This window comes from Streptomyces sp. NPDC001868, assembly GCF_040297125.1.
GTDB lineage: Bacteria > Actinomycetota > Actinomycetes > Streptomycetales > Streptomycetaceae > Streptomyces.
Genome location: NZ_JBEOYO010000010.1, coordinates 171381 through 228476 on the forward strand (window position 1 = coordinate 171381; position 57096 = coordinate 228476).

Genomic DNA, 57096 nt, shown 5'->3' on the forward strand with positions numbered 1-57096 from the left:
AGGGCGAGGGCGAGGGCGAGGGCGAGGGCGAGGGCGAGGGCGAGGGCGAGGGCGAGGGCGAGGGCGAGGGCGAGGGCGAGGGCGAGGGCGAGGGCGCGGGCGCGGGCTCCGGATACAGCTCCGGTTTCCGTTCCGGTTCTGGTTCCGGTGCGGGCGTGCCGCCGCCGTTGGCCGCGTACGCGCCGGAGCGGGTGTTCGTGGTGGACGGGTTGTCCAAGCGGGTGGCGCCGGGGCTGACGGTCGGGTTTCTGGTGGTGCCGGAGGGGCGCGTCGAGGGGGCTGCGGACGCCTTGCGTTCGGGGGGCTGGGCGGCGGGGCGGTTCGCTCTGGAGGCGGGGGTGCGGTGGATCGGGGACGGGACGGTCGGACGGCTGGTCGCGGCGAAGCGGGAGGACGCGGCGGCGCGGCAACGGCTGGTCGCCGAGCATCTCGCGGGGTTCGCGGTACGGGGGGATCCGCGGGCCTACTACGTGTGGTGGGAGTTGCCGGAGCCGTGGCGTGCGGACACGTTCTGCGCGGCTGCGGCGGAGAGGGGGGTGGCGGTGACCCCGGGGTCGGCGTTCAGTGTTCCGGGGGAGAGTGCTCGGGGCGGGCGCTCCTGGACACCGGCTTCCCTCTCCGCTTCCGCCTCCGCCTCTGCTTCCGCTTCCGCCTTCACATCTGCCTCCGCTTATGCCTCTCCCTATGCCTCCGCTTCCGCCTCCGACTGCGTCAGGCTCGGGCTCGCGTCGGTTCCTCTGTCGGAGTTGGTGGGGGCGTTGCGGACGCTCGGCGAAGTCGCGCGAGGTGGCCGGTGAGCCAGGCGGTCGCGGCCACGGTGGCGCCGAGGGCCAGGAGCCACCAGGTCACGGTGCGCAGGGTGGCGGTGAGGGCGTCGTAGACGGCGCCGGCGGCGGCGGGGGAGACGTCCGGGGGCAGGTCCGCGAGGGTGAGGTGGCGGCCGAGGGCCACCGCGACACCCAGCAGCGCGCCGCCGAGCGCGGTGCCGAGGCCCGTCGCACAGACGGCCCGGCGGCGCTGTGTCGCGAGGAGAATGCCACCGGCGGCCAGCGCGAGCGCGCCGACCGGGAGCCAGAACGCGGCGATTTCGAGCACGCGGTATCCCTTCCGAAGCTGAGTCAGTTCCGTGGCCGACAGCACCTCGACCTCGGTGTGCGCGACCGGGATGCGATGGGCGAACGGCACGTGGTCGCGGACGAGTTGACGCTTGACGCGTTCGCCGACCGGCGCGAGGTCGAGCGTCACCGCCCGCGCCTCGCCGCCACCGCCCGTGTCACCGCCCGCGCCCCTGCTCCCGCCGTACGCCCCCTCCTCGCGTACCGCCGTCAGCACCGCGTCGTGCGCCGCCCGGTTCGCCAGGTGCCACGCCGTGCGGAACGCCTCCGTGCGCGTGAAGGAGCGCGCCGCGTCGTGGGTGAAGTCCCGCAGCGGCCGCCGTAGCGGCGGTCCCACCCGGACCTCGCGCAGGATCCCGGTGGCGACCGCGTCCGCGAGCGCCTCCCGTACGGCGGGGTCGGCGGCCAGGGGTGCCATGACCGCCTCGTACCGGGTCCGGTCCGCGATCTCGTACGTCGCCCACGCGGCCAGCGCGCCCACCGGCGCGAGCAGGCAGGCGAGCACGGTCAGTGCGGCCGACAGGGTGCCGCGAGCGCGGTGGGACACCCCTCCAGGCAAGACCCCCGCCCATCGGCGCGCGAGCGCTCCCGCCCCGGGTGACTGCGAATGGCCCCACAGGACAAGCCGTACGGGCGGGGTGGCCGGCGCCGGCCGCCGCGTACGGCATCGGGGAGACCGGCCGCGTACGGCATCGCGGCCGGTCTCCCCGTCCCTACGGGTGGCCGGTCACCGCGTCCGGTGGCCCGTCGCGTCCTCGTGCGTGTAGTAGCGGTAGAAGTTCACCGCGAGGACCGCCGCCGCTACGGCCAGTGACATGACCGTGGAGCGCAGCACGGTGTGCTGGGTCGCCTGGCTGTAGAGGAAGCCGAAGGCGCAGCCCGCGAAGACGGCCCAGAGGAGGGCGTGGAGCTCGCGGCGCAGCCGGGGCGCCACGGTCAGTACGGCGATGTGGACCGCCGCGTACACGAACGCGGTCACGAAGCCGAAGAGGACGTTCCAGCCGGTGATGGGGCCCGCGTCGCGGTTCATGGCCGCGGCCCAGTAGCCGTAGACGAGGCCGAGGACCACGGGCACGATCCGGTTGGCGAGCGCGTGCGTGCGTGCGCTGAAGACATCGGGTGTGGCCGGCCCCGCCGACCTCCCCGGAACCGAGGGGCCGCCCGGAGCCGAGGGCCTGCCCGGAACCGAGGGCCTGCCCGGAGCCGAGGGTCCGCCCGGGATCACCGGCCGCCGGCCCGGAGTGGGTGCCGCTTGCGCCATCGGAGCACTCCTCTCTTCCCTCCCCCGTTCTCCCGCCCCGCCGTCCCTCCCCCGTCTGCCGTCCCTCCCCGTCTGCGCCTCCCCCGTGACTCTCCGCCCCGATTACCAGAGCACACCTGGGAGGGGCCGCTGGCAAGTCGGGATGCGGGGGCGGGGAGGGCGTGTTTCGCTGTGGGGCATGCGGATGCGGATGCCGGTGCCGCGTGTGCGTCGGGAGCCGGACCCCGTCGAGCGGCAGCAACTGCTGCGGGTCCGCGGGCACGACCTCGCCTGGCTTCCGCCGCTGGTGGTGCTGCTCGCCGTACCGGTGCTCGACTGGGCGACCGGCGGCGACTTCCGGGTCATCTCCTGGCTGGTGCTCGTGCCGGGCACGGCCGCCGCGGTCTGCGGGGTGCGGACGACGGCGGTGTTCGCGGGGCTCGCGATGCTCACGTACGTCGCGGGCGACAACTCCTGGCTGCATCAGGAACGCACCGGCCTGCCCGACTTCATCCTCGTCGCCCTCGGCGGCATCCTGTCCGTGCTGGCCTGCGCGGTCCGGCTGCGCGGGCAGGAGCGGATGCTGCACATGCGGGCCGTCGTCGACACCACCCGCCGTATCCTGCTGCGCCAGCTGCCCCCGGACGTCGGCGGCCTCGACCACGCGGAGATCTACCTCGCCGCCGACAGCGAGGCCCGCGTGGGCGGCGACTTCTACGACATCCAGCCCAGCCCGTACGGCACCCGCGTCGTCATCGGCGACGTCCAGGGCAAGGGCCTCGCGGCGGTGGAGGCGGCCTCCGTGCTGCTGGGCACGTTCCGCGAGGCCGCCTTCCACGAGTCCGCGCCCGTCACCGTGGCCGAGCGGCTGGAGACGCGGATGGTGCGGCACGTGCGGTACTGCGCGCACGTCGGCCGCGACGACTCCGAACGCTTCGCGACGGCCGTCCTGCTCGACTTCCCCGAACTGCGCAGCGAGCGCACCGACTGGGGCCCGGACATCACGGGGCTCGACGCGGTCACCGTGGACGTCATCAACTTCGGCCACGAACCCCCGCTCCTGGTCCGCCCCGACGGCGTACGGTATCTGCCGCTGTGGGACGGACTCCCGCTGGGACTCGGCGAGTTGGCGCCGCGGACGCCCAGGGCGGCCACGGTGCGGCTCGCCGCCGACGAGACATTGCTCCTGGTCACGGACGGGGTGACTGAGGCGCGCGACGGGAACGGCGTCTTCTTCCCCCTCCGCGAGTACCTCGTCCGCGCTCTCGCCGCCGGGCCGCCCGCCCTCGACCCCGGCTCCCTGGTCCGCCTCGTCCGTGACGGTGTCCTCGCCCACACCGGCGGCGGCCTCGACGACGACACGACGATCTTCGCCGTACGCCGGGCGTCCGAGCCGGTGCGGAGAGGGCCGGGGGCGCCGCTGGGGAAGGGGGCCGGGGGGCCGGAGTGAGCGCTCCTCGCCCGCTCCTCGCCCGCTCCTTTCCCCGTTTGCACGCGCAGCGGTTACCGTGCTGACTGGCGTATGTGATCGACGGGGAGGGAACGATGCCCGGAACAGTGCTGCTGCTCGCGGCCTCGCCCATGGGCAAGGGGTGCCTCGTGGACGCGGCCTCCGTGCTTCCCGTACTGGCGGCCGTCACGCCCGAGGTGCTGTCCGGGACGGGTACGGCGAACGTGGTCGAGCTGGCCGATCCGCTGGAACCACAGGCCGTCCTCACCCGGCTGCGGGCGGCGGCGACCGCGCCCGGGCCGCTCACCGTGTACCTCGCCGGGCAGCTCCAACTCGACCGCAAGCAGCGGCTCGTGCATCTCGCGCTGGCGCGGACGACGCCGGCGACCGTGCGCTACACCGCGTTCCCCTGGCACTGGATCGTGGAGGAACTGCGGCTGCGTACGCCGGGGTCCACGACTCTGTTCGTCGATCTGCACGCCGATGCGGAGGTGTGGCGGCAGTTGGCCGGGCAGTCGTTGTCGGTGGGGCCCGGGGTGAGTGTGTACGGGCGGATCGCGCCGCCGGGGGTGGGGATGCGGCGGGGGGTGGGTGTGCCCGGGTATATGAAGGCGTTGGCGACGATATTGCGGAGCGGGACTCGGCCGGTGCCCGCCGTGCTTCATGAGCAGGTGCTCGCGCGGACTGGGGGGTACGGCGATCTGGTGCTGGCGTGGGATGCGACGGGGGGCGGGGGTGGGGGTGCCCTCGGTGGTTTCGCCCCCGCCGCCCCTACCCATTCCCGTCCACTGGGGGCTGCGCCCCCAGACCCCCGCCATCGCCCTTCGGGCTCGTCCTCAAACGCCGGACGGGCTGAGAATGTGGTCGTCGCCGTCGAAGCCGGACGGGCTGAGAATGTGGCCGTCGAGCCCCATGGCGTGGCCGTCGACCCCCATGGCGCCATCGCCGTCGCCGTCGAGGCGGGGCGGCATGTCGAGGCCGATGGGCTTGCGGCTCGGTGGGAGCAGGGGGCGTTGCGGGAGTTCGGGGACGGGTCGGAGGAGGTGCTGCACTGGCGGGAGGTGCGGGCCGATCTGGCGATGTTCGCGGGGGACGCGGCGGGGAGCTGCGTGGCCTGGATGGGGGTCGCCAGGGCGCGGCTCGCGGCGGGGCGGACCGCCCAGGATCCGGCGGTCGAGGCGGCGGTGGACCGGGCGCACCATCAGTGGGGGCTGATCACGGACGCGGGGCGCGCCTACGAACTCGGCGCCGACTTCGTGGAGTTGCGGGGCCGGGTGCCGGGGCGGCGGGCCGGGGCCCTGGAGCACGCCCGGCAGCGTCTGGCCGAACTGCGGGAGCGGGGCGGGGAGTTGAGGTCGGCCCAACACGTACCCGGTTAGCCGAGCCGGTCGATGAGCCGTCGTTCCGTTCGTCGTAGATCGATGAGCCGTCGATCAGGGCGAATGCCGGGCCGACCTCGGAGGGGGAGTTGTACGAGGCCACACCATTCATACACATGGTGGACATCGCACGTTGATCACTTAAGCGGTCGCGGCTCCGGAACGGATCGGAGCCGGGTCAGAGAATGATCAGAGAATCCCCAGCCGTTGGCAAAAACCACCTCCCGTCACCACCCGTCGGTTATGACGGGTCATGACGACGCCGGGATCCGCACCCTGAACCACGCCCCCTGGTGCGACGGGTCGGACGGTTCGAGCGTGACCATGCCGCCGTGGGCCGTCGCGATCGCCGTGACGATGCTGAGGCCGAGCCCGCTGCCGGCGGCCCGGTGCTCCTCGCCGCGTACGAAGGGCTCGAAGAGCCGGGCGCGGAGGTCGTCCGGGATGCCGGGACCGTCGTCCCGGACCTCGATCACCCGGTAACCGTCCTCCGTACCGAGCCCCAGCGTGGTCGTCGTACCCGGCGGTGTGTGGACGCGCGCGTTGGCCAGCAGGTTGGCGACCAGCTGGTGCAGCCGCAACGGGTCCCCGGTGACCGTGTGGTCGCCGGGCGCGAGCAGCAGCCGTACGGGATGGCAGGGGTGGCAGTCGCGGGCCGCGGAGACCGCGTCGCGGCAGAGCTGGGCCAGATCGACGCAGGTCAGCTGTAGGGGCTGGCCGAGGTCGAGGCGGGTCAGCAGCACGAGCTCGTCGATGAGCGTGCTCATCCGGCCCACCTCGGTGGCGATACGGCCGAGCGCCTCCTGCCGCATGGGTTCGTACGCGGGGTCGCCGACCCGGGCGAGTTCGGCGTACCCGGAGATCGTGGTCAGCGGGTTGCGCAGCTCGTGCCCGGCGGACGCCATGAACTCCCGCAGCCGCCGCTCGGTGTCCTGCCGTTCCCTGACCTCACGGCGGCCGAGGCGGCGGGCGCCGAACAGGACGGCGCCGAGAAGGGGGAGCGCGGCGGCCGTCTCGACCTGGAGGAGGCGTTCGACCGCCCGCCGGTCGTCCGCCGTCGACCTGGCCGTGACGATGTAGCCGCCCTCCTGGCTCCGGCCCGCCTTCGGCGCGCGCACCACCTTCGCCCGGTAACTCTCCCCGAACGCCGATGGGTTCGCCCGCGCCGCGTACGCCTCCAGCCGGGCCGACGTGAGCGCGGGGAACGGGGGGAGCCCCTCGGACCCCGGGTACCGCTTTACGACCCTGCCCCGGGCGTCGAGGACGAGAACGAGGCCGTCCTTGTCGAGGAGCGGACCGAGGAGCGGACCGATGAGCGGACCGATGAGTGGATCGGTGCGTGGAGCCGACGACGATGACGATGACGTCTCCGCCGAACCCGAACCCGAACCCGAACCGGATCCGGACTTCGACCCCGAACCCAAGCCCGAGTCCGACCCCGAGTCCGCCCCCGGAAGCGCACCCCAGCCCGGAACCCCCAAGCCGCCGTACCCCCCGTAGCCGCTGGCTCTCGCTATCTCCTGGTCCGTGCGGGCCGTGAGGTGCTGGGCGAGGGTGTGGGCGGAGAGGGCGGCGACCGCGCCCAGGGTGGTGAGGGTGGCGATCAGCCAGAGGCCGACGGTGCGCCGGCCGGTGCGATGGGGGCGGATCGGCCGCTCGACGGGTGGGAGGGGGCGGCCCGGGCGGGGTCCCGGGCTGTCACTGGACGCGAGAAGCCCGGCCGCCCTGATGTTCTCGCCCAGCCCGGTGAATCCACTCATCCGACCAGCCCGTCCACGTCCACGCCGTCCAGCTCTCGGCGGCGGCCCCCGCCGCCTTTGCCCGCCCTTCCCCCCGGAGGCCGCTCGCTCAGTTGGTGCACAGCTGGTAGCCCACCCCCCTGACCGTCCGTATGAGGGACTGGCCCGGCTCACCCAACTTGCGGCGCAGGTAGTAGATGTACGTGTCGACGACGCCGGACCCCTCGTCGCGGTGGTTCCAGACGCGTTCCTGGATCTGGCCCCGGGACAGGACGCGGCCGGGGTTCTCCATGAGGTAGCGGAGGAGGGCGAACTCGGTGGTGGTGAGCTCGACGGGGCGGCCGGCGGCCCAGACCTGGTGGGCGTCGGCGTCGAGTTGGACCGCGCCGGCGCGCAGGCGGTTGCGGCCGGGCGGCACGGGATGGCCGCCGCCGGCCCGGCGCAGCAGGGCGCGGACGCGGGCGGCGACCTCCTTCAGCTCGAACGGCTTGGTGACGAAATCGTCGCCGCCCATGTCCAGGCCGCGCACCCGGTCGTCGACACCGCCGAGCCCGGTGAGGAACAGGACCGGGACCGCGTTGCCCCGGTCGCGCAGGGTCCGGCACACCTCGAAGCCGCTGAGGTCGGGGAGGTTGACGTCGAGGAGGATCAGATCGGGGTCGTACCGGGTGACGGTCTGCAGCGCCTGGCGTCCGGTCGCGGCGGCGGTCACCTGGTAGCCGAGGAACTCCAGGGCCATGGTCAGCATGGACCGGATCCCCTCCTCGTCGTCCACGACGAGCAGCCGCCCGGCCGAAGCCTCTGGCGGGACAGGGGTATGGGCGGAGGGCACAGGGGTGGTCATGTCCTGTTTCCTTTGCGGCCGTGACCTCAGATTGAGGTCTCAAGTTTCGGCGGAGCCGTATCGTCACACGTACCGGCAGGTAAGGGAGACCGCTTTCGCATTCATTCGGAATGACTCCTTCCTTACCAGGTCCGCCGTACGGCCGCGCCAAGCCCACCGCACGGCCGCACCCGCGAAAGCGGCGAGCGCCGCCGGTGGATCCGTGGATCCGTCCGGCGGCGCTCGCCGTCGTGCCGCTGGGTGTCGGTCGCCGGTGCGCCCGCTCGCCTAGCTGGTGTAGATGAAGTACTTCCAGGCGCCGTACGTCGTGGTGTTGACGTTGTCGCCGGAGGTCGTGTCGTGGTACTCCGAGCGGAAGCGGAGGCGGACGTCCGTGGTCGGGGTGCCCGTCAGGGTGATGTCGGACCCGCCGGAGGTGCCCAGCGGGAAGTACTCGGAGCCCCAGTCCTGCCAGGCGCCCTGGTAGTGGAACTGCAGCTGGAGGCGCTGCTGGCGGCCCGGGTAGTACGTCATCGTGGTCTTCAGGACGGGGTCCTTGGACTTGCGGATGTAGTGGTACTTCTGGCCCCAGGCCGTCCGGGTCTTGTAGTGGCCCGAGATCGACGACGAGATCTTGACCTTGGTGTAGACGGTGTTGGTGACGGTCCTCGCCTTGTAGCGCGCGTCGCCCGCGAACTTCACCGACAGCTTGGTGTCCCGCTTGAGGTCGACGGTGACCGACAGGTTCCCCTTCGAGTTCACCGTCCCCGACTTCACCAGCTTGTTCGGCTTGTCGGAGCCGTACGGGTCGGCCCAGATCTCGACCTTGCGGTTCTTGTGGGTCGTGCCGAGGTGCGCGGTGAACTTCACGTCCGCGCCGTACGCGTACGTCTTGCGGTTCTTGTCCAGCGACAGCGTGGGCGTCGCCCGGGAGACCTCGACGGCGTCGGAGGCGGACACGGCGGTGTGGTCCGCGTCGCCCGCGTACGTCACCTTGTACGTGACCTTGCCGCCGGCCGGCGGGGTGTCCGTGAAGGAGAACTTGCCGCCCGTGCCCAGGGTCTTGGTGCCGAGCGACTTGCCCTTCGGGGACTCCATGTCGGTACGGGTGACCGTGAGCGGGGTGCCGGCGGGCAGCGCCAGGTTCGAGGTGAGCTTGCCGCTGACCGTGAGCTTCTTGGCGCGGGTGGCCGTCGACGGGGCGTTCACGGTGAGCGTGCCGGTGTACTTGCGGGGCGCGTCGACGACGTGGAACGTGGTCGCGCCCGACGACGAGGTCAGCGCGAACAGCTTCTGGCCGTCGGGGGCCCACACCACGCCGTTGTCGTTCCACAGCGACGAGGGATGGAGGTCGCGGACGCTCGCGGGCTGCTCCGCGCCCTTGGCGAAGACGTAGGTGTCGCCCTTGCCGTCGAAGTCGGAGATCGTCGCCGCGACCGTGCCGTCCGGGGCGATGTCGACGCCCATCGGCTCGTCCGGCACCGCGAAGGTACGCGTCTGCTCCAGGTCCGAGAGGCGGTACTCGGTGAGCGCGCGGTTGTTGTTGCCCGCCACCACCAGGTGGGTGCCGTCCGGGGTGAGGGCCGCGTCGTTGGGGAAGCCGCCCTTGTTGGCGGAGACCCGGATCACCGGCGTACCGGAGGAGATGTCGTAGACGATGACCGGGCCGGAGCTGATGCCCGCGTCGAGCGCCACGAGCGTGCCCGGGTTGTCCGGGTCGGCGTACAGCTGGGGCGGGCTGGCGTAGTCGTGGCCGGCGGCCAGGTCCAGCGTGACCGTCGGGGTCTCGGCGGTCAGGTCGACCACGCCGAGGCCGGAGTCCCACTGGTCGCCGTAGGCGAACCACAGCTTGCCCTCGGCGAAGGCCAGCCGTGACGGGTCGGTGTTCGTGCCGGTCGCGTACTCGGCGGTCTGCGTCCGCGTCGCCGTGTCGATGGCGACGATCTTGTCGGCGCCGAACAGGGCCGCGTACAGCGTGGCGCCGTCCGGGCTGAGTTCGAGGTCCCTGACCTGTGCGAGGCCGGTGATCTGGCCGACGACCACACCGGCGTAGGTGGTGACGACGATCTTGTTGCTGTCCCGGTCGCTGATGAACAGCCGCTGGTGCTTGGCGTCCACCACCGTGTCGGACGGCGACGAGACGGCGATGGGCCTGCTGCTGTCGGCGGCGGCCGGTGCGGCCGTGCCGGCGGTGAGCGCGGCGGAGCTGAAGAGGACTGCCAGTGCGGTGGCAGCCGGAAGAGTGCGGATACGCACGTGTTTCGAACCCCCCGGAACGAAAGAAATGGGCGCGTCGTCGCGCGGGGCCGGTGTGTTCGACCTGTGCGGCGCGTGTGACGCGTGTGCGAAGACTAAGTCATGTCACTGACAAGAGGGTCACAGGGGGTGGTGGAGAACTCAATGGGTTTACGTGATGAAGGGGCCGACCCCGGCGGCGGGGGGAGTGCCGTCGGGGCCGGATCCTTTCCGCGTCCGTTCCTGTGTCCGTCAGCCGGCGGCCCACACGTCGAAGGGGATGCCGGCGGCGGGGCCGTTCTTGGCCGCGTTGAGCTCGTTGTTGTAGCGGCCGTCCTTCAGCGGGAAGTTGGCGTTGCCCCAGGTGGCGTTCTGCATCCGGCTCTGGAGGTTCACGCCGTTGAAGCCGGCCGGGAACCTGGTCCAGGTGACCAGGCGCGGGAAGTCCCAGCCGCCGTCGCCCCAGGCCTCCGCGGTCTCGCCCCACTTGGCGAAGCGGAAGGAGTGGGTCCCCACGTCAATCACATTGCTCCCCTTGTGGTAGACGACCTTGAGACGGACCCCGTCCCTCGGGACCTCGCTCCAGTTCTTGGTCGTGTAGTTGCCGTGGGCGGAGACGGACGCGTACGAGGGCGTGCTCGCGCCCTGCCGGATCCAGATCACGGCGGCTTCCCAGTCGTGGCGGTGCGACGTGTTGGTGCATCCAGTGCAGGACATGTCCTTCTCGAAGTACTCGGTGTAGACGATCGCGCACCAGCCGTTGTTGCACTTGGCCCGCGAGTAGACGTTGGCCTTGCCCAGGTGGTTGTCGCGGCACTGGCCGGTGATGGCTCCGCTGTCGTCGAGGCCGCCGTTGAGGTTGCCCCACTGGTCGATGGCGGCGACCGGGAAACAGCTGTCCGTGTCGTAGTCGAAGACCGGCTGGAAGGTCTTCTGGAACGTGGTGGTGCTCTCGGGCAGGGGGGTCAGTACGCCTGCGTGGGCGTTGGTGGTCAGCCCGATGGTCAGCGCGGCGGCGCTGGCCGCGACGAGCGCGAAACGCCCGAGGCGGCCGAGGCGGGACTTCCTGCTCTTCAGTGCTTGGGACATCAGCGGTTCTCTCCACTTGCTCTGCGCGGGGGACGCCGGTGATCCGGCTCTGCGGGGCAGAGACTGCTCAGCGGCGGGGGACGCCGGCTGATCCGGCTTGACGGGACAGAGACTGACAAGCGGAGAGTTGATCGACACCTACTCTCACCAGGGCAATCAAAGCCGGCCAACGGTTCCGGGTTGTTCGGCGGCGCGTACCGCCGCTGTCATCAACGCCACACTTTGCGGCCGCAGGGTTTCGGCTGGTCAGCGGGATACGTATGTTGATGCCCCGGCCCGGCTCTACTTGACGTATCGAGAAATGCCGTAAGTGTCGGAAATGCCGTAATAGTTCGTGAGTGGGTAGGTCTGTGGGACGTCCGGAAAGACCCGTCGACCCGGCTGCCGGTCCTGTGCAACAGCTCGCCCATGAGTTGCGGGAGCTGCGCAGGGCGGCCGGCAGTCCGTCGTACCGCGCGATGGCCGAGGAGGCGGGGTTCTCCGCGACGACGCTGTCGCAGGCGGCGGCCGGGGAGCGGCTGCCTTCCCGGGCGGTCGTCCAGGGGTATGCGCGTGCCTGCGGGGGCGACCCCGGCGAGTGGGAGACGCGCTGGAAAGAGGCCGAGGCGGCGGTCGCGGCCGCTCCCGTCCACGACGAAGGGGACGGGCCGGCGCCGTACCGGGGCCTCGCCCGGTTCGAATCGGACGACCACGAGCTGTTCTTCGGCCGTGACCGGACCCTGGAGGAGCTCTGCCGGCTGGTGTCCGCGCACCGGTTCGCCGCCGTGTTCGGCGCCTCCGGCAGCGGCAAGTCCTCGCTGCTGCGGGCCGGGTTCCTCCCCCGCGTCAGGCGGGAGATGACCGGGGGCGAGGGCGTACTGCGGATCCTCACGCCCGGAGCCAGGCCGGCCGAGACGTACGGGCATCTGCTGGCACCGGCGAAGGGCGAGCCGGAGAGCTGGGTGGTGGTGGACCAGTTCGAGGACGTCTTCACCCTGTGCCGGGACGAGACGGAGCGGGCCCGCTTCATCGAGCTGCTGCTGACCGCCCGGGACCCCGCGTCCCGGCTACGGGTGGTCATCGCCGTACGCTCCGACTTCTACCCGCGCTGCGCCGACCACCCGGAACTGGCCGACGCGCTGCGCCACGCCGGGCTGCCGGTCGGCCCGATGACCGCGGACGAACTACGGGACGCGGTGGTGAAACCCGCGCTGGCGGCCGGTGTCCTGGTGGAGCGGTCGCTGGCCACGACGGTCGTCGACGAGGTGCTCGACCGTCCCGGCGCGCTGCCGATGCTCTCGCACGCTCTCCTGGAGACCTGGCGGCGACGCAAGGGCCGCATGCTGACGACGGCCGCGTACGAGGCGGCCGGCGGACTGAACGGCGCGATAGCGGCGACCGCCGAGGAGGTGTACGGGCAGCTGTCCGCGCCCCAGGCCGCCGTCGCCCGGCTGCTGCTGCTGCGGCTGGTCGAGCCGGGGCGGGGCACCGTCGACACCGGGCGCCCGTTCACCCGGGCCGACCTCAAGCGGTGCGCGCACCCCGACACACCGGTGGTGGTGGAGCGGCTGGCCCGCGCCCGCCTGCTGACCGTCGACGAGGACAGCGTCCGCCTCGCCCACGAGGCGCTGATCACCTGCTGGCCCCGGCTGCACGGCTGGATCGAGCAGGACCGCGAACGGCTGCGCCACCATCGGCAGCTCACCGAGGCCACCCGCGCCTGGCTGACGCACGGCCGTGACCCCGGCACCCTCTACCGGGGCACCCGCCTGGCCCGTGCCGAGGAGATGTTTCCCGACCACGACGGCGACCCCGCTCTGGCGCCGGTCGAACGGTCCTTCCTCACCGCCGCGTTCGAAGCCCGCGAGGCGGAGAAACGGGCCGCCGCCCGCTCCACCCGACGCTCCCGCCAGCTCGTCGGCGCCCTCTCGGCCGTCCTCGCGGTGACGCTGGTCACCGGCCTGGCCGCCTGGCGGCAGCACGACGACAACCAGCGCCGGCGGACGGAGAACACCGCCCGCCGGATCGCCGCCGTCGCCGAAGGGCTGCGCACCATCGAACCCCGGGCCGCCCTGCTGCTGGGCGTCGCCGCCTGGCGGATCGCCCCGTTGGCCGAAACCCGCCGGACTCTGCTCGGCTCCCTCACCCAGCCCGAACAGGACGCCTTCAGCGACCCCGCCTCGGGCCACCGCTCCCAGCGGTTCCTCGCCGACTCCGGCCACACCCTCCTCAGCGTCGACGACCGCACCTGGCGGACCTGGAACCTCGGCACCCGCCGCAGCACGGGCTCCGGCCGTCTCCCCGAGGGCGAGGTCCTGGCCGCCGGCCCCTACGCACAGGTCCTGGCGATCGCGGCGGCGGACGGGCGGATACGGCTGTGGGACCTGCGGGCCGGGCACTGGACCTCCGGCCCGCCACTGGCGCCGGGCCGGGACGGGATCGCCTTCGGGGCGAGCGGGCGCAGCTATGTGGTGGACGAACCTGACACCGACTCTCACGCGGCCTCCGATTCCGACTCGGCCTACGGCTCCGGCTCCGGCTCCGGCGCGGATGTCGTACGGGTGCGGGCCGTGGCGGACGGCGCGGTGTTGTCGGAGGAGCGGGGGGTCACCAGAGCGAACGTGGCGGTGAGTGCGGACGACCGGCTGGTGGCCGTGTGCCCGACGGGACGGGCGCCGCAGGTCCGGGAGGTCGGCGGGCGGCAGGTCGTGCACGGAGCGTGGGAGCGGGCCCAAGGGGTCTGCGGCGCCGACTCCACGCTGGAGTTCGGCGCCGACGGCCGGTTCGCCGTCATCGCCGGGGACCGGGCGCGGGTGTGGGACACCCGTACCGGCGGCCGGGTCGCCGAGGTCCGCGACCCGGGTGTGCTGTCCGCGTCGCTCAGCCGGGACGGGCGGTTCCTCGCGACGTTCGGCTCCGCCGACGAGATCAGGGTGTGGCGGCTGTCCGCCCCGGCCGCCCCCGTCCTGCGCCACTCCCTCAACAACCAGAACCTGTACGGCCGCCTCGCCTGGGACCCCGGTGCACCCGCCCTGCGCTACCTGGAGGGCAGCACCGCCCACACCCTCGACCTGACGGCGACCGTCACCGCCGCCTGGCGCGACCGCCCGATGGACGGCGTACTGCTCAGCCCCGACGGCCGCGTCTTGGCCACCGCCGAACGCACGGGCACCGGCTTCGGCTTCGAACTCCGCGACACCGACAGCGGCCGCCTCGTCCGCACGCTGCCGCCCCCGCCACCGCCCCAGCCGGTCACGACCACCGCCTCCGACGGCCCGCCGTTCACACCGGGCGACGCCGTCCCGCAGATGGCGTTCAGCCCCGACGGCAGCCGGTTCGTCTACGGGGTCACCGCGCCCGGCAGGCGGGCCGCGCCGCAGCGGTTCACCGTCTGGGACCTGGCCCGGGACCGCGAACAGAGCGCGCTGGACCTGGCGCGCACGGAGTCCGCCACGGCGGTGACGGCCCTGGCCCTGGCCCCCGACGGACGCACCCTCTTCACCACCCGGACCCCGGCCGACGGCGAACCGAGCAACGAGCGGTGGGACACCGCCACCCGCCGCCGTACGGACTCCCTCACCGGGACGGACCTGGCCGGCCCCCGCCTCGCGCTCAGCCCCCACGACCACTTGGTCGTCGGCGACAACCGCGTCGCCCGCGAGAGCACCGGCCGGAGCGTCGCGCTGGACCTCGTCCAGGGCGACCACATCAGCGCCCTCGCCGTCAGCCCCGACGGGAGCCGCGTGGCGGCGGGCGACCGCACCGGCCGGGTCGCCCTGTGGGACGGCGACCTCCGCCGCCGCGCCGGTGTCCTGCACAATGTCTTCCCGCCCCCGCTCGGCGACACCTCGGAGGCAGTGAGCGCCCTCGCCCTCAGCCCCGACGGCCACACCCTCGCCGTCGGCGGCGACGCCGGCACGATCCAGCTCTGGGACACGACCACCCAACAGCCCCTCGGCGGCCCGCTCCCCTCCCCCGGCGAGCCCATCGCCTCCCTCGCCTTCAGCCCCGACAACGCCACGCTCTACGCAGGCGGCAACCACGTTCCCCTCCACCGCCACACCGTCGACCCCACCCGCGCGATCACCCACGTCTGCGCCCGCGCCGGGAACGAGGACCTGACGAGGAGCGAGTGGGAGACGTACGTACCGGACGCGCCGTACCGAAGGGTGTGCGACTGAGGGGGGCGCGACCTCGACGGCGAGCGGGCCGGAGAGAGAATGCGGGGCGACCGGTTCGAGCGAGGGGGAACACATGCGTGACGCGGTGGTCACGGACGCCGGGGACCGGATCCGTTGGGTCGAGTGGCCGGGGGAGGAGCCCAGCCGTGTGTACGTGCACGGGCTCGGGGCCACGTCGGCCGCGTACTTCACGGCGGTGGCGGCCCACCCCCTGCTCGCGGGGCGCCGCTCCCTGTTCGTCGACATGCTCGGGCACGGCATCAGCGATCGCCCCACGGACTTCGACTACTCCCTGGAGGCCCACGCCGACGCGCTCGCACGGGCCCTGACGGCGGCGGACGTCGGCGGCGCCGAGGTGATCGCGCACAGCATGGGCGGCTCGGTGGGGATCGTCCTGGCGTCGCGGCACCCGCGCCTGGTGCGGAAGCTGGTGATGATCGACTCCAACCTCGACCCGCTCCCGCCCACGCACGGCGCCGTCGGGAGCAACGGCATCGCGGCGTACTCCGAGGAGGAGTTCCTCGCGGGCGGCCGGGAGGAGTTCGCCGAACTGGCCGGAGAGCAGTGGTGGTCGACCATGCGGCTGGTCGGTCCCGAGGCCCTCTACCGCAGCGCCGCGCGCCTGGCCCGGGGCACCCGCCCCACCATGCGCGAACTGCTGCTCGACCTGAAGATCCCCCGCACGTACGTCCATCCCGAGGCGGACGGTCCACTCCCCGGCACGGCCGCCCTCACGCAGGCCGGCGTGTCCGTCGTCCCGGTCCCGGCCTGCGGCCACAACATCATGCTCGACAACCCGGAGGCCTTCGTCCACGTGACGGCGGCGGCACTGGCTGACTGACGAGTCCGTCCCGCACAGAAACGTGACAGCACGCTCGTTCGAGTGAATGGCTCCGGATTCCCTCCGCGAGCTTCCGGCCTAAGCTGAGACGGTCGTGCTGAGCGAACGGAGGTCTGTCATGACGACGGCGGAGCCGATCATCATGCCGGGATACCAGGGCGAGCACATTTCCGGTCCCTACGACGATCCTGATGGTGACGACGAGGGGCTCTTGCCCATGGGCGGCGCGAGTGTGCAGCAGGCCTTCGCTTTGTTCAGTGCGGCGGCCCCCGAGGGTTGGCGCGTGGAGCTGATCGAAGGGGAGATCTGCGTGACGCCTCCGGCCAACGGGGAGCACGAGGAGATTGTGTCGGAGGTCAACCATCAGGTTGGCCGGAAAGCCGGCGACGCTTCATTGCGCAACTTCACGGGCATCGGCCTGAATGTTCCTGGCGCATCAGAGACAGGCCATGTCATCCCCGACCTGGTCATCGCTCCCAAGGGGAGCTTCGGCGACCAGGAGGAGTGGCACGACCCGTCCGCCGCTCTCCTCGTCGCCGAGGTCACCTCCGACAGCACGGCCGTCAAGGACCGGGACAAAAAGATCCACGGCTACGCCCGGGCGAACATCCCCGTCTACCTCCTCATCGACCGGGAGGAGGGTCAGGTGACCGTGTACTCGGAGCCCTCCGGCGACGAATACGCCAAGGGTGCCCAGCACAAGATGGGCCTGGTCGTCCCCCTGCCCGCACCCCTCGGCTTCGACCTGGACACCGCCGAGTTCTGAGCGGAGCGCGGCGACCGGTGTCAGCGGGGTACGGCGTTGGCCATCGTCATCAGGGCCGTGATCGCGAGGAGCGCGGCGGTGACGGAGCGGGCGTGGCGGGTGAGCAGGGCTCGGAGCACGAGGACCTCCCGGCGACGGCGACGCGGCAGCGACCGTATGGCTGCGACTGAGTGGTTGAGCAGGTGACTTAAGCGTGCTTAACCTGTCGCTTAACGTAAGGCTTTGGCCTGCCAACGACAAGAGGACGTTGGGGAGTTGGGGTAAAGCGGCCGGTGTAACCGGGGTTACTGGCATGCTTACGCCATGGCAGGTACGGCCGAGCGTGACGATCCCGAGGTCATCGGGCGCAGGGTGCAGCGACTGCGGACGGAACGGGGCCTCACACAGCGTCAGTTGGCGGAACCGGCGTACACCCCGGCGTACATCTCGACCCTGGAGGCCGGCCGCGTCCGCGCCTCCGAACCGGCCCTGCGGCACATCGCCGAACGGCTCGGCGTGGGCTACGAGGAGCTGGCCACCGGCCGCCCCGCCGGCTTCGCCACCGAGCTGCGGCTGCGCCTGACCGGCGCCCAGCGCACCCTCGCGAGCGGCGCCACCGAGGCCGCCGCCGAGGGGTTCACGGCCGTCCTCGCGGAGGCGGAGGAGTACGGGCTCGTCGCCGAGCAGGCCGACTCCCTGCTCGGGCTCGGCGAATGCGCCCTGGAGACCGGCGACCTGGAGGCCGCCCAGCTGCGGTTCGAGCAGGCCGAGCAGCGGCTCGGCGACGCCCCGCTCCCGGCCCGCGTCCCCGCCCTGCGCGGCCGGGCGACCGCCCACTACCTCGCCGGTGAACTCCGCTACTCCTGCTACCTCTACGAGTCCACCCTCGACGAGCTGAACCGCAACGGCCTGCACGACCCCGACGCGTTACTCCTCCTCTACACCGGAGTCATCGCCCCCTACATGGACATGGGCGCCCACGCCCGCGCCGCCCAGGCCGCCGAGCTGGCCCTCGCCCTCGCCCCGCAGTCCGGCGACCCCGCCCTCGTCGCCCGGATGCACCGCTCGGTCGCCCGGACGATGATCGCCGAGGGCCGTATCGCCGAGGCCGACGCCTCCCTCGCCAAGGCCTCCGAGCTGTACCGCCAGCTCCAGATCCGCATCGAACTGGCCAACTGCCACTGGATGCGCGGCTATCTGCACGCCCAGAACGGTGACTACGCCCGCGCCGAGAAGGAGCTGCGCGAGGCCCGCCGCATGCTCTCCGCCAAGCGCGCCGCCCTCTACACCAGCCAGGTCGCCGTCGAACTCGCCGACGTCCTGCACCGCCGGGGCAAGTCCGAGGAGGCCGCCGAACTGCTCCGCGAGGTTCTCAGCGACCTCAGCTCCGAACGCGGCGCCCTCCACTCCGCCGCCGCCCACCGCCTCCTCGGCATCATCGCCGAGGACGCCCGGAACGCGGACACCGCCGAGGAGCACTACGTACGGGCACTGAGCCTGCTGGAACGCGCGGGCGCCGCCGGCGACCTGGCCGACCTGTGCCGCCTGCTCGGGGACCTGTACCGCCGCACCGGCCGCGTCGAGGCCGCCCTCGACGCCTACCGCACCGGCCTCGGCCACCGCACCGCCCCGGGCACCACCACACTCGGACCGGCGCCCGCACAGCCGCCTCTTTGACGATTCCGGGCCACCGCACAGCCCCGCTCCATAACCACCTCATGTGGAGACCAGGGAGAAACGGGACCAACGGGGGAGGCGGGGGAGCGCCGGAGGCCCGGGGGCAGGGGTCCTGCCCGGCGTACGGCTCGTCGTCCGCGTCCTGCTCTACGCCGTACCCGGCGGCCTCGCCCTCGTCGCCATCGCGACCGTCGCCTCCGTCCTCGGCCCGGTGGTCGCGCTCGAACTCGCGACGCCCGAGGGGGACCCGGTCGAGCTGACCCTCGGGGAGTTCTCGTCCCGGGCGGTCTACGACAGCGAGCGGTCGCTGAAGGGCCGTACGGTCCGGATGACCGGCTTCGTCACGCACGGGGACGACGGCACCTGGTACCTCACCCGGCTGCTCGTCTCCTGCTGTGCCGCCGACGCGAGCCCCTACAAGGTCGCGATCCGGGACGCCGACGCCCCGGCCGCCGACACCTGGGTCACCGTCACCGGCACCTGGCACCCCGAGGGGAAGCCGGGCTCCGAGCAGGCCTGGCGCCCGGTCCTGGACGCCGAGTCCGTGAAGCGGGTGGCCGAACCGGCGAACGCGTACGAGAAGCGGTGACGTGCCGGGCTCAGCCGAGGTCCTGCGACGCGACCACGCCGCCGTCCTTGTCGTACACCGTGACCCTGCGGGTGATGCCGCGCATGTGCTCGGGGTTCGAGACGCCCTCCCCGACGTCCGCGAGCACGTACCAGCCGCCCCACTCCTCGTTGCCGGCCAGCCGGACGACCGTGCCGTCGAGCTTCGTGCCGTCGTAGAGCTCGATCCGCACGCCGGCCGCCACGGTCCGGCCGCCGTAGTACACACCGGTGAGGAACGACTTGTGGGGGCCCCGCGGCGTCTCCTTCACGGAGGCACTCGGCCGGCCGGTGTCGATGTTGCCGTCGACCACGCTCTCGAACTCGGGTACCTCGGAGACACCGGGTGTGTCCCCGTACTTGCCCTCCTCCGTCAGCCAGATCCGTGTGCCGTCGCCGATGTACACCTTCTCGCCCGACTCGACGACCCGCACCCGCCCGGCCGACGGGGCGGGGATCCGGGTCGGCGTCGCCGACGCGACGGCGCTCGGCTGCGGTGGGGCCATGGGCTGGACCGTGGAGGAGGGGCCGTCGGGGCGGAGGGCCAGCACCGCGACGAGCGGGAGCAGCAGCAGCCCGCAGCCCGTGCTCAGCAGTGCGGCCCGGCGTCGCCGCCGCCGGCCGCGGCCCTCCCGCTCGATGGCCTCCAGCGGTACGGGGGGCGGCGTGAAGTCGTACGCGGCCCCGGCGAACGCCTCACGCAGCGACTGCCCGGTGTCGACGGCGGCCTCACCGTCCTCACCGTCCTCGCCGTCCAGGGCAGGGCCACCACCCGAGCGCGCCCAACCGTCCGTACCCACATCTGTTCCTGTTCCTGTTCCTGTTTCTGTCCCTGATCCTGCTGCGGTGTCCGGGCCGGTCCCGGAGGGCGGGTGGTTCATGGGCGGGCTCCGGGGACGGGCGAGGGGTGCGCCGGGACGAACGGGAGGGCGGGGGCGGAGCCGTGGGCGCGGCGGTCCGTGTGGGCCGGGCCGGCGAACTCGGGGTGGGCGCGCAGGGCCTGCAGACCGCGTCGGACATGGGTCTTGACCGTGCCGAGCGAGCAGCCGAGCAGCTGGGCGATCTCGCTCTCGCTGAGGTCCTCCCAGAAGCGGAGCACCAGCACGGACCGCTGCCGGGCCGACAGCGCGGCCAACGCCTGGGTGACGGCGGCCCGTTGGACGACCGAGTCGGCGTGCCCGGTGTGCCGCTCGTGCATCCGCTCGGGCAGGAGCGGCGTCAGCAGATGGGCCACGCGTCTCTTCCGTACGCGGCTGATGTTGTTGTTGACCAGCGAGCGCCGTACGTAGAAGTCGACGTCGTCGCGCGGTATGCGCCGCCAGCGGGCGTACACCTTCGCCAGGGTGGTCTGCACGAGATCCTCGGCCTCGTGGAAGTCGCCGGTCAGCATGTGCGCGGTACGCACCAGGCGCGGCCAGGCCGCGGTGGCGTACGCGGCGAAGTCGCGGGCCTCTGGTGATCCGGGTTTCTCTTGCGGCACGGACGACGGTCCTCGGGATCGGGAACGGGGGAGCATGCCGTGCGGGAGCGGGGTGGTCAAGTCCCCGGCGGGGTGGTCAAGTCCCGCTCCCGCACGGTCACTTCGGCACGAGGTGCCGGTGCGGAGCGGGCGGCCCACGGGAGGGCCGCCCCGGACCGGGTCAGCGCAGGCGCAGCCGGGAGTAGACGCCACCCTCGGTGTCGTGGACGGTGACACCGCGCAGGAACTCCTGCCCGTCGTCCACCGCGGGCAGGTCCGCGACGGCGTACCAGACGCCCCAGCCCGGCTTCCCGGGCAGCTCGATGAGCTTGCCGTGGACCGTGCCCGTGCTCGTGCGGACCGCCACGCGGGAGGCGGTGCCCTTGCCCCCGTAGTAGACGCCGGAGAGGTAGTAGCGCCCCTCGAAGGCGGACGCCTGGAGCGACACCCCGGGCCGGGTGCGGTCGATGTTGCCGTCGACGACGCTGCGGAACTGCGGGAAGTCGGGCAGGGCGGGCTCCAGCCAGTGCTTGCCCTCCGTCGTCATCCAGAACTCGAATCCCGGCGCGGCGACGACACGCTCACCGGGCTGGACGATGCGCGGAGTCGGCGCCTTCCTGGCCGCCGCCTCCGCCACCGTCGTGCCGGCGCCGTGCGCCGTCTCCCCCCGCGAGACGGCGTACGACGTCGTCGATGCCCCCGCCAGCAGCGTGGTCAGCGCTGCGACGGCGACGTATGTGCGCATCCGTGCCATGGTCATGAACGGACGACCCCCAAAGGTGTGTTGATCCAGGTGTGTTGGTCTGACACTCCTGAAACCCGGGAGGCGTACGGGACGGATGACACCGCCGGGACACTTTTCTCCGGAGCCGCACCTCCCCTCGCCGCACCTCCTCTCCTCTCCGCTCCCCTCCCCTCCCCTCACCTCACCTCAGCGCGCTGCCCGCCACCCACCGCTCCCAGCTCAGGTTCCAGTCGCCGTAACCGTTCCCCACGGCCACGGTCTCCTTCGAGCCGGTCACCTTCACCACGTCGCCCGGGATGACCTGGTCGTAGAACCGTTTCGCCGTCCCGTCGTTCGCGAGGCCCACGCACCCGTGGGTGACGTTCTGCCGGCCCGCGTACGTGTTGGCCTTCGGGTTCTCGTGCAGGTAGGTGCCGGAGGCGGTGAGGTGGACGGCGTAGGAGTACCAGTCGGCGTACGAGTCGCCGTAGCCGACCGTTCGGGAGTCCATGAAGACCTTGGGCTGCTTGTCGGAGACGACCATCGTGCCGTTCCAGGTCTCCATGCCGGGCGCGCCCGCGGTGACCGGGATGCGCTGGGTCGAGCCGTCCTTCTCGACCGTCATGGTGTGGCGGCGCACGTCGACCGTGGCGATGAGCGAGCGGCCGATGGTGAAGTGCCGGGTGAGGCCGGTGCCGACCTCGACGGTGACCTTCGTACCGGGCTGCCAGTAGGCGCGGGGACGGAAGTCGACGCGCTGTCCGTCGGCGAGGTCACGGTCCTTGATCCAGCTCCAGGAGCCCTCGGTGCCGGAGTCCGTCGTGACCTTCAACAGCCGTTCCACGTCGGCCCGTTCGGCCTTCGGGACCGGGCGGTCGAAGGTGACGGATATCGGCATGCCGACGCCCACGGTCCGCCCCTCGGCGATGTTCACGCGGGCACCCTCGAAGGCCTTCGGCGGGGCGGGACTCGGCTCCACGTCCACGGCCTCGGCGCCGGCCCCGCCCCTGTCGTCCGCGTCCGCCCGGGCATGGATCTCCGGGACCGAGCTCGGCCCCTCGACCCGTACCCCTTCCCCGCTCCCCGCACAGCCCGTGAGCGCCAGCGCCAGCGCCATCGCGCACGCGGCCGTCGCGGCGAGCACTGCCCTGTTCTTCCTGGCGCTGTTCCCCCTGGCCCTGAACCTCGCGGTTCTGCTCCCCGTGGTCATGGTGTCCCCCCAGATGTCTTACGAGCGGTCTGTTCTCGTGAGGTGCTTCCGTGATGTGTTTCGATGTGCGGCGTACGTACGGGACCTGTACGCACGGCGGGGGCGGCCGGGTTGCATGGCGACGCAGGGAACTTCGGACAACGGCGGGGGCATGACCGAGGAAGAGTTCGACGCGTTCTACGCCGCCGCGTTCCCCCGGCTGACCGGCCAGCTCTTCGCCTTCACCGGGGACCACGGCGAGGCGCAGGACGTGGTGCAGGAGGCGTTCGTACGGGCCTGGGACCGGCGGCGCGAGTTCCTCGCGGACGGGGCGCCCGAGGCGTGGATCCGGACCGTGGCGATGCGGCTCGCGGTGAGCCGGTGGCGCCGGGCGCGCCGCTGGCTGGAACTGGTGCGCCGCGATCCGCCCCCGCAACACGCGCCGGGACCCGATCCCGAACGCGCGGTACTGGTCGACGCGTTGCGCAGGATTCCGGAGGCCCAGCGGATGGCGGTGGTTCTGCACCATCTGTGCGACTTGAGTGTCGAGCAGGTAGCCTCCGAGACCGGTGCCCCCGTGGGCACGGTCAAGGCCCGGCTGTCCCGCGGCCGTGCGGCGCTGGCGCGCGAACTGGCCCCCGGCGAGGGTGAGAAGGAGGACGGCCGTGTCCGATGAACTCACCGTCCGGCTGCGCGAGCTGGCCGAGACCGCCGAGACCCCGCCGCCCGGCTCCGGCGCCGAGGTCCGCGCCACCGCCGGACGCCGCCGACGCCGACGCCGTGCGAGCGCCGCCGTCGCGGGCGGCTGCGCGGCGGCGGGCCTGGCCGCCGTCCTCACCCTGAACGTCGCCTCCCACGGCACCGAACAGCGCCCGTCCACGGCCATGTCCTCCGTGCCCAGCGTGACGGCGGCGCCCGAGGTCACCGTGGACCTCTCCCGCCGCGTCCTCACCTTCGAGGGCCGCGACCTGCCCATCTCCGCCGGCATGATCAGGACACCGACCCCGACCGGCCTGATGACGGTCTCCGCCAAGTACAGCGTCAAGACCATCTCCGCCGCGACGGTCGAATTCCCCGACGAGTACGACGTCAAGCTCCCGTGGGTCCTGGAACTGTCTCCGGCCACGGACGGTACGGACGCGACGGACGGTGCGCGTCGTACGGCCGAGCCGGTCGACGGAACCGAAGAACCCGACGGTACCGATGAAACCGGTGGAACCGATGGGACCGATGGGACCGATGGGACCGGCACGAGCGAGAACACGAGCGAGAAGGCGAACGAGGAGGTGAGCGAGGGCACGACGCCGAGCCCGGTCGGCAGCGACATCTGGATCGCCGGGCTCTCCCGCAACGAGAAGGCCCCCGGCACCCTCGACACCACCTCCGGCTGGATCGGCCTGCGCACCGCCGACGCGCGATGGCTGTACGCCCGGCTGACGACGGGCGCGCTCGTGGAGATCCGGGGCACGGCACCGCCCCCCACCGAGACCCCTCCCACCACGGCCGACGACTCCGTCCTCCCCACCCCCCTGCCCTGAACCGCCGCCCGGCGAGGCCGTGAGCGGGAGCAGGCGGAGGGAGCCGCCGGAGGGAGCCGTCCGGGGGAGCCGCTCACCCGTACGCCCTCGTGCGCTGGTGGGCGGGCCCGGGCGGTGGTGGCGTGGGAGCGGAATCGTCGTGCTCCCGGGAGGCTCCGCCATGCGTCGTCCGTACCGTGTTCTCGCCCGGGTCGTGGCCCTCGGGATGCTCGCGGGGGCGACGGCCTGCGTCGCGGACGACCCGGGGCACCCGCGCGGCTTCCCCGAGGCCGCCGTGGTCGACGACACGGCCTCCCCGTCGCCCTCCGCCCCGTCGTCGCCCCCCGCCCTCACCGACGCCCGCGCCAGGAGCGCCCTGCTCCGCCAGGACGACCTCGGCGAGGCCTGGGCCGGCACCCAGGGCGCGGCGACCTGGCGCGACGGCCTCCTCAAGGGCCGCACCGACCTCCCCGAGTGCCAGGAACTCCTCGACGCGGTGTACACCGAGGACATCCTCGGCAAGCCCAAGGGCGGCACGGCCGTCACGGGCTTCGACGACTTCGAGTACGGCGCCCAGCTGCGCTACCAGGTCGGCGCCTACGACAAGGCCGACCTCGACGCCCGCCTCGGCAAGCTCCGCCAACTCGTCGACAAGTGCGGGGAGTTCACCATCACCGGCGCCCAGGGGCGGGAGTACGGCGCCGAGGTCACCCCCGTCGAACTCCCCGACGACCTGGGCGATGCGAGGCAGGGCCTGCGGCTGGTCGTCAGCGGTGACGTCGAGGGCGAGGACAGCGCCCTCACCCTCGACCTGGCGACCGTGCGCGTAGGAGACACCGCCGCCCTCCTCACCCACGGCGGCCTCTACGGCATCGACGACACCGCCACCCGCGACGCGGCCCTGGCCGGCACGCACCGCCTCCAGAACCTCCTGAAGAAGCAACAGCAGGAGAAGAAGAAGCAGGAGGAGCAACAGCAGGAGAAGAAGACCAAGAAGCAGCAGAACCAGGAGAAACAGCCGGAGAAGGGTGAGAAGAAGACCCCGTCCGGGGCGAGTTCGACCGATGCCCGGCGGCCCGCCGCCCCTTACTCCCCCTACGCCCCCCTCACTCCCCCTCCGCCAGCATCGGCGTGACGACGCCCCGCACGTCCTCCTCCGTCACCGTGCTCTGCACGGCCCCCGCGATGCGGCCCTCGCGGTCGACGAAGAGGGTGAAGGGGAGGATCCGCGGGTTCACCAGGCCGTTCGGCAGCTTCAGGAACTGCTTGCCGCCCGGGTCGTGGAGGCTCGGGTAGGACAGTGCCAGGTCCTTCTGGAAGGCGAGCGCGCTCGCCCGGGACGCGTCGGTGCTGACGCCGAGGACCCGTACGCCCCGCGACTTCAGCTTCCGCTGCGTACGGTCGAGAGCGGGCGACTCGGCGCGGCAGGGCCCGCAGGTGGAGGCCCAGGCGTTCACGACGACGACGTGACCGCGGTGGTCGGAGAGGCGGACGGACCCGCCGTCGACGCCGGTCCCGGCGAAGTCGGGGGCGGCGGGCCGCTCGCCGACGGGAATGCTCTTGAACAGCCCGGACCCGCCCGCCTGTTGAGCCTGCTCGGCCCGTTCGGCCTGTTCCACGTCGGTCGGCAGCGGCTTCGGCGTGGCACAGCCCGTCACCACGAGCCCGGCCACCACCACGCACAGGACCGCGCGGGGATTCGTCTTCATCGCCGTACAGCTTAGGCAACTCCCTTGCGGAGGGGGCCGATTACCCTCCCCGAGGACGGCTGGGACACTGCTGTGGTCATCGGTTGACCGCCGGTGACGTACGGGGATTGCGAGGAGAGCGCATGATCACGCCTTGGCGCCGGGCGGTGGAGTACGCGGCCATGGTCACCCTTCCGTCGTGGCTGTGGGGGCTGGCCGTGCTGAACGTGGGGATGCTCGCGGTGGACGAGCCGGCCGATGACGTCGGCCCGGACGTGGTCGTCGGCGGGGGACTGCTCTTCCCGCCGATGGCGATCCTCGTGCTGACGGTGGTCCGGAAGGCGCTCCCCGCGCTGTCGCGCTGGCGCACCGCGACCATCGACGTCTCGGTGTACGCGGTCCTGTATCTGCTCTGCCAGGTGGCGACCGGGGTGTGGGCCGGTGACGGACCGGCCGACTCGGTGGACTGGGCCTTCGTGATGATGACCTTCGCCCTGCTCGACCTGCAGTTCCTGATGGCCCTGGGCCTGTGCGCCTGGCGCTACGACCGCCTCGTCCCGACGGCCCCCTCGGGCCGCCTCAGCGGCGGCCCCCGCCCGGTCTGACCACGGCCCCGGCCATCACCTCGGTCATCACCTCGGACACCGTGTTGTTGTCCGCCGGGGGAGGGCCGTCAGCCCGAAGCCGCGTCCACGCATTTCTCGTCCGGCGACGGCTCGATCGGTCTCACCACGTCGCTGAGGTCCACCAGGACCCCGTCGATCGCCGTGATCCGGTCGTCGACGAAGGCCTGTACGGCGGGATCGCGGCCGTAGGTGATGAGGACGCGGTAGCCGGAACCGGCGGACCGGTCCTCCCGGAACACCCAGTCGACGCCGTCGACCTCGACGCACGGATCGTCGGTCGCCGGCGGTGGTTCGAGGCCGCAGCGCAGCACCACACCGCCGTCGCCCCAGGACGCCACGCCGCTGACGGAGACGGGGTCGCGGGACTCGCCGACGATCCGCGCGGGGTAGCGGTCGGCGATCCGGGCGCACTCCGGGTCCGCGGCGCGCGCGGCCGGCCGCATGGCGAGCGCGGGGGAGGAGACCTCCTGGGCCACGAGCACTCCGGCGACCACCGCGGCACCCAGCCCCGCCCCGACCGCGATCCCCCCACGCCTCGAAGGGCGCCTCATCCCTCAACTCCCCTGTCGGTCATGACTTCCACGCTCAGGACGCCGACACCGGCCGCATCGACCGCGACGTGCCCGGCTTGACACCCCATACATACACCGAGTCCCCCTCGTGCATGATCTTCCACAGTCGTTCCGCGTCCGCGTAGCGCAGGTTCACGCAGCCGTGGGAGCCGCCTCGGAAGAGGTCGTCGAGGACGCCGTGGAAGGCCTGGCCGTCGTTGAAGAACTGGGCGAACGGCATGGGGGCGTTGTCGTACAGGTCGGAGTAGTGGTCGCGGTTCTTCCAGTAGACCGTGTGCCAGCCGGTCCGGGTCTCCTGGCCGTCCTTGCCGGTGCGCGCGGGGACCGGCGCGAAGATCACCCGCTCGCCCCGCTGCACCCACACCAGCTGCCGGTCGAGGTCGACGCATGTCACCTGGTACGTCCGCACCGGGCACTTGCCGGCCGCGTTCGGGTTGGCGCGGGCCTGGACCACCAGCATCGTGCGGTAGGTGGCGAGGCCCGCGTAGCCGTCGGCCGGCTTCACCCCCGTGCGCTGCTGGAACGCGCGGATCGCCACGCAGTCGGCGGTGGACTGCCGGCCGTCCGCGGGAAGCTTGAGATGGCGCTCCAGGTCCCACTGGTACGGGCCGGTGCGTGTGGTGCAGGCCGGCGCGGGCGCCGACGCGGCGGCGGGGACCGCCGTCCAGCCCAGCAGCGCGGACGACACCACCGCGACCGTACGTATCCGGGTCTTCCGTGTTCGTGTCCTGGTCCTTCGTCGGGTCGTCAACGCGGCCTCCGGTACTCACTCACACACACTCACTCGCCGAACCCCCTCCCAGAGATACGGCATCCGGCCCGCCCCGGAGACGTCCTGCTGGGCCGAACGGGAACCCGCCCTCACCCTCGCCCTCATACGCGGCCGGGCCGCCCACCGGTGTCGTCCGGTGGGCGGCCCGGCCCGCGTGTCGGGCGCTGGTGGTCAGGGCGTCAGCACTTCTTCCCCTTGCACGGCTCTCCCCGCACGTTGAAGAGCTTCACGAGCAGCCCGTCGCCGTACGAGGCGTTCTTCGCGGTGAGGACGTACGGCCCGGTGACCGGCTGCCTCGGCTTGAGGTAGCCCTCGGGGACGTCGGTCTCCACCAGGTGGTACGTGCCGGGCAGGAGCGAGCCGAAGGCGCAGCGGCCGGTGCGGGAGGTGGCGCAGTCGTTGACGAACCGGTCCCGCTTCGGGCCGTGCCGCTGGAGGCCGCGGACGCCGTTGGTGTCCTGCCACAGCTCGAACACCGCGCCGGCCAGCGGCCGGTTGGTCTTCCTGTCCAGTTTCACGAGCGTCAGCCGCACCGGCTTGGTGAGGCCGGCGTCGACCGTGTGGTTCACATGGCCGGGGTCGCCGACGCGGACCGTGGTCCGGCCGTAGGCGTCGACGTCGGAGTCGATCGCGCGGTTCGCGCCGGCGTTCTTCACCGTCCACTTGAGGGAGGCGCGGCTCGGACGGCCCGGCAGGACCGTGGTGTCGACGCGGCCGTGGTCGAAGGAGACCCGGTAGGTGGTGTTCGGCCGCAGACCGCCCTGGCCCGGGCCGCTGCCGACGTAGTACTCGCCGTTCGCGTCGGTGTACGTCGTGAGGTCGGGGCCGGACGACAGCGGGTCGAGCGTCACCTTCACGCCCTTGACCGGCGGTTCGGACGGATCCTGGACGCCGTTGCCGTTGACGTCGTACCAGACGCGGTTGCCGATCTGGACGGGCGCGCGGTCGCAGACCATCTCCAGGTCGGCGAGACCGTTGCCCTTGCCGAAGAGCATGGCGCGCTGCGCGGCGTCGGCGCTCCAGGTCCGTTGGACCGTGAGGTTGCCCTCCGTCCTGCCCTTGTCGGCGTTCCACCGGCGTACGCCCTGTTCCCAGGGGTGGCGGTCGAACGGGTCGTAGACCGTGCTCCACAGCTTGTTCCGGTACGGCTGGAGGACCGTGCCGCCCTGGGTGACCTGGTCCTCGTACGCGTCGGCCAGTCTGGTCGAGTCGTCGTAGAACTCGCCGTGGCCCGGACCCTCGTCGTTGTTGGGCCGGGCGCCGTACAGCGCGTCGCACCGGGCGTTGTTCTCCAGCGTGTACGTCGCACGGGACTTGCACACGCGCAGTACGTCACCGGCGGCGACGGCCCTGACCAGGGGGCTGACCCGGGGCGCGTTGAACGGGTAGGTCGCCGTGCCCTGCATGTCGGCGAAGCGGTCGCGGAAGCCCAGGACCAGGTCGCCGTTGTCGGCGATCTCGATGTTGGACAGGATCGGCTGCGGCGCGGAGACGAAGGAGAGGTTCCCGGGCTTGGGGACGCGCTGGTTCCACGCCTCCCACATGGCGCTCAGCGGCCGGCCGACGCGGGCGGGCTTGCGGCAGCGGTGCGCGTTCGCGGGCGGTCCGGTGAACCGGTACGCGCAGCCGCGCGGGTAGTTCATCGCCGTGTGGAACAGCGGCCGGAACGAGCCCTTGGTGAACTCGTACACGTGCGAGGTGACCTGGGACGGGTCGCCCCACGGCGCCTTCCAGGTGACCGTGTTCTCCGCGCCGCACACCCCGCCGACGAGCACCCGCCCGCCGCGCACCCCGATGCCGTACGGGTGCCAGTGACCGGCGCACTCCTCCGGCTTGGGGATGACGTGCGACCGGTAGGTGCCGGGGTAGACCGCGTCGCCGCTGCCGCGGATCGGCACGGCGTACAGCCGGGAGTCGTTGAGACTGACCGCGTAGAGGGTCCTGCCGTCACCGGAGACGTCGACGTCGCCGATGCCCTCCCGGCCGACCCTGCTGTAGACCGGGTTGTCGCGCAGCCAGGCGTCGGCGTCGTCGTGCTCGGTCAGCAGGCCCGGCAGGGTGACGAAGGTGCTCACCCCGGAGGCGCTGTTGCGGCGGTAGATCGTGTTGGTCGCGCCGGCGGGACCGTACGCCGCGTGCCGCTTGACCAGGGTGCCCATGTACGTGTTGCCGGTCCGGTCGTTGCCGATGCCGAACACGGCGCCCTGCTGCGTGTTGTTGGTCAGCTGCTCGACCGTGCCGCCGGGATGGGTGTCGGAGAAGTTCCCCGAGAACCGCACCAGCCCCTTGTGGGTGTCGGGGGCGTCGCCCTTCGTCAGGTTGCAGGTCACCAAGTCCGGGTTCTCCTGGCAGTAGACCCCGGGCTCCCAGAAGCCGGTCGTGTACGTCGCGCTCCGGCCCCCGGCGACGTCCACGAAGCCGACGTTGGAGCGCATGACGCGCGGGCCGCCGCCGAGGCCCGCGAGCGCGGGCTGGAGGGTGCGGGGGTCCGGGTTGTAGGCCTGGACGCGGTACTTGCCGCCGCGCAGCGGGGAGGCCGCCGGCTGGAACCAGGCGATGCCGTAGGCGTTGGTGGTCCGGCTCACCTCGGCGCCGTGGTCGTCGGTCAGGGTGACCCGCACACCCTCGCGGCCCTTCTCCAGACCGTGGTCGTACGTCCCGTCGGCGTCCACCTCGTTGACGACCCGTACGGTCACGGTGCCGTCGCCGGGTGCCCTGCCCTCCGCGATGCCCCTGGCGCCGGGAGGGGCGGGGACCGCCTCGCCGGCCAGTCCGACCACCAGCGCCGCCGAGACGGCCAGGGTCAGACCCACGCCCCCCGGTGTTCTTCGCTTCACGCCACGTCCCTCTTCTCCTGATGTCCAGCCGCGGCGACGGAGCCCGGTGCCCGAAGCCGACCCCTGCATTCATATGAAGTGCCAACCGCCACTAATCAGGCTGAACGGGGCACGGGGAGGCGCGAGGGGGGACCGATCTGCCGGAAATGTGGAGATTCGGGGGAGGCGGGGAGGGCGGGCGAGGGGGCGGGTGCCCGGCGATTTCATCCGGTCGGGCCAACGGGGGCGTCCCCGCATGGCGTACCGCGGGGACTGCCGGTAGGCCGGTCGGACCGGTCAGGCCGGTGCGCGCGGCCGTGACGTCAGGCCGACGGATCCGTCAGCGGGTCCGCCAGTGACTGTTCCGCCCAGATCACCTTGCCGTCGGGCAGGAAGCGGGTGCCCCAGCGCTGGGTGAACTGGGAGATGAGGAAGAGACCGCGGCCGCCCTCGTCGGTGGTGCGCGGGTGGCGCAGATGGGGCGCGGTGGCGCCGCCGTCGAACACCTCGCAGATCAGGGTGCGTTCGAGGACGAGCCGCAGCCGGATCGGCCCGGCGGCGTGCCGGATCGCGTTGGTCACCAGCTCGCTGACGACCAGTTCGGTGGTGAACGCCAGCTCCTCCAGCCCCCATACGCCGAGCTGCCGGGCGGTGGTCTTCCGGGCCTCGGCGACCAGCGCCGGGTCGGCCGGCAGCTCCCAGGAGGCGACCCGGTGGGCGGGCAGCCGCCGGGTGCGGGCCAGGAGGAGGGCGACGTCGTCGGTGGGGCGGGCCGGGGCGAGGGAGTCGAGGACGCGCTGGGCGTGCCGTTCGAGGGAGGGCTCGGGCCGGGCCAGGGCACGGCACAGCGCCTCGCGGGAGGCCCCGGCGAGCAGTCCGTCGGTGTGCAGGGCGATGACGGTGCCCTCGGGGAGGTCCGTCTCCAGCGCCTCGAAGGGCCGCTGGTCGACGCCGAGCGCCGGTCCCTCGGGCAGCTCGGGGAAGGTGACCGTGCCGTCGGGGGCGACCAGGGCCGGGGCGAAGGGCCCGGCGGCGGCCATCGCGCACGTCCCCGACACCGGGTCGTGGACGACGTACAGACAGCGCGCCCCGACCGTCTGCCCGCTGCCGCCGCCCGGCTCGGCCCCCTCCTGCCGCGCCGACTTGGCGACCATGTCGTCGAGGTGGGCGAGCACCTCGTCCGGCGGCAGATCGAGGTCGGCGAGGGTGCGGACGGCCGTACGGAGGCGGCCCATGGCGGCGGCGCCGTCGATGCCGTGGCCCGCGACCTCGCCGATCACGAGCGCCACGCGGGCGCCGGACAGCGGGATGACGTCGTACCAGTCGCCGCCGAGGCCGGTCAGCTCGTCGGCGGGACGGTAGCGGACGGCGACCTCGGCCGCGTCCTGCTCGGGCAGCCGGCGCGGCAGCAGACTGCGTTGGAGGACGAGCGCGGCGTCGCGTTCGCGCGTGTACCGGCGCGCGTTGTCGACGCAGACGGCGGCCCGGCGCACCAACTCCTCGGCGAGACCCAGGTCGACCGCGTCGAAGGGGTCGAGACGGTCGCGGCGGAAGAACGTCGTGATCCCGAGCGTGATGCCGCGCGCCCGCACCGGCACGATCATCGCGCTGTGCAGCCCGAGCGCCTCCACGGGCACCGCCCGGCCGCCCGGCACCGCCACGGCCCACTCCGCCGACAGCGGGTCGAGCCTCGGCTCCGACCACGACCGGCCGCCGACCAGGGCCCGCACCGGGGGCGACCCGGCGGCGTACGCGGCGAGCGCGCCGACCTCCAGGACGGCTTCCGGCACCCCGGCGTGCACGGACTGCTGGGCGACCCGCCGCAGCGGGACGGAACCGTCGCCGAGGGGGCCCGGTTCGGCGCCGCGCAGTACGGAGTCCAGCAGGTCCACGGTCACGAAGTCGGCGAGCGCCGGTACGACGACGTCCGCCAGCTCCTGCGCGGTCCGCCGTACGTCGAGGGTGCGGCCGATGTGTTCACCGGCCCGGTCCAGCAGGGCGAGACGGGTGCGGGCGCGGTGCCGCTCCGTCACGTCGATCACGGTGTAGTACACGCCGATGGGCCGCCCGTGGTCGTCCTCCAGCCGCGTGAACGACATCGCGTGCGCGGTCTCGCGGTACGGCGCCGACCGCACCCGGCCCACGTGTTCGTAGTCGAGCACGGGCACGCCCGTCTCCAGCACCCGCCGCATCTGCGCCTCGATGCGCTCGGCGTCGAGCCCCGGCTGCACCTCCGCGAGCCGCAGCCCCACCCGCTCGTGCGCCCGCCCGCCGCCGAACCGCTCCAACGCCGCGTTCGACCACACGAACCGCAGCTCCGTGTCCACTATCGCGATCCCCACGGGCGACCACGTCGTCATCCGCTCCAGCACGTTCCGGCTCATGTCCCAGCCGGGCGCCTGGGTGGCATCGGAGACGAGCGCGACCCAGTGGGCGGGGCTGAGGGGGTCGGAGGGGGTGGGGGTGTCGGGGGAGGGGGGCTGCGAGGGGGGTGGGGGCGAGGAGAAGGGCAGGCGGGCGGACGGGGACGCGGGGCGGGAAGCGGCGGGGGTGGGAGGGGGCGTGCTCTGCCGGGCCGGTGGGCTGCCGGGGGGCTGAGCGGCGGGCCAGGCGCCGCGCTCCTGGGCCGGGGCGCGCCCGGACGTGGGTGCGGACGGCCGGGGGGTGGTCCGCTCCGCTGGGGGCGCGGTCCGGGGTGGGGCGGTGTGCGGTGACGGCGTGCGGGGTGGCGACGTGTGCGGTGGCTCGGTGTGTGGCGATGGCGCGCGTGGTGGGGCGGGCTTGGGCGGGGGCGGGCCCGGGGTCCGCCGTGGTGGGCTTCCGGTGTTCCCGGCGGCCGGCCAGGTGCCCGCCTCCCGGGCGGGGGCGCGCCCGACCTCCGGGGAGGCGGGGGCCGGGGCGGACGGGGGAGCCGGAGGTGGCGCGGTGGTCCGGGGCGCGTCGGGGTAACCGGGGCGCGGGGCGGGCCAGGTGGCACGGGCCGCGGCCGAGGCCGCCGCGTCGGCGGAACCTGCAGAACCGGCGGAATCAGCCGAACCGGCGGAACCGTCCGCCGGAGCCGGAGCCGGAGCCGGAGCCGGAGCCGGAGCCGAAGTGAGTGTCGCCGTCGCCGTCGCCGTCGGCGTGGGCGTCGGCACGGTCGAGGACGCCTCCCGCGTAGGAACCACGCGGACCATCACCCTCACCCGGTGGCCGTCGCGGTGGCGGGCGGTGAGGAGGCCGGACCAGCCGCCGAGGGCGCGATGGGTTTCGGCCAGCCGGCCGATGCGTTCGCCGTCCTCGTCGACCAGGAGCGTACGGACGCTACGGCCCAGGATCTCGGCCGCCGGATACCCGAAGAGCCGCTCCGCGTCCCGGGTCCAGCTCGTCACGAACCCGTCCGCGTCGATCAGCAACGGCGCGGCGTCGGCCACGTCGAAGCGCTGACGGGAAACGGCACTGTCCCTGTCGGTCCCCACGGCGACCCTCTCTGTCGCTGAGACGCCCTCGGACCCCATTATTCACCTTGTGTGATCGCAGGTGGGCCAACTCGTGACGGCGCAAATCACACGGCCGCACGCCGTGGCGCGCGGACCGGCACACGCCACCCCTCCACCAGCCGTACGACCGCCGCGCACGCGACCCACGGGACCGGGCGGGATCGGGCGCGATCGGGACGAAGCCGCCCGCACGAACACCCCGAAGCCGCACACACGGACGCCTCCGCCCCCGCCCGCCCATGCAGCCGTACGCCGGTAATGCGCCCCCGTACGCCCCCCGAGCTCCGGCATGTCGAAGCGACCGCCCCCTCCGCGGGAGGGGTGCGGAGGGGGCGGTCGATGGCCGGATCAGGCCTATGAGGGAGGCGTGGCTGCGTGCTCGGTTCAGCAGTCGCGGAACTCCGGCGACTGGTTGAGGATCTGCGACCGCAGCGAGGTGAAACGGGCGTACGTCGCCCCGCCGCGCGCCTCCGTCGGGAAGACCGCCACCCGGTGGCAGTTCTGGAAGGCGAGCGCCACCCCGAAGTGCCGCTCCAGGCTCCCCCGGATCGCGTCGCTGGACAGCGCCCGCAGCAGCTGCCCCCGCTCCCGCTCCGAGGGCGGCGGGGTCTGGTTGTCGGCGAACTCGGCGGTACCCGCGCGCAGTTCACCGATGAGCGAGGCGATGAGGTCGTACGCGTACGGCAGCGACGTACGGACCGTTTGCACGAACTCCTCCTCCCGCACCTCGCCCTTCTCGGCATCGGCGAGCAGCTGCGGGGAGACGTCGAGCGACATGGATGTTCCTGTTCTGATCAGAAGGAGACTGTGGAGGGGGCGCCGGACTCGGCGGACCCGCTGCCGGACTCGGCGGGCCCGCCGCCCGACCCGGCGGCGGCGAGGGCCTCCGGTCCGTGGCGGAACCCCGGGTCCACCTGGGCGGCCAGGTCGTGCCCGGTGGCGTCGTTGGCCCAGGCGGCGGCGTTGCGGAGATGGAACTCGACGGCGTGGCGCTGGAAGGTGGCCCAGTCCTTCGTACGGGCGTCGACCGCGTCCTTCAGCTGCGTCAGCGCATGCAGGTTGTGCGCCTCCAACTCGCCCTGTTCCCGCCCCTGTTCCTGCGCGCGGACGTACGACGACTGCACGCAGTACGCCAACAGGTCGTCACCGACGTGCTCCTTGAGGAAGAGCAGGTCCTCCTCGCCGGTGACCTTGTTGCCGACGACGGCGATCGGGATGCCGAACTCGGCGGCGTGCTCCCGGTACTGCCGGTACACGGAGACGCTCTTCCGGGTCGGCTCGACGACCAGGAAGGTCATGTCGAACCGGGTGAAGAGCCCGGAGGCGAAGGCGTCCGCGCCGGCGGTCATGTCGACGACGACGTACTCGCCGGGCCCGTCGACGAGATGGTTGAGGTACAGCTCCACCGCGCCGAGCTTGGAGTGGTAGCAGGCCACTCCGAGGTCGCTCTCGTCGAAGGCGCCGGTGACCATGAGCGGCACGCCGTCGACGCGCTGGACGTGCCGGGTGTGGATCTCGTCGTCGCCGAGGAGCCGCAGCAGCCGTGAACCCCGGCCCGGCGGGGTCGTCTTGACCATGGCCGCGCGGGAGACGATCCGCGGGTTGGTGCCGCGGAGGTGGTCCTTGATCTCGCCGGTCCGCGCGCTCAGCGGTGGCGCGCCGAAGGTGTCGCCCGCGTCCTCGTCGAGGCCGAGGGCGTGCGCGAGGTGCTGGTTGATGTCACCGTCGATCGCCACGAGCGGCGCGCCCGACCGGGCGAGGTGCCGGGCGAAGAGCGCGGAGAGCGTCGTCTTGCCGCTGCCGCCCTTGCCTACGAAGGCCACGCGCATGGACCGTCACCCCGCTCGCTCTCGGCGGCACCCTTGACGCCGATAATGAAAATGGATGTCATGAACGTAGAGTCGGGAGCGACGGTCGGCTTGTCAAATCCGCCCCCGATCAACTCCCTTGTGCAAGTAAGCGAGTTGGTGAACCTTTTGCGGTGGGCCCCGGTCCTTGGGTCCCGCATGGGGACCTCATGGTGTCTCGATGGTTTCCCGATGGTGTCCCGATGGTTTCCCGGAGGAACTGATTCCCCTTGTGTCCCATATGTGCCCACGCGCAGTGCGGACGTGCCTGACGAACCGTCGAAGTCCCTGCCCCGGTCGGCGTTTGCCGAGGTTGACAGCCCCTACCCCTTGGTAAACGATGTGCACACCCTGTGGCTCAAGTGACCCCTGAGCCCGGTGTTTTCTTCGACCACTCACACCCCCGGCGCGGCCTCCGACAGCTTCGTGCTGCCGTGCTGCCGCCGCGCCCAGGGCCTCGTACGTTCCGACGTTCTGACTTTCCGAGTTCGAGAATGGGATCTGCATGTCCATAGCGAGACGTGTCATCGTGAGCCGCCTGGTGGGGACGGGCATCGCCGCTCTTGCGCTGAGCGCGGCGGTCTCGGCTCCGGCCTTCGCCACCGGCACACCCGGCGGCGACGGCTGGGGCAAGAAGAGCTACGCCCCCGGCCAGGGTGCGGGCACGGCCACCGAGACCGACCGCTGCGAGTTCTCGCTGGACGGCGTGACGTTCGCCGACTGGGTCAAGCTCGACGACCAGAACCTCAAGCCCACCGAGGACGGCAAGGTCCACATCAAGGTCCGCGCCGCCTCCGACGCCACGACCTGCACGGTCTCCCTCGCGTCCTACCTCGCCCACGGCCCGACCTTCGCCACCTCCGGCGAGCAGGTCTTCGTCGACTTCGACACGGTGACGGTCAAGCAGGGCGGGACGGACTCCCTGGACATCGCGGTCCCCGACGCGGGCTGCTACGGCCAGGTCGACCTCTACCGGGGGAAGGTGAAGTTCGACGGCAAGCTCGACGCGAAGGACGGCTTCGAGCACGGCGACGTCCCCAAGGGCCCCGACCGCCCCGTCATCAAGGACAAGCTGATCGCGGCCTGGAACGGCGGCACGAAGGACTGCACGACGGAGCAGCCCCCGGCCGAGGAGAACCCGCCGGCGGAGGAGCAGCCCCCGTCCGACGAGCAGCCGCCGACCGAGGAGACCCCGCCGGCCGGCGAGCAGCCCCCGGCCGACGAGAACCCGCCCGCGGACGAGCAGCCCCCGGCCGGCGACACCCCCAAGACCGAGTCCTCGCCCTCCCCGTCCCCCTCCGACTCCACCCCGGCCGCCCCCACCCCCAACGGCGGCGAGCCCGGCGACCTCGCCGAGACGGGCGGCGGCAACGCCATCCCGATCGCGCTCGGCGCGGCGGGCCTCGTCGCCGCGGGCGGCGTCATCTTCGCGGTCACCCGTCGCAAGAGCACGAACCGCACGGCTTCGTGACGGAACGCCAGACGGCATGAACATCTGCGGCGCCCGGCCTCATCCGAGGCCGGGCGCCGCGTCGGTGTGCCCCTGGTGACGACTCGGCGCACGTCGACGTAGTCCCCGCTGGCCTTGCCCGCGGAGGTGGCGCTGCTGCCGCCGAAGGCCCAGCGCCAGTAACCGTCGGCGGTGGCTACGGCATCGGCTACGCACTCGCCCTCGGCTCCCAGCTACCGGACCGCGCCCGGCTACCGGACCACGCCCGGCTACAACGCCGCCCCGCGAAAGCGGGCCAGGAGAGCCTGGGCCCGCTCGGCGCCCGCGTCGAAGAACTGCGTGGACAGCGTCGGCGGCACAGCGGCCCCGTGCATCCGCACCTCGTCGCAGGAGAAGCAGAACGCCGCCTCGAACAAGGCCAGGTCGAGGTCGTCTCCGTACGCTCGAATCCCCCACCCGGGCGAGAACCCACAACGATGCCGCACACTCCCGGGCAGGCTCTCGACCAGGTCCAGGACCTCGCCGACCTCGTCCCCGGCCCAGTGACCGACCACTTCGCCGGGGTACGGGCCACCCCTCCTGCCCGGAAGCCCGGAGATCCTCACGACCTCGATCAGCGCGGTGACGGCGACGGCGGGTGCGGGGAGCTGCATGCACGCAGTCTGCCTGCCGGGCCGACGGGGCGCCTACGGCGTGGCAGGTCACCCAACTCGGTGGCGGGAGGCCGCTCCACCACCTCAAGGCAGCGGCGGGCTCTGCCCTGTGCGCTGAGGACCGGCAGCGGTCAGTCGAGCCGCCGCCCCAGCCTCTGCCCCCGACTCTCGGCCACCCGAAGCGCGTCGCCGAGTGCCCCACTCAACCGCTCGGCGAGAAACCGGAGTTCACCACCCGAAGCGTCGCCCGCCAACATCCCGGCCGCATGAGCAAGCAACTCCCCCCCATCCCCAGCTGATCGACCTCCGTGGCATCGGCCAGCCGAGACACCGTCCCGCCATCCCCATCGGTGACCAGATAGCAAGCCTTGCCCTCGCCACCGACCCAGGGCAACAGCCTCACCTCACCCGCCTCCATCCCCATCAGGCGACCTCCATCCCATGAATCCAGCACGGCCCGGGCATGTCCAACCCCATCACCGCCATGGCCAACTCCCGCCGCCGCAGCCGTTGCTCGTGGGCGGCGAGGTAGGGGCGTACGGCGATGGTGGAGGCGCCGTCGAAATGCTCGTCGAGCCCGTACGGGGATCGATGTGCGGGGAGGGGAGTCGGAGGTGTCTCCGCCCAGCTGGCGGGCGGCGGCACGACGACGAGACGGTCCCCAGCCCGCCGCCTACCCGTCCCGGGATTGAACAGAAGCCGCAGCCGCATGGCGATACGGCCGATAAAGTCGTGCACTGTCAGCGCTCCTTGGGCAGCGTCGGCCACGCCCCGGGAGGTCTCGACCACCTCGCCGGGGCTCTCTTCTTCTCCGAACTGAAGGTACGCAGGGACATAGCCCTCTGTATACAAGTGCAGAGGGATCCACTCGAATGGGTAGGGTGGTGACTGTCTACGTTGGACATGTGAGCGATACAGAGGAGCCGGAGCAGAAGCCCCTGGACCCCATGAGCGCGCGACCGCTCTACGTCCAGCTGGCCGACATCGTCGAGCGCAAGATCGCCTCAGGCGAGCTGGCCCCCGACAGGCCGATCCCCTCAGAGAACCACCTCGCCGACGCATACGGCGTCGCCCGACTCACCGTCCGCCGGGCCACCCAGGAACTCCGCGAGCGCGGGCTCGTGGTGACCGTGCGTGGAAAGGGATCCTTCGTCGTCGAACAGCCGCCCACGCGGACGTCTGCCGAAGGCGACGCCCTACCCGGTGAGTGAGCGTCCGCGCGCCGGGCGAAAAGTTGGCGGTGAAGATCGATGCCGACAACCGCGCCGGCGGCTGCCAGCGTCGCGGTCCGGCACCTGTGCGGGCCTGAACAGGCCCTGGTCGGTAGAGCTCGGAAAGCGCCGGGCGGGGATCCGGGATTGAGTAATTCGCGGTCGTCACACGTACCCACATGCGGAGCGCATTCGGTACGAGAACCCACGAAGCCCCCGGTACGAGAACGCGAACGGAGATCAGGCCATGGTGAGGAAGCTGTCGCGTGGTGTCGCGTTGGCTGCGAGCCTGGCTGTCCTGCCCTTGACGGCGGCGTGCAGCGGTGGTGACGGCAAGGCCTCGGGCAAGGCGAGTGACGAGTCCAGCCCTGTCTCCGCGGTGGTCGCGCCGGCCAGGGTCGAGGTGATCGCCGAGCTCACCGGGTGCGAGGTGAAGATCCGGACCGAGGCGGAGGAGTTGCGGGAGGGTGTGTGTCAGACCTCTGTGGGGGACTACCTCGTCACCACCTTCCCCAAGGACGAACTGAAGGAAGTCTGGCTGGAGTCCGCCTCCATGTACGGCGGCAAGTACCTGGTCGGGCCGCGTTGGGCCATCTCCGCCAAACCTGACGTGCTCAAGCAGCTGAAGACCAAGGTGGGTGGCACGATCCGGGATCTGAGTCAGCCGAGTCAGCCGAGTGCCTCGTAGTCGCTGAGGGCGTACGCCTCCTCGTCGTCGATCGCGTTCTCCTTCCAGTCGATAAAGATGCTGGTCGGGCGGCCGTCTTTCGCGTGCTCGACGTGTACGACGTCCGCGCGCTCTTCCCGTGCCGCCTCCGTCTGCGCCAACAGCTCCGCGATGGTGGGCACTTCGGTCCGCTTCCGCTCCACCACCCGGCGTCCGCTCCCATCGACCCCGGCGGCCTTCACGACCTTCCCGTCCCGGACCGTCACCTCGAACGTCCCGATCAGCGGCCGGTCACCCCCGCTCGACTGCAGCTTGTAGGTGTATGCCGAGGGCTCCTGCCAGTCGGTCGCTGTCGCCGTCGTCGACTCCTCCCCGCATGCGGAGAGCGCCCACAGCGACGTCCCGGTCATCACGGCGGCGGATACAGCGCGGCGTCGTACTCGTCCGGCAGCGGTCGTCGTCGGCATGGTGGCCCCCTTCGTGGACGGTCACCACTGAGACGCCGCGCGGGCCGACAATGCTCGGCGGGGCTTCCGGCCGACACACAGTCCAGGCGCGGCGGCGGCCGGAAGGCTCGGTTCGAGGGCGGGCAACCGGCAGGATGGGCTCATGACGAAGCTCTCCGTACAGTCGGTCCGGCGTGGCTCCTCCTCCGGTTCGGTGCTGTCGCTGTGGTCGCAGGACTCCGTGTTGTCGATCGGGTCGGTCGGCTCGGTGCTGTCCGTGGGGTCCGTCGGGTCGGCCCTGTCGGTCGGGTCGATCGGGAGTGCCCTGTCGGTCGGCTCGATCGGGTCGTCCCTGTCGCTGATCTCGACCGGCTCGTGGCTGAGTACGGGGTCGTTGTTCTCCGCGCAGTCGCGGTGGTCGGTGCTGTCGTGGCGTTCCCGCGGTGGCTTCATGGCCGTGGGAGCGGTGGGGGTGGCGGCCGGGGGTGCCCTGTTGGCAGCCCGGCAGCTACACAAGGCCTAGAACCTGGCTGGTGTTCGAGGCGGAGGCTGACGGCTCGGTTGCGGCCCCGTACAAACGCATGAGCCCCGCTTCGCATCAAGCGAAGCGGGGCTCATGTCACTGGAGCGCCGGGCAGGCCTTGCACCTGCATTTCCCCGCAGGAAGCGGGGCGTCTTTCCTTGGACCACCAACGCATTGAGTGCTACCGGGAGTTCGTGTTCCGGTGAGCGGCTCGTGATCAACTATAGCTGATCTGCGCGGGTGTTGCATCCAGCCTCAGTCCAAGTGGGCCTGGGGGGTGTACTCGACGCGGAGGTACTTGGCGGTTCGTTCGCCGTAGGCCTTGCGGAGGATGGGCTCGGCGGTGCTCGGGTCGTCGACGCCGATGTGGATGTGGCCCGTGCCGTCGAGGCCGACCTCGCGCATGTTGAAGGTGCCGTCCCAGCGGGTCATGTCCTCGCTGACGCGGTCGGCGAGGGCGGTGAGGTCCTTCTCGTTGATGTCGCGGTCGTGGAGGCGTACGGTCACGCCCTTCTCGGCGGAGTCGCAGACCGCCTTGTCGAAGGGGGCGGAGGGGATGCGGTAGATGTCGACCGAGGACGCCTCCTCGTCGAGGACCAGGCCCGTGAAGACGTCGGAGTGGCGGCCGGTCGACAGTCCGTCCACGTACACGACGGTCCGCTCCAGTGGGGTGTCATCGGGGTAGCCCTGTCCGGCCAGGCTGCCCTTCGGCTGGGTGCCGTGGCAGGTGGTCGGCGAGGTCGGCGAGGTCGACGAGGTGGGGACGTCTCCTTTGCCCCCGTCGTCTCCTGTGCCCCCGACCCCGACCCCGCCTGCGCCTACTGTCTGGGCGCCTGCCGTCGAGCCCTGGAGGCCGCCCAGTGCCAGTACGGCGGCCACCACGGCGGCCGATGCCGTACCTGCCCTGCTTCGCGTACGAGTGCTCATCTGCGCCTCCGGTCGTTCCGTCCGGTCCGTCGCGCGGTCGTGGGCGAGAGCGGACCGCGATCGGTACTGAGACGTGGGAGAGCGCCGAAGCGTTCGCCGGCCGCGTGAGCGGGGCGGCTCACGGACGTCGCGGCTGTCACAAACGAGGTCCTCGTCCTGTCGTCCTTGCGGACAGTCTCTGTTGGAGAAGCAGGAGAAGCAGGAGAACGACATGAGCGCTCAGCACGCACACCTGCCCCCGGGCATCGAGGTGATCACGACCATGCCGGAGGCGGCGGCCCTGATCCCGGACGGCTCCGAGGCCAGGAGCGTACGGGTCACCCTGCCGCCCGGTGACCCCGGTGCGCCGCCGCATCGGCACCCCGGGCCGCTGTTCGGCTATGTGACCGAGGGCGAGGTTCTCTTCGAGCTGGAGGGGCAGCTGCCGCGGGTGCTCAAGGCCGGGGACGCCGTGTTCGAGCCCGGGGGCGACGTGATCCATTACCAGGGCGCCAACAACCTCGCGGACGCGCAGTCGCAGCTGGTGGTGACCATGTTCGCGCCGCCCGGGACCCCGCTGCTGACCGTGGTCGGCGCGGAGGAGCTGGCCGAGCGGCGACACCTGCGGGCCGTTCAGCCGTCGTAACACGTACGTCGGCCGGGGCCCCGTAGGAACGGGGCCCCGGCCGACGCGTGCGACCGACTACTGCCTCAGTACCCGACCCGGAACGTGGCGTCCGCCCGTTCCGTCGCCGTCGAGATCGGGTCGATCCGCAGCGCGTAGCCGCTGTGGCGGATGTAGCGGGACGAGTTGTTGTACGAGCGGAAGGAGGACCAGGTGGAGTCCGCGAGGCCCGCCGTGCGTACGAAGGTGGCGTCGGCGGCGAAGGTCGACGTGCCGTCGTTCTCGTCCAGGCGGAGGTTGTAGCTGTAGTGGCGGAGGTAGCGGGACGGGTAGTTCACCGACTGGAAGGACACCGCGGAGGAGTCCGCCAGGCCCGGGACCAGCTTCCACTGGGAGTCGGGGAACGGGTCGAAGGGGTACTCGTCTATCCGGCCCGCGAAACCGCTGTGGCGGACGTAGCGGGACGGGTAGTTGTACGACTTGAGGCGGTTCCACGTCGGCGCGCCCCACTTGGTCAGCAGGTTGCCGTACTCGGTGGACGTGATCGGGTGGATGCCGCAGTGCTTGGAGTTGAGCGGCTGGGTGTAGAGCTTCTGGTCGAGGGCCGTCCAGGTGCCGGAGGCGAGGTCGCTGGACTGCCAGACGTAGAAGACACCGTTGGGGGTGTAGGTGTCTCCCCAGAGGTACCAGTTGGAGGAGGACAGGGACTTCACCACCGTCGGGGCCTCCGTGCCGCCGTGGGAGGCCGCCGTGCTGAACGGGGTGAAGCTGCCGGGGTTCAGGGTCGTCGAGCGGGCGCCCACCAGGGTCTGGTTGACCTTGTAGTAGAGGTAGTTGACGCCGTTCACGCCGACCGTGAGGTTGCCGTCGATGATGTCGTAGCCGGGGTCGAAGAAGACCTGGGGGTTCGACGTCGTCACGAAGTCGGTGGTGTAGCTGACCATGATGACGTTGTGGCCGCTGCTGTTCACCGAGGAGTAGAGGATGCCGTACTGGCCGCGTGCGGCGTCCCAGTAGGCCTCCGGCGCCCAGCTGTGGGTGGTGGTCATGTCGTGCAGCTTCAGCAGGCGGTAGCCGGTGAAGGTGCGCAGGTCGGTGGAGTCCCAGACGTGGATGTAGACGCTGTTGCGGGTCCAGTCCGTGCCCGAGAGATCCGTCGCCAGGACCACGAACGAGCCGTTCTGCTTGCGCATGACGAAGGGGTCGCGCAGGCCGCCGGCGCCGAGGGTCGGGGTGACCACGGGGGCGTTCTGGTTCAGCGGGGTCCAGTTGAGGCCGTCCTGGCTGACCGCCAGGTGGAGACCGTAGTTGGCCTCCAGCATGGTGTTCGACTCGGTGAAGTAGACCATCGCGTACGCCGAGTCGGCGGCGTGGGCGGTGCCGGCGCCGAGGGTCAGCGCGCCGGTCGCGGCAAGGGGGACGGTGGCCGCCATGCCGAGGAAGGTACGGCGGGAGGGCCCGCCCGCGTCCGGAGTGGTTCCGTCGACAGGGGTCACGTCTGGCTCCACTTCTGGTTGTTCTGGCCGTTGCAGGCCCACAGGACGAGCTTCGTGCCGTTGGCGGTGGCGGCGTTGTAGGCGTCCAGGCAGAGACCGGAGTTGACGTTGACGATCGTGCCGTCGGTGTTCACGTTCCACTGCTGGTTGGTGCCGCCGTGGCAGTCCCAGATGACGACACGGGTGCCGTTGGAGGTGCCGCGGTCCCAGGCGTCCAGGCACTTGTTGCCGTACACGACGAGTTCCTTGCGGGAGGTGTACGTCCAGGCCTGGTTCTGGCCGCCGGAGCAGTCCCACAGCTGGGCGTCGGTGCCGTTGGTGATGGTGTTGTCGTTGATGTCCGCGCAGCGGCCGGAGCCCGTGCCGGTGATCAGCGTGCCGTTGGTGCCCGGCAGCGGTCGTACGACGATGCCTTCGAGGGTCGGGGAGCCGGAGAACGCGATCGTGTTGGTGTTGCCCTTCGACAGGGCCATGGCGACGGAGATGTTGCCGGGGGACGAGCCGGTCGGCGGGAAGGAGACCTTCGTCGGGGTCTGGCCGTTGACGGTGAGCGTTCCGACGCGGGCCGTCGAGGTGTTGTTGGTGTAGGAGACGTCGACCGTCTTCAGGCCCGTGCTGCCGGCGACGACGCCGGAGAAGCTCGACGTGCCGTTGTAGGTGCTCGCCGACTGCTCGGTGCCGCCCTTGACCGTGAGCATGAGCGAGGTGCCCGCCGGGACGCTGGTGGTGTAACTGGTGCCGGCCGTCGCGACGTTCGTACGCGCCCACAGGTCACGGACGGTCGCGGAGGCGTTCGTCAGACCGAGGTCGGACCAGCGGACGGTCATGTTCTGCGCGGTGTTGGTGCGGTTGAGCAGGACGACCGCGCGGTTGCCGGTGCCGGAGAGGACCTTGCCGTAGACCTGGAGGCCGGTGGTGTCCTCGGCGACCTTGACGCCCTGGAGGCCGCGGGGGTCCTGGTCGACGGCGATGACCTCGGTGTTCTTGAGGATGTTCGCCGTGTCGGTGGTCATGGTGGAGAGGTCGTTGCCGGCGAGCAGCGGGGCGCCGGAGATCGCCCACAGGTTCATGTGGGTGCGGTCCTGGGCGGCGGTGAGGCCCATGCCGACCATCAGCATGTCGGGGTCGTTGTAGTAGCCGGTGTGCTGGGCCACGGGGTGCACGTTCCGGTCGAAGGCCGTCAGCACGTTGCCGTACGTGAAGTTCTGGCCGTGGTAGAAGATGTCCGTGTTCGTCCGCCACATCGGGCCCATGCCCGGGGCCCAGTTCCACGGGTTGGAGTAGCCCCAGTTGCACAGCGACAGGGCGAGCGGGCGGCCGGTGGTGGCGGATGCCTGGGCCACGGCGTCGCTGACCGCCTGGTAGGTCGTCCTGGGGTCGAGGCCCTCGGCGTCGCCGCCGCACCAGTCGACCTTCACGAAGTCGAAGCCCCAGCGGGAGAACTGGGTCATGTCCTGGACGTAGTGGCCCTCGCTGCCACTGCCGGGCGCGGCCGGGCGGCCGGTGGGGAAGTAGTAGCCGCAGCCGTCCTTGCCGGCGTCGGTGTAGATGCCCGCCTTCAGGCCCTTGCTGTGGATGTAGTCGGCGATGGCCTTCATGCCGCCGGGCCACTCGGCCTCGTCGATCGTGATGTTGCCCGCGCTGTCGCGGGTGCCCTGCCACCAGCCCTCGTCGATGTTGATGTACTCGTAGCCGGCTTCGGGCAGCCCGGCCGCGACGAACGCGTCGACCTGCTTCTTGATGACGTTGTAGTCGACCTTCGCGGCGAAGGCGTTCCAGGAGGCCCAGCCCATCGGGGCTTCGGGGACGGGGATCTGACGGTCGGTCACCGCCACCGGGGCGGCGTCGATGCGCGCCTCCGGAGCGGTCGTCGGCGCCGTCGTGGCCGTCGTCGGCTGGGCGAAGAGCAGAGCGGCGGTCGCGGCGGTCGCCAGGGTGACGGCGCGGATCGCGGCGGATCTCAAACGTCCTTTGAGACCAAGGGAGTTGGCACGCGGAGGGGGGGTCATGCGGCTCCTTCGATGGATACCCGAAGGTCGATATCTCGAACGGGGATCGGGTCACCGAACGTATCGGCTGGCCGAAAGTAGAGCCGGGAGAGAGGGAAGTCAACGGCTGTGACAGAGGCGGTTTTTGAACCGGTCACAAAGTGGTGAGGCGGAGCCCGGAAGGTACGGCGGTGCGGCTATTCCGTCGCCCGCTCGCGCCCCCAAGCGGCCAGTGGCTGAAGTGCGTCGTTGAGGCGCGTCCCGTCCTCGGTGAGCGAGTACTCGACGCGGGGCGGCACCTCGTCGTAGGAGACACGGCGTACGACGCCGTCCGCCTCCATCTCGCGCAGATGAGAGGCCAGCACCTTCTCGCTGACCCCGGGCAGCAGCCGGCGCAGCTCACCGAAGCGGCGGCTGGGCCGCTCGTGGAGCGCCCAGAGGATCAGCACCTTCCACTTGCCGCCGATCACCTCCATCGCGGTGTCGATCCCGCAGACGTGGCCGTCCGGTGCGCCCGGCCGGTTCAGTGTCGTCATGCCCGCACCCCCCTGGCGTGCTCGCTCACCTCAGAGTAACCACCCACTCCGAAGTACGTACTTGATCACTTCCGGGCCGGAGACCAGCCTGATCGGCATGACACGGAACCCTGTTGAGAAGAGCGCCACCCCTGTTGAGAAGGCCACCCTTGCCAAGAAGACCCCCGTCACCTTGCTGGGCCTCGGTGCGATGGGCACCGCGCTGGCCCGCGCGTGGCTCGCCGCCGGCCATCCGCTCACCGTCTGGAACCGCACCCCGGCCCGGGCCGCGGCGCTCGCCGCCGAGGGTGCGACGGTCGCGGACAGTGCCGCCGAGGCGGTGGCGGCGAACACCCTGGTCGTCGTCTGCCTGCTGGACGCCGCCTCCGTCGACGAGGCGCTCGCCGGCGCCGACCTGGCCGGCCGGGACCTGGTCGACCTGACCACCGGCACCCCGGCCCAGGCCCGCGCCCGAGCCGAGTGGGCCCGTGAGCGGGGCGCCCGCCACCTGGACGGCGGCATCATGGCCGTCCCGTCGATGATCGGCGTCCCGGAGGCCGGCGGCTACGTCTTCTACAGCGGCTCGCGCGAACTGTTCGAGCGGCACCGGGAGACCCTCGGCGTCCCGGTCGGCACCACCTACGTCGGCGAGGACCCGGGCTTCGCGGCCCTGCACGACGTGGCCCTGCTCAGCGCCATGTACGGGATGTTCGCCGGGGCCGCGCACGCCTTCGCCCTGATCCGCAAGGAGGACATCGACCCCGCGTCCCTCGCCCCGCTCCTCGCCGACTGGCTCGTCGCGATGGCCCCGTCGGTCCACCTCACCGCCGACCAGCTGCGGAACGGCGACGACACCGAGGGAGCCGACTCCTCCCTCGCCATGCAGGTCGCCGGCATCCCCACCTTCCTGACCACCGCCGAACAACAGGGCGTCAGCCCCGAACTGCTCAGCCCCTACTTCACGTTGATGCGCCGCAGCTTGGCGGAGAGCGGCGGCGGGGAAGGCGGGACGGGGATGATCGACCTGCTGGTGCGCTGACCGGGAGAGGTCACAGCTCGTCGGCGACCTTGGTCAGGAAAGCGGCGTTGGCCGCGCTGTCGTGGCCGAGAACGACCTGCCGGTGCGGGAGGACGGCGAGACGTTCGGCGACGGCGGCCCGCGCCACGTCGCCTCCTGCGGGGTCGAGGCCTCGGGCCAGGCCGAAGGCATCCGGGTAGCGGTCTTCGGTGGAGCCGCTCATGAAGTCCGGCTCACCGAGTGTGCGGTCACCGTCGGTCAGAGCCGGGGCGGCGGCGGGGTCGATGCGGGGGAACAGCAGGGCGGCGACGCGGCCGCCGGTCGCCAGTTCCATGCCGAACCAGTCGGGGAACTGATCGGGGAAGACCTGCACCTTCCGTTCCCTCCGGCCGTCCGGCTCCCAAAGGGGTTCGCGTCGTCCGGCCAGGAGGGCGGCGGTCACTTCGGGGTGTTGGGTGGGGTGGAGGCGCTCTCCGGCACGCAGCCGTTCCCGTACGACGTCGTACAGCCCGAGCGCGTCCAGCAGCCCGAGCCCGACGGCGGCCGCCGCAGGCCACGGCAGGACGCGCACGTCGGCGCCGACGGACTTGACGAACACCCGGTCATTGGCGAGGAGTCGGTGACCGTGGGCGGCCAATAGCAGAGCCGCGGTGGTCTTCCCCGCCCCCTTGGAACCGAAGGAGAGCAGGACCTGCCCGTCGTGGGCGACGGCGGACGCGTGCAACAGCGTCCACCCGTCGCGCAGCAGCGCGGCCCGGATCATCTCCCGCGCGAGTCGGGCGGCTGCCAGCGCGACGGGTTCGGGGGCCTCGCCGTGGACGACCAGGCGCCCCGCGCATGGTTCGGAGCGGTATGCCAGGTGCTCAGCGGGCGAGACGGCGGTGATCGTGCCCGTGTCGTCGCGGGCGAGGAGCAACCGGGCTCTGGCGTAGGTGGCCTCGTCATGAGGAACTGTGGTTACTCGCCGCGCCAGATCGTCGTACGCCTGCGCGTCGACGTTCGCGGTGACCAGAGGCCCGGCACAGATGTCTTCGACGCGCACCGGCGCCGCGTTCCACCAAGGGCCGAAGTACCGGAGGGCCCAGGAGGTGACGAAGGCGGATGTGGTGCTCAGAACGGTCACACTCGCGTCCCCGGCACGGAGCCGGGTTGCCGTGGGGGTGCTCACGTTGTCTCCCAGATGAGGTGGTGGGCTCAGGACGGCCGTAACGCCTGATAGGCGCGACATAGCTTGGTGGTGGTCGCGGCCAGTTGCTCCGCCTCGTCCGCGTCGAGATCAGGCATGCACGCCAGGGGTTCGCCGCCGGTGAATCGCCACGGAATGCCCAGCCAGTCTGCCCGTCCGTCGTCGGTCGGCCCGCTGAGTTCCTCGATGCCGTCGGCCAACCCGAGCGTCTTGCGCAGGGCGGACAACACGGCACCGGCGGGCCCGGAGCGGGTCCGGCCGATGCCGTCGGCGATCCGTGCCCGCCCGGAGCGTAGTTCGGTACGTACCTCCGCAAGGGGTACGGCGATATGTCGGCCGTTGACGGTGGTCGACGAGGAACACACCACGGCACCGTCGCCGTGCTCGCCGATCACGTGGCCCCGCACGGCAGCGGCGGGGACGTTCAGCAGCCTGGCCAGGGTGAGCCGATAGCGGGCCGAGTCGAGGTTCGAACCGATGCCGTAGACCCGTCGGCAGCCGGAGGCCTCGGCGAACTCCCTGGTCATGAGGTCGGCGGCCAGCGCGGATGCCTGATCGAGGGCGCGGGAGGCGATCATCAGGCGCCGGGTCATGCCGGAGGCCACCAGCGTGGTGGCCAGGAGCTGGCCCACGGCTCCTGCGCCCGAGCCTGCGCCGCAGGGCCACGGGGCACGTCAGCGGCGGGGCGTCGGGCGTCGAGGCGGTGCCGTCCGCGCGTACGCGCTACACGTGGCCCACGATGTGGGCCGTGCCGGGCGATACCAGACGGGCTGTCGGCAGTCCGGAGCGCCCGGAGGCGGGGGCTGGCCGTCGAGGGCTCGGCAGAGGGCGGCGCCGGGGTGGGAGTCCGGCCGTCGCCCTCAGGTCCGACAACAACCCGAGCACGAACGCCCGTGCCCGGCGCCGTGGTTCCACCCGCGCGAACCGCCCCGCAATACGGCCCATCAGGACCTCGAACGCTTCCTGCCAGTGGGCAGAATCCAAGCTGTGGCCTGCGGCCACCGACTGATCTTCTGTCTTCACACACCGATGATCACCGGTGGCCCCATTGTCACTGGCCCGCACCGGGGCTCGATGGTTCGACGCCCGGCTACCTGCGACCACGTCCTGCCACCGAACCTGGACGGCCGAGCTGTGTCGTTCGCGGACCGGGGAATCCGGTGCATGGCATGGCGCCCGAACCCAACCGCCACGGGGAACGCTTGACCACATCGATCGCGGGTCAGGGCGTAGGAAATCCGTGGACCCGCCCGCGGTAGATCACTTAGTGTGTGGCTCCACGCCCTGAGATGGATGGAAGGAGGCGAGTGCCGTGCGGTTCACACCTTTCCAGCGCTCCCTCTTTCCGCTGTCCCGGCGTGGTTCGTGAGTTCTGACCGGGAGCGCTCCAAGCAGCCTGTATCCCGGAGGAATCCATGACCGATCCGGTCATCCGCGCGCTCTCCGCGAGCGACGCTCAGCTCTTCGACGCACTCCCCGACCCGCTGGGCGCCCGTGAAGGCCATCGCCGTACCCAGTTCCGTCCCGACTGGAAGCGCGTCGCCCTGCGCGACGGCGAGGTCGTCGCACGCGGAGCGTGGTGGGGCGGCCCCGACGACTCGGAACCCGTCAACATCAACTGGTTCGACGTGGCCGAGGGCGAGGAGGAGGCCGGGGCCGAACTCCTGCGCTCCGCTCCCTGGCAGGTCGAACTCGAGATCAACCTGCCCGGCGGCTGGCGGGAAAAGACCGACCTGCGCGCCGCCGCCGAGGCGCGCTTCGCCGCCGCACGAGCCGCAGGGTACGAACTCCTGGTGGAACGCTTCCTGTACCGCTGGACCCCGGAGCGAGGTCTGCCCGAGCGGCCCGGACGCCTGCGCTTCAGCGCCGAACCCGACGACACCGTGTTCTTCGACGCGTTGCGCCGCATCCACTCCGTCACCCTGGACGCCCACGCGCTCAGGGCCGTCGAAGAGGGCGGCCTCGACCAGGCCGCCCAGGAGGAACTCGACTTCTTCCACTGGTGCCCCTCCCCACGGGAGTGGTGGCAGATCGCGCACACGCCGGAGGGCGACCTGGCCGGCATCCACATCCCCGCCCACAACCCCTCCGGCCCGACCATCGGCTTCATCGGAGTCGTCCCGGAACAGCGCGGTCGCGGCTACGCCTACGACCTCCTCGCGGAGTGCACCCACCTCCTCGTCGAGCAGGGCGCGGAGTTCGTCAGCGGAGCGACGGACCAGGGCAACTTCCCCATGGCCGCGAACTTTGCCAAGGCTGGCTTCCCCGTCGTCAGTGAACGCATCAACTTCCACCCGGCGGGCCAAGCGGCCTAGCGAGGAGTAGCACGCGCTGAGGGGTCCGGTCAGAGGGCAGGTCCGGACCCCGAAGCTCGTCGGAGCTCCCGCGCCATGAGCGCCTGCGACGAGCGGTGCACCCAGTTCGTCCGTCGTGGACCATCCGTGGACTCGTCCCGCCTGATGTGCCATGCGCAGGACCATGACCTGCCGCGTTGCCCAGTTCCCAAGCGGCCTCCGGAGCCCGTGTGCGAGACGATGGTCGTTCCGTGGGCAAGCCGTGCGCTTACTCGAAAGGTGGAGCAACTGCCACCAGCATGCCGCTGATCGATCCCGCATCGGCGACGGCTTTCGTGGGGTCGACGCTGTTTTCCTCTGCGACCGTCGTCGCCCAGCAATCCCCCCAGGTCGCCGCCCAGTCGCCGGCCAGGTCGCTGTCAGGGGCGAGATCCTCGGGCTTGCCCGTGATGCCGTAGGCGTCGAGGAGTCGTCGCTCGACTCCGAACGGCTCACCCAGGGCGAGCTCCGGGTACTCACTGATCCAACGTCTGAGGATCCGTCCGCGTTCGGCGATCAGCCACGCCTCCCCGTCGTTCTGCTCGCTGTGGAAGAAGAGCTGGGCTTTGCCGAAGTGCGCGCTCAATTTTCGGCAGAGGTCAGTGACGTGCACTGTCTGCTGCGGATAGGACAGGCCGAAGTACGGTCCGACGACCAGGGTCCACCCCTGCATGGGCGGGGTAACGACGACTGTGGAGAACGGCTCCTCCTCGTCGTGTGCCACCTCGTCGATGAGTTCCACGCCATCGGCCCAGGTGGTCTCCCGCGCGTCCATCAAGCCAAGGGTCTTCACCAACTCCGCTTGATCCACGGTCGCGACCGCGAGCCATGAGAGCCAGCAGGCGCGTATGAGTGGTGTGGAATCAGACGTCCCCATGACCCGCATCGTAGGGGCGTACGAGCGGGATTCGCGCAGCAGACCAGATGTCGGCGAGGCACCGGCCGGACGTGCCAGACGCGTGCCAGATCTCGCGGAGAACCACGGGGACAGCGGGGACAGCGGGGACCAAGTCTGCAACCGCTCGGACGTGGTTCAAGTTCCGTCGCAGGTCAGAGCAGTAATCGCTTGCAGAGCACCTGAGCTTCCCAAGCTGAGTGCGTAGTGCCAGCCTTGGCTAGGTGCTGGGGCGACGTTGAAGGCCTGGCTCTTCCAACGACGCCACGCTCAGTGGTGTTCTGGCTTCATTTCGTTGGAGCGCTTCATCGTGCTGGCCTCTGGCGACGTGCAGTAAGGGCCACCTCTGCATCCTCGTCACAGAGGAGACCTGTCCGTCCAAGGCCGCTCAACAGTGGCCAATGACGACCAACGACGACCACCAGGCGCACGAGTCCACCGCCCCTGACCAGCAAAGACCCAGCTCACCAAGATCCCCGGCAAGACCCAGGGCAAGAAGTACTCCACCGAAGTGCGGGAACTCGTCGCCGAGTACGAGGCGAAGGATTCCGCCGAGGCGATCTGTGCCCGGGACGCCGACAAGCTGGAATGCATGATCCAGGGCATCGAGTACAAGGCCCAGGGTTACGAGAACGCCCAGCGCTTGGTGAGAAGCGGAGTTGATGTCGGCCCGGTAGCCGGGGAGGCACGGAAAGCGCTCGGTCGGGAGTACCCGGCCGAGCGCTTGTCGTAGTCGTACGCCGTCACGTCGACCCTGTCACGGCGACTCGGTCATGCCGGCTACTCCGTGGCCGTCGGCCTCCGCGACGCCGCCGTAGCCCTGTCCACGTCCGTCAGCGGGCGCAGCCGGTACGTGTACGCGTAGTCGCGGTTGGCGAAGAGCTTGTACTCGTCGTGGGTGTGGGCGCCCCAGCTGTTGTCGCCGCCGACGCCCATCTGGCGGTGGTTGACGCGGAGGACGACGGTGTCGCGGGGGGTGAGGTGGTAGTCGTGGCGGAGGCCGGTGGAGAGGTCCTCGGGGGTGAAGAAGGAGGCGTTGACCTCGATCAGGGAGTCGCCCGAGATCAGGAGGCCCTCGCCGTCGCGGTCGGTCAGGGCGGCCCAGCGGATGTCGGTCTTGTTGCCGTTCTCCTGGGGGCGGATGTAGCCGGACCACTGGTCGGCGACCGTGCTGGAGTAGAGGCCCACGTCGGTGCCGTTGTTGCGGTCCCAGTGGTTCTCCTCGGGGCCCCGGCCGTAGTAGTGCAGGCGGTCGAGGCGGCGGGGGAGGTGGAGGAGGGTGCCGACCTCCGGGATGTACGGGAGGGAGGACGCGCCCGGGTGCAGGGTGTTGTCGACCTTGATCTCGCCGTTGCCGAACACCGTGTAGGTGGTGGTGTACGACGATTCCACCGTCGTCGGGAGGGTGCCGGTCACCTTGATCTCCACCGCCCGGCCTTCGCCCAGGGGGCGGACGCTCACGGCCGTCACCTTGCGGTTGGTGCCCGCGTCCCGCCAGGTCTGGTTGCGGGTGTGCTGGCCGTTGCCGTGGTCGTTGTCGGTGGGGGCGCGCCAGAAGTTGGGGACGGGGCCGGAGGTGAGCAGGCGGGTGCCGGCCGCCCTGTAGGACGTGATGGTCCCGGCGGCCTTGTCGACGGTGACCGAGAAGCCGCCCCGGTAGCCCTTGCCGGTGACCGTGACCGCCTTGTCGCCGTCCTCGTACGTCAGCTTGAGGACGGAGTCGAGCGGTACGGGGGTCACCGCCGGGCTGCCCGCGTCGATGGGGAGCTGTTGCCGGGCCACCTCGAAGCCTGCCTTGGCCCAGGGGGTGCGCTCCTTCGTGGTGAAGGAGAGTTCGAGGAAGTACTCGGTGCCGGGGGCGGGGGAGGCGGGGAGGCGGAAGGGGACGGTGATGTCCTTGGTGGAGAGGGGGGCCACGTCCAGCTGGGCGCGGGTGAGGCGGCCGTGCTGGAGCTCCTTGCCGTCGGCGACCAGGGTCCAACTGCCGTTCAGTTCGCGGAGGTTGGTGAAGAGGTACTCGTTGGTGAGGGTGACCGCCCGAGGGTCCTTGCCCGCAGACCCCGACTCCGTCGCCGTCGCGTGGACCGCCTGGTAGATGCGTTTGACCTCGGCCGCCTTGCCGGTGTGGCCCCGGTCGGCCTTGACGATGCCGTCCGCGACGAAGGCGCCGTCGTTGGGGTTGTCGCCCCAGTCACCGCCGTACGCGAAAAACGAACGTTCCTTCGCGAAGCCCTCGCGCTTCCGCTCCTCCACCTTCACCGTCGCCGCGTCGAACCAGAACCGCACGCCCTCGTCGCCCGGCCCACGCCCACCGGAGGACAGTTCGGCCGCGCTCAGCGCCCGCGCGTACACGCCCGCCCGCCGGATCGTCCCGCTGAACTCCCGCGTCGGGTTGTCCGTGTCCGTGCCGAGCGCGAGCGGTGCCGTGTTGACGCTGGGCCGCCGGGTCGTGGTGCGGGTGGCCTTCGCCTCGCCGTCGACGTACAGGGTGAGGGAGCCGGCCTCGGCGTCGAAGACACCGGCGACATGGTGCTCGCGGCCGGTCCAGCCCTCGGTCGGGAGCCCCCAGCTGACGCTGACCCACTGGCCGCCGCCGTAGATGAAGAACTCGACGCTCTGGTTGGACTGCTTCAGCGCGTAGTGCGTGTCGCCCTTGGCCACGATCGGCTGGTGGCCGCCGGTGACGTGCGGGGTGACCCATGCCTCCAGGGTCAGGGAGCCGGTGAGGTCGAGGGCCGGGTCGCGGGTGAAGCCGGTGGCGCCGGACAGGCCCTTGGTGCGGCTGAACGTGCCCGCCGCGGTGAGGAGTTGGCCCCGCAGCCCGCTCGGGCCGGCGTCGGTGAACACCTTCAGCGCCGGGACCGGCCAGGTCAGCGACTGGTCGACGAAGTCCCAGATCCAGCCGCCCTGGAGGACGGGATAGCGCCGGATGAGATCCCAGTACTTCTTGAAGTTGCCCGTCGAGTTACCCATCGAGTGCGAGTACTCGATCATCACGTACGGCCGGGTGTCCGAGGTGTCCTTCGCCCGCTGTTCGACCCGCTGCGGGCTGTCGTACATCTCCGAGCGGATCTGGCTGATCGTCGGCCGGTCGTCGCCCTCGTACTGGATGACACGGGTCGGGTCGTACGACTCGATCCAGTCGCGCATCGCGACGAACGTCGACCCGCCGCCCGCCTCGTTGCCGAGGGACCACAGGACGACGGAGGCGTGGTTCTTGTCGCGGTGGACCATGGCCTGCGCGCGGGCCACACACGCGGTCGTCCACTCGGCGTGGTTTCCGGGGTAGCGGTCGCGGATGCCGTGGGTTTCGAGGTTCGTCTCGTCGACGAGGTAGAGGCCGTACTCGTCCGCCAGCTCGTACCAGAGCGGGTTGTTCGGGTAGTGCGAGGTGCGAACGGTGTTGATGTTGAGGCGCTTGATGATCCGCAGGTCCCCGACCAGGTCGGCGCGGGTGAGCGCCATGCCCCGGTCGGGGTGCATCTCGTGCCGGTTGGTGCCCCGGAAGGAGACCGGCTGTCCGTTGATCCGCATCAGCCCGTCCCGCAGCGCGAACTCGCGCAGGCCCACCCGGTGGGACAGGGTCTCGACGACCTTGCCGCGCGGGTCGCGCAGCCGGAGCACGGCCGTGTAGAGGTTCGGGTGCTCGGCGGACCACAGCTCGGGGGAGGGGACGGACCTGCTCGCCTGTACGGTCACGTCCTTGCCGACCCCGGAGGCGGCGACCGCGACGGACTGGACGAGCGGGCGTGACCAGACGGCGTGGCCCCGGGCGTCGTAGAGCTGGGTCTCGACGGAGTACGCCCCCTCGTGCCCGGCCGCGTACGCGCGCACGCTCGCGGTGACGGACAGCTCGGCGGCCGTGTAGCCGTCGCTGAGCGGGGTGTCGAGCTTGAAGTCGCGCAGGTGCACAGCGGGCGTCGAGTAGAGGTAGACCGAGCGGAAGATACCGCTCAGCCGGATCATGTCCTGGTCCTCCAGCCAGTCGCCGTCCGAGTAGCGGTACACCTCGACGGCGATCTGGTTCCGGCCCGGCTTGAGGTGCTCGGTGATGTCGTACTCGGCCGGGTCGTACGAGTCCTCGTGGTAGCCGACGAGTGCGCCGTTGATCCACACGTAGTGGGCCGACTTGACGCCCTCGAAGTGCAGGAAGGTACGGCGGTCGCCGGCCGTCCAGTCCTTGGGGAGGTGGAAGGTGCGCCGGTACTGGCCGACGGGGTTGTAGCGGGTCGGCGCGGTCGGCGGCTGCGCCTCCTCGCCGAGGCCGTTGGGACCCCACCACGGGTAGGTGATGTTGATGTAGATGGGGAAGTCGTAGCCGTGCAGCTGCCAGTTGGAGGGGACCGGGATGGTGTCCCAGTCGCTGTCGTCGACGTCCGTCTTGTAGAAGTCCTCGTTCCGGTCGCCCGGGCGGTCGACGTAGGCGAACTTCCACGTGCCGTCGAGGCTCAGCCGGTACGGGGAGCGGGTGCGGTCGGCGGTGAGTGCCTGTCTGACGTCCGCGTACGGCATGAGGGTGGTGTGGGGCGGTTCGGCGCCGACCTGGAAGAGCGCCATGTTGCCGGACCACTCGGGCGTGCCGTCGGCCTTCGTCCCGGTGAGGGGGGCCGCGTACGCGTCGCCGGCGGGCAGGGCCAGGGCGCCGAGGAGCGCGGCGCCGCCCTCCAGCAGTCGACGGCGGCTTACGGGGTACGGGTGCGGGTGCGACTGCGATTGTGGCTGCGGATGCGTGTACGGCTGCGGGTGGTGCATGGCCGGGGCCTTCCTCGCGACGACGGGGGTGCACGTACGGAGAGACGTGTGAGACGTGTGGGACGAGGAGCGTCGGTTGCTGTCCGATGTTGTTGAAAAACCGGGCCCACCCTAGGACTTCGAACAGAAGCGGATCAATGACTCTGTCGGACTTTGTGCGGTCGTGAGGGGAGGGATGGGGGAGATGGGGGACGGGTGGGTGACGGGTGGGGGAACGGGGAGGCTGACGGCCACGTGGGTGCGTGACGGGGGCGCCCGTCCTGGTGTCGCCCGGTCGCCACCCGTCGGGCGCTTACGGTGCCCCCATGGTGGCGGGTGTGGCGTGGGCGTTGTGCGCGGCGGTGTGCATGGGTACGGCGACCGTGTTGCAGGCGCTGGGCGCGCGGCGGGCGGCGGCCCGGGAGAGCGCCGGGGACGCGCGCGGCCGGGGCCGGACCGTGGTGGAGGTGCTGCGCGGCTGGCCCTTCCTCGCCGGGGCGGGCCTGGACACGGTCGGGTTCGCGGCGCAGGTGGTGGCGTTGCGGCTGGTGCCGTTGTTCCTGGTGGAGGCGGCGGTGGCCGCGTCGCTGGCGGTCACGGCGGTGGTCGGTACGGCCGTGCTGGGGCTACGGCTGCGGCGGGCCGAGTGGGGTGCCGTGGCCGTC

Annotated in this window: 48 protein-coding genes and 3 pseudogenes (1 of these 51 cut by a window edge); 21 read left to right on the forward strand and 30 right to left on the reverse strand. The window is 71.5% G+C overall.

The features are described from left to right. A partial coding sequence (locus ABT147_RS15275; protein ID WP_351405908.1) for an aminotransferase class I/II-fold pyridoxal phosphate-dependent enzyme occupies positions 1-797 on the forward strand: 797 nt, incomplete at its 5' end. On the opposite strand, the gene ABT147_RS15280 is transcribed toward ABT147_RS15275, so the two are convergent. Both ABT147_RS15280 and ABT147_RS15285 read right to left on the reverse strand, forming a co-directional pair. Then, positions 712-1662 (reverse strand): hypothetical protein, encoded by a 951-nt coding sequence (locus ABT147_RS15280; RefSeq protein WP_351405910.1) that lies wholly within the window; start codon positions 1660-1662, stop codon positions 712-714. The genes ABT147_RS15275 and ABT147_RS15280 overlap by 86 nt on opposite strands. A 180-nt stretch (positions 1663-1842) precedes the next feature. After that, complete coding sequence (locus tag ABT147_RS15285) at positions 1843-2376, reverse strand: hypothetical protein (protein WP_351405912.1); 534 nt, start codon at positions 2374-2376, stop codon at positions 1843-1845. Between the two features lie 178 nt (positions 2377-2554). Between ABT147_RS15285 and ABT147_RS15290 the strand changes: the two genes are divergently transcribed. Both ABT147_RS15290 and ABT147_RS15295 read left to right on the forward strand, forming a co-directional pair. Further along, positions 2555-3805: a PP2C family protein-serine/threonine phosphatase gene (locus tag ABT147_RS15290; protein WP_351405914.1), complete on the forward strand. Its 1251-nt coding sequence runs from the start codon at positions 2555-2557 to the stop codon at positions 3803-3805. A 95-nt stretch (positions 3806-3900) separates the two neighbouring features. Continuing rightward, the gene (locus ABT147_RS15295; RefSeq protein ID WP_351405916.1) at positions 3901-5184 is read left to right on the forward strand and encodes a hypothetical protein; all 1284 of its coding nucleotides are present in this window, start codon (positions 3901-3903) and stop codon (positions 5182-5184) included. Positions 5185-5435: 251 nt separating this feature from the next. Here the strand turns inward: ABT147_RS15295 and ABT147_RS15300 are convergent, their stop codons facing one another. From ABT147_RS15300 to ABT147_RS15315, 4 genes are all read right to left on the reverse strand, one after another. Then, positions 5436-6944, reverse strand: a complete 1509-nt coding sequence (locus ABT147_RS15300; RefSeq protein ID WP_351405918.1) for a sensor histidine kinase — start codon at positions 6942-6944, stop codon at positions 5436-5438. An 88-nt stretch (positions 6945-7032) separates the two neighbouring features. Then, positions 7033-7767, reverse strand: a complete 735-nt coding sequence (locus tag ABT147_RS15305; RefSeq protein WP_351405919.1) for a response regulator transcription factor — start codon at positions 7765-7767, stop codon at positions 7033-7035. Positions 7768-8034: 267 nt separating this feature from the next. Continuing rightward, positions 8035-10002, reverse strand: coding sequence for a YncE family protein (locus tag ABT147_RS15310; protein ID WP_351405921.1), 1968 nt, complete (start codon positions 10000-10002; stop codon positions 8035-8037). A 231-nt stretch (positions 10003-10233) separates the two neighbouring features. Continuing rightward, the gene (locus ABT147_RS15315) at positions 10234-11070 is read right to left on the reverse strand and encodes an NPP1 family protein (RefSeq protein ID WP_351405923.1); all 837 of its coding nucleotides are present in this window, start codon (positions 11068-11070) and stop codon (positions 10234-10236) included. 350 nt (positions 11071-11420) lie between these two features. On the opposite strand from ABT147_RS15315, the gene ABT147_RS15320 reads away from it, so the two are divergent. The 5 genes from ABT147_RS15320 to ABT147_RS47320 all read left to right on the forward strand — a co-directional run bounded on the left by ABT147_RS15320 (position 11421) and on the right by ABT147_RS47320 (position 19082). Further along, complete coding sequence (locus ABT147_RS15320) at positions 11421-15230, forward strand: nSTAND1 domain-containing NTPase (protein ID WP_351405925.1); 3810 nt, start codon at positions 11421-11423, stop codon at positions 15228-15230. Positions 15231-15303: 73 nt separating this feature from the next. Then, a complete protein-coding gene (locus ABT147_RS15325) occupies positions 15304-16071 on the forward strand; it encodes an alpha/beta fold hydrolase (protein ID WP_351405926.1) in 768 nt (255 codons plus the stop codon). Positions 16072-16288: 217 nt separating this feature from the next. Next, the gene (locus tag ABT147_RS15330; protein WP_351406021.1) at positions 16289-16837 is read left to right on the forward strand and encodes a Uma2 family endonuclease; all 549 of its coding nucleotides are present in this window, start codon (positions 16289-16291) and stop codon (positions 16835-16837) included. A 303-nt stretch (positions 16838-17140) separates the two neighbouring features. Continuing rightward, on the forward strand, positions 17141-18493 hold the full coding sequence (locus ABT147_RS15335; protein ID WP_351405928.1) for a tetratricopeptide repeat protein: 1353 nt from the start codon (positions 17141-17143) through the stop codon (positions 18491-18493). A 43-nt stretch (positions 18494-18536) separates the two neighbouring features. Beyond that, positions 18537-19082, forward strand: a complete 546-nt coding sequence (locus ABT147_RS47320; protein ID WP_502983089.1) for a TIGR03943 family putative permease subunit — start codon at positions 18537-18539, stop codon at positions 19080-19082. A 10-nt stretch (positions 19083-19092) separates the two neighbouring features. Here the strand turns inward: ABT147_RS47320 and ABT147_RS15345 are convergent, their stop codons facing one another. The 4 genes from ABT147_RS15345 to ABT147_RS15360 all read right to left on the reverse strand — a co-directional run bounded on the left by ABT147_RS15345 (position 19093) and on the right by ABT147_RS15360 (position 22492). Then, a complete protein-coding gene (locus ABT147_RS15345; protein ID WP_351405930.1) occupies positions 19093-19899 on the reverse strand; it encodes a hypothetical protein in 807 nt (268 codons plus the stop codon). A gap of 77 nt (positions 19900-19976) precedes the next feature. Beyond that, on the reverse strand, positions 19977-20579 hold the full coding sequence (locus ABT147_RS15350) for a SigE family RNA polymerase sigma factor (protein ID WP_351405932.1): 603 nt from the start codon (positions 20577-20579) through the stop codon (positions 19977-19979). A 160-nt stretch (positions 20580-20739) separates the two neighbouring features. Beyond that, the gene (locus ABT147_RS15355) at positions 20740-21303 is read right to left on the reverse strand and encodes a hypothetical protein (RefSeq protein WP_351405934.1); all 564 of its coding nucleotides are present in this window, start codon (positions 21301-21303) and stop codon (positions 20740-20742) included. Positions 21304-21484: 181 nt separating this feature from the next. Beyond that, complete coding sequence (locus tag ABT147_RS15360; RefSeq protein WP_502983090.1) at positions 21485-22492, reverse strand: L,D-transpeptidase; 1008 nt, start codon at positions 22490-22492, stop codon at positions 21485-21487. A gap of 151 nt (positions 22493-22643) precedes the next feature. Here ABT147_RS15360 and ABT147_RS15365 point away from each other — a divergent pair, with 151 nt between their 5' ends. From ABT147_RS15365 to ABT147_RS15375, 3 genes are all read left to right on the forward strand, one after another. Further along, positions 22644-23147, forward strand: coding sequence for a SigE family RNA polymerase sigma factor (locus tag ABT147_RS15365; RefSeq protein ID WP_351405938.1), 504 nt, complete (start codon positions 22644-22646; stop codon positions 23145-23147). Continuing rightward, complete coding sequence (locus tag ABT147_RS15370) at positions 23137-24009, forward strand: L,D-transpeptidase (protein ID WP_351405940.1); 873 nt, start codon at positions 23137-23139, stop codon at positions 24007-24009. Before ABT147_RS15365 ends, ABT147_RS15370 begins: the two co-directional genes overlap by 11 nt. Before the next feature lie 160 nt (positions 24010-24169). Further along, positions 24170-25123, forward strand: a complete 954-nt coding sequence (locus tag ABT147_RS15375; RefSeq protein WP_351405942.1) for a hypothetical protein — start codon at positions 24170-24172, stop codon at positions 25121-25123. On the opposite strand, the gene ABT147_RS15380 is transcribed toward ABT147_RS15375, so the two are convergent. Next, the gene (locus ABT147_RS15380) at positions 25095-25697 is read right to left on the reverse strand and encodes a TlpA family protein disulfide reductase (protein WP_351405944.1); all 603 of its coding nucleotides are present in this window, start codon (positions 25695-25697) and stop codon (positions 25095-25097) included. The genes ABT147_RS15375 and ABT147_RS15380 overlap by 29 nt on opposite strands. 122 nt (positions 25698-25819) lie before the next feature. Between ABT147_RS15380 and ABT147_RS15385 the strand changes: the two genes are divergently transcribed. Then, positions 25820-26281 carry a hypothetical protein gene (locus tag ABT147_RS15385; protein WP_351405946.1) on the forward strand — a complete coding sequence of 154 codons (462 nt, stop codon included), beginning with the start codon at positions 25820-25822 and terminating at the stop codon, positions 26279-26281. Positions 26282-26349: 68 nt separating this feature from the next. On the opposite strand, the gene ABT147_RS15390 is transcribed toward ABT147_RS15385, so the two are convergent. The 6 genes from ABT147_RS15390 to ABT147_RS15415 all read right to left on the reverse strand — a co-directional run bounded on the left by ABT147_RS15390 (position 26350) and on the right by ABT147_RS15415 (position 35770). Then, on the reverse strand, positions 26350-26853 hold the full coding sequence (locus tag ABT147_RS15390) for a DUF3515 family protein (RefSeq protein WP_351405948.1): 504 nt from the start codon (positions 26851-26853) through the stop codon (positions 26350-26352). 34 nt (positions 26854-26887) lie between these two features. Further along, entirely contained in the window at positions 26888-27562 is a 675-nt protein-coding gene (locus tag ABT147_RS15395; RefSeq protein ID WP_502983091.1) for a L,D-transpeptidase family protein, read from the reverse strand. Positions 27563-27825: 263 nt separating this feature from the next. Further along, on the reverse strand, positions 27826-30459 hold the full coding sequence (locus tag ABT147_RS15400) for an SdrD B-like domain-containing protein (RefSeq protein ID WP_351405950.1): 2634 nt from the start codon (positions 30457-30459) through the stop codon (positions 27826-27828). Positions 30460-30785: 326 nt separating this feature from the next. Beyond that, positions 30786-33920 carry a SpoIIE family protein phosphatase gene (locus ABT147_RS15405; RefSeq protein WP_351405952.1) on the reverse strand — a complete coding sequence of 1045 codons (3135 nt, stop codon included), beginning with the start codon at positions 33918-33920 and terminating at the stop codon, positions 30786-30788. Positions 33921-34325: 405 nt separating this feature from the next. Beyond that, complete coding sequence (locus ABT147_RS15410) at positions 34326-34718, reverse strand: SCO5389 family protein (protein WP_351405954.1); 393 nt, start codon at positions 34716-34718, stop codon at positions 34326-34328. A gap of 17 nt (positions 34719-34735) precedes the next feature. Next, a complete protein-coding gene (locus tag ABT147_RS15415) occupies positions 34736-35770 on the reverse strand; it encodes an ATP-binding protein (protein ID WP_351405956.1) in 1035 nt (344 codons plus the stop codon). Between the two features lie 523 nt (positions 35771-36293). Here ABT147_RS15415 and ABT147_RS15420 point away from each other — a divergent pair. Next, positions 36294-37259 (forward strand): LAVTG motif-containing sortase-dependent surface protein, encoded by a 966-nt coding sequence (locus ABT147_RS15420; protein ID WP_351405958.1) that lies wholly within the window; start codon positions 36294-36296, stop codon positions 37257-37259. Between the two features lie 248 nt (positions 37260-37507). On the opposite strand, the gene ABT147_RS15425 is transcribed toward ABT147_RS15420, so the two are convergent. The 3 genes and pseudogenes from ABT147_RS15425 to ABT147_RS15435 form a co-directional block, all read right to left on the reverse strand. After that, positions 37508-37891, reverse strand: coding sequence for a hypothetical protein (locus ABT147_RS15425; RefSeq protein WP_351405960.1), 384 nt, complete (start codon positions 37889-37891; stop codon positions 37508-37510). A gap of 131 nt (positions 37892-38022) precedes the next feature. After that, positions 38023-38309: pseudogene (locus ABT147_RS15430) on the reverse strand (hypothetical protein). A gap of 5 nt (positions 38310-38314) precedes the next feature. After that, the gene (locus tag ABT147_RS15435; RefSeq protein WP_351405962.1) at positions 38315-38629 is read right to left on the reverse strand and encodes a hypothetical protein; all 315 of its coding nucleotides are present in this window, start codon (positions 38627-38629) and stop codon (positions 38315-38317) included. Positions 38630-38838: 209 nt separating this feature from the next. On the opposite strand from ABT147_RS15435, the gene ABT147_RS15440 reads away from it, so the two are divergent. Further along, positions 38839-39102, forward strand: coding sequence for a GntR family transcriptional regulator (locus ABT147_RS15440; RefSeq protein ID WP_351406025.1), 264 nt, complete (start codon positions 38839-38841; stop codon positions 39100-39102). 247 nt (positions 39103-39349) lie between these two features. Further along, complete coding sequence (locus ABT147_RS15445; RefSeq protein ID WP_351405964.1) at positions 39350-39790, forward strand: hypothetical protein; 441 nt, start codon at positions 39350-39352, stop codon at positions 39788-39790. Here ABT147_RS15445 and ABT147_RS15450 read toward each other — a convergent pair. Next, on the reverse strand, positions 39772-40236 hold the full coding sequence (locus ABT147_RS15450; RefSeq protein WP_351405966.1) for a DUF6174 domain-containing protein: 465 nt from the start codon (positions 40234-40236) through the stop codon (positions 39772-39774). The two genes, ABT147_RS15445 and ABT147_RS15450, sit on opposite strands and share 19 nt — an antisense overlap. Positions 40237-40378: 142 nt before the next feature. Here ABT147_RS15450 and ABT147_RS15455 point away from each other — a divergent pair, with 142 nt between their 5' ends. After that, positions 40379-40738, forward strand: a complete 360-nt coding sequence (locus ABT147_RS15455) for a hypothetical protein (protein WP_351405968.1) — start codon at positions 40379-40381, stop codon at positions 40736-40738. A 255-nt stretch (positions 40739-40993) separates the two neighbouring features. On the opposite strand, the gene ABT147_RS15460 is transcribed toward ABT147_RS15455, so the two are convergent. Further along, a complete protein-coding gene (locus ABT147_RS15460; RefSeq protein WP_351405970.1) occupies positions 40994-41665 on the reverse strand; it encodes a hypothetical protein in 672 nt (223 codons plus the stop codon). 211 nt (positions 41666-41876) lie between these two features. Between ABT147_RS15460 and ABT147_RS15465 the strand changes: the two genes are divergently transcribed. Continuing rightward, the gene (locus tag ABT147_RS15465) at positions 41877-42290 is read left to right on the forward strand and encodes a cupin domain-containing protein (RefSeq protein ID WP_351405972.1); all 414 of its coding nucleotides are present in this window, start codon (positions 41877-41879) and stop codon (positions 42288-42290) included. A gap of 65 nt (positions 42291-42355) precedes the next feature. Here the strand turns inward: ABT147_RS15465 and ABT147_RS15470 are convergent, their stop codons facing one another. The 3 genes from ABT147_RS15470 to ABT147_RS15480 all read right to left on the reverse strand — a co-directional run bounded on the left by ABT147_RS15470 (position 42356) and on the right by ABT147_RS15480 (position 46289). Then, positions 42356-43702 (reverse strand): glycoside hydrolase family 43 protein, encoded by a 1347-nt coding sequence (locus ABT147_RS15470; protein ID WP_351406027.1) that lies wholly within the window; start codon positions 43700-43702, stop codon positions 42356-42358. Between the two features lie 59 nt (positions 43703-43761). Continuing rightward, entirely contained in the window at positions 43762-45774 is a 2013-nt protein-coding gene (locus tag ABT147_RS15475; protein WP_351405974.1) for an RICIN domain-containing protein, read from the reverse strand. 176 nt (positions 45775-45950) lie between these two features. Next, positions 45951-46289, reverse strand: coding sequence for a winged helix-turn-helix transcriptional regulator (locus tag ABT147_RS15480; protein ID WP_351405976.1), 339 nt, complete (start codon positions 46287-46289; stop codon positions 45951-45953). A 97-nt stretch (positions 46290-46386) separates the two neighbouring features. On the opposite strand from ABT147_RS15480, the gene ABT147_RS15485 reads away from it, so the two are divergent. Beyond that, positions 46387-47307: an NAD(P)-dependent oxidoreductase gene (locus tag ABT147_RS15485; RefSeq protein ID WP_351405978.1), complete on the forward strand. Its 921-nt coding sequence runs from the start codon at positions 46387-46389 to the stop codon at positions 47305-47307. A 10-nt stretch (positions 47308-47317) separates the two neighbouring features. Here the strand turns inward: ABT147_RS15485 and ABT147_RS15490 are convergent, their stop codons facing one another. From ABT147_RS15490 to ABT147_RS47325, 3 genes and pseudogenes are all read right to left on the reverse strand, one after another. Further along, complete coding sequence (locus tag ABT147_RS15490) at positions 47318-48454, reverse strand: hypothetical protein (protein WP_351405980.1); 1137 nt, start codon at positions 48452-48454, stop codon at positions 47318-47320. Positions 48455-48480: 26 nt separating this feature from the next. Beyond that, positions 48481-49104 carry a Rossmann-fold NAD(P)-binding domain-containing protein gene (locus tag ABT147_RS15495; RefSeq protein ID WP_351405982.1) on the reverse strand — a complete coding sequence of 208 codons (624 nt, stop codon included), beginning with the start codon at positions 49102-49104 and terminating at the stop codon, positions 48481-48483. Between the two features lie 229 nt (positions 49105-49333). Further along, positions 49334-49474 (reverse strand): annotated as a pseudogene (locus ABT147_RS47325) (IS701 family transposase); the annotation flags it as partial. Positions 49475-49887: 413 nt separating this feature from the next. Between ABT147_RS47325 and ABT147_RS15500 the strand changes: the two are divergent. Next, positions 49888-50787 (forward strand): GNAT family N-acetyltransferase, encoded by a 900-nt coding sequence (locus ABT147_RS15500; protein ID WP_351405984.1) that lies wholly within the window; start codon positions 49888-49890, stop codon positions 50785-50787. Between the two features lie 247 nt (positions 50788-51034). Here the strand turns inward: ABT147_RS15500 and ABT147_RS15505 are convergent, their stop codons facing one another. Continuing rightward, positions 51035-51682: a hypothetical protein gene (locus ABT147_RS15505; protein WP_351405986.1), complete on the reverse strand. Its 648-nt coding sequence runs from the start codon at positions 51680-51682 to the stop codon at positions 51035-51037. Between the two features lie 520 nt (positions 51683-52202). Between ABT147_RS15505 and ABT147_RS15510 the strand changes: the two are divergent. Beyond that, a pseudogene (locus tag ABT147_RS15510) lies at positions 52203-52349 on the forward strand (HD domain-containing protein); the annotation flags it as partial. 131 nt (positions 52350-52480) lie between these two features. Here the strand turns inward: ABT147_RS15510 and ABT147_RS15515 are convergent. Beyond that, positions 52481-56452: a glycoside hydrolase family 2 TIM barrel-domain containing protein gene (locus ABT147_RS15515; RefSeq protein ID WP_351405988.1), complete on the reverse strand. Its 3972-nt coding sequence runs from the start codon at positions 56450-56452 to the stop codon at positions 52481-52483. Between the two features lie 305 nt (positions 56453-56757). Here ABT147_RS15515 and ABT147_RS15520 point away from each other — a divergent pair, with 305 nt between their 5' ends. After that, a protein-coding gene (locus tag ABT147_RS15520; protein ID WP_351405990.1) for a hypothetical protein crosses the window boundary here: on the forward strand, positions 56758-57096 show its 5' portion. Its footprint extends 576 nt past the window's final position; the window shows 339 of its 915 coding nt (coding positions 1-339); the start codon lies at positions 56758-56760; the stop codon falls past the right edge of the window.

Coding starts and splice junctions, on each gene's coding strand:
- ABT147_RS15285 (WP_351405912.1), bottom strand. CDS start 2,376: ATGGCGCAAGCGGCACCCACTCCGGGCCGGCGGCCGGTGATCCCGGGC.
- ABT147_RS15290 (WP_351405914.1), top strand. CDS start 2,555: ATGCGGATGCGGATGCCGGTGCCGCGTGTGCGTCGGGAGCCGGACCCC.
- ABT147_RS15295 (WP_351405916.1), top strand. CDS start 3,901: ATGCCCGGAACAGTGCTGCTGCTCGCGGCCTCGCCCATGGGCAAGGGG.
- ABT147_RS15300 (WP_351405918.1), bottom strand. CDS start 6,944: ATGAGTGGATTCACCGGGCTGGGCGAGAACATCAGGGCGGCCGGGCTT.
- ABT147_RS15305 (WP_351405919.1), bottom strand. CDS start 7,767: ATGACCACCCCTGTGCCCTCCGCCCATACCCCTGTCCCGCCAGAGGCT.
- ABT147_RS15315 (WP_351405923.1), bottom strand. CDS start 11,070: ATGTCCCAAGCACTGAAGAGCAGGAAGTCCCGCCTCGGCCGCCTCGGG.
- ABT147_RS15325 (WP_351405926.1), top strand. CDS start 15,304: ATGCGTGACGCGGTGGTCACGGACGCCGGGGACCGGATCCGTTGGGTC.
- ABT147_RS15330 (WP_351406021.1), top strand. CDS start 16,289: ATGGGCGGCGCGAGTGTGCAGCAGGCCTTCGCTTTGTTCAGTGCGGCG.
- ABT147_RS15335 (WP_351405928.1), top strand. CDS start 17,141: ATGGCAGGTACGGCCGAGCGTGACGATCCCGAGGTCATCGGGCGCAGG.
- ABT147_RS15355 (WP_351405934.1), bottom strand. CDS start 21,303: ATGCGCACATACGTCGCCGTCGCAGCGCTGACCACGCTGCTGGCGGGG.
- ABT147_RS15360 (WP_502983090.1), bottom strand. CDS start 22,492: ATGACCACGGGGAGCAGAACCGCGAGGTTCAGGGCCAGGGGGAACAGC.
- ABT147_RS15365 (WP_351405938.1), top strand. CDS start 22,644: ATGACCGAGGAAGAGTTCGACGCGTTCTACGCCGCCGCGTTCCCCCGG.
- ABT147_RS15375 (WP_351405942.1), top strand. CDS start 24,170: ATGCGTCGTCCGTACCGTGTTCTCGCCCGGGTCGTGGCCCTCGGGATG.
- ABT147_RS15380 (WP_351405944.1), bottom strand. CDS start 25,697: ATGAAGACGAATCCCCGCGCGGTCCTGTGCGTGGTGGTGGCCGGGCTC.
- ABT147_RS15385 (WP_351405946.1), top strand. CDS start 25,820: ATGATCACGCCTTGGCGCCGGGCGGTGGAGTACGCGGCCATGGTCACC.
- ABT147_RS15390 (WP_351405948.1), bottom strand. CDS start 26,853: ATGAGGCGCCCTTCGAGGCGTGGGGGGATCGCGGTCGGGGCGGGGCTG.
- ABT147_RS15410 (WP_351405954.1), bottom strand. CDS start 34,718: ATGTCGCTCGACGTCTCCCCGCAGCTGCTCGCCGATGCCGAGAAGGGC.
- ABT147_RS15415 (WP_351405956.1), bottom strand. CDS start 35,770: ATGCGCGTGGCCTTCGTAGGCAAGGGCGGCAGCGGCAAGACGACGCTC.
- ABT147_RS15420 (WP_351405958.1), top strand. CDS start 36,294: ATGTCCATAGCGAGACGTGTCATCGTGAGCCGCCTGGTGGGGACGGGC.
- ABT147_RS15425 (WP_351405960.1), bottom strand. CDS start 37,891: ATGCAGCTCCCCGCACCCGCCGTCGCCGTCACCGCGCTGATCGAGGTC.
- ABT147_RS15440 (WP_351406025.1), top strand. CDS start 38,839: ATGAGCGCGCGACCGCTCTACGTCCAGCTGGCCGACATCGTCGAGCGC.
- ABT147_RS15445 (WP_351405964.1), top strand. CDS start 39,350: ATGGTGAGGAAGCTGTCGCGTGGTGTCGCGTTGGCTGCGAGCCTGGCT.
- ABT147_RS15450 (WP_351405966.1), bottom strand. CDS start 40,236: ATGCCGACGACGACCGCTGCCGGACGAGTACGACGCCGCGCTGTATCC.
- ABT147_RS15455 (WP_351405968.1), top strand. CDS start 40,379: ATGACGAAGCTCTCCGTACAGTCGGTCCGGCGTGGCTCCTCCTCCGGT.
- ABT147_RS15460 (WP_351405970.1), bottom strand. CDS start 41,665: ATGAGCACTCGTACGCGAAGCAGGGCAGGTACGGCATCGGCCGCCGTG.
- ABT147_RS15465 (WP_351405972.1), top strand. CDS start 41,877: ATGAGCGCTCAGCACGCACACCTGCCCCCGGGCATCGAGGTGATCACG.
- ABT147_RS15470 (WP_351406027.1), bottom strand. CDS start 43,702: ATGGCGGCCACCGTCCCCCTTGCCGCGACCGGCGCGCTGACCCTCGGC.
- ABT147_RS15475 (WP_351405974.1), bottom strand. CDS start 45,774: ATGACCCCCCCTCCGCGTGCCAACTCCCTTGGTCTCAAAGGACGTTTG.
- ABT147_RS15480 (WP_351405976.1), bottom strand. CDS start 46,289: ATGACGACACTGAACCGGCCGGGCGCACCGGACGGCCACGTCTGCGGG.
- ABT147_RS15485 (WP_351405978.1), top strand. CDS start 46,387: ATGACACGGAACCCTGTTGAGAAGAGCGCCACCCCTGTTGAGAAGGCC.
- ABT147_RS15500 (WP_351405984.1), top strand. CDS start 49,888: ATGACCGATCCGGTCATCCGCGCGCTCTCCGCGAGCGACGCTCAGCTC.
- ABT147_RS15505 (WP_351405986.1), bottom strand. CDS start 51,682: ATGGGGACGTCTGATTCCACACCACTCATACGCGCCTGCTGGCTCTCA.
- ABT147_RS15515 (WP_351405988.1), bottom strand. CDS start 56,452: ATGCACCACCCGCAGCCGTACACGCATCCGCAGCCACAATCGCAGTCG.